General features: G+C 58.4%; 60 protein-coding genes, 1 tRNA gene and 1 riboswitch (2 of these 62 only partly in view). Of the genes, 39 read left to right on the top strand and 22 right to left on the bottom strand.

Features of this window, described 5'->3' with window-relative positions:
- The 4 genes from AC0IXS_RS19870 to AC0IXS_RS19855 form a co-directional block, all read right to left on the bottom strand.
- Nucleotides 1-940 carry the 5' portion of a DUF1329 domain-containing protein gene (locus tag AC0IXS_RS19870; RefSeq protein WP_449117282.1) on the bottom strand. Its footprint begins 425 nt before the window's first position, so the window shows 940 of its 1365 coding nt (coding positions 1-940); it begins with the start codon at nt 938-940; the stop codon falls past the left edge of the window.
- Between the two features lie 30 nt (nt 941-970).
- A complete protein-coding gene (locus tag AC0IXS_RS19865) occupies nt 971-2908 on the bottom strand; it encodes a DUF1302 domain-containing protein (protein WP_137202156.1) in 1938 nt (645 codons plus the stop codon).
- Between the two features lie 362 nt (nt 2909-3270).
- Nucleotides 3271-4953 (bottom strand): fatty acid--CoA ligase, encoded by a 1683-nt coding sequence (locus AC0IXS_RS19860; RefSeq protein ID WP_057409917.1) that lies wholly within the window; start codon nt 4951-4953, stop codon nt 3271-3273.
- A gap of 183 nt (nt 4954-5136) precedes the next feature.
- Entirely contained in the window at nt 5137-5766 is a 630-nt protein-coding gene (locus AC0IXS_RS19855) for a LysE family translocator (RefSeq protein ID WP_004885154.1), read from the bottom strand.
- Between the two features lie 87 nt (nt 5767-5853).
- Here AC0IXS_RS19855 and AC0IXS_RS19850 point away from each other — a divergent pair, with 87 nt between their 5' ends.
- The 3 genes from AC0IXS_RS19850 to AC0IXS_RS19840 all read left to right on the top strand — a co-directional run bounded on the left by AC0IXS_RS19850 (nt 5854) and on the right by AC0IXS_RS19840 (nt 8839).
- The gene (locus tag AC0IXS_RS19850; RefSeq protein WP_137202154.1) at nt 5854-6822 is read left to right on the top strand and encodes a 2-hydroxyacid dehydrogenase; all 969 of its coding nucleotides are present in this window, start codon (nt 5854-5856) and stop codon (nt 6820-6822) included.
- Nucleotides 6823-7009: 187 nt separating this feature from the next.
- Nucleotides 7010-8008 carry a class I SAM-dependent methyltransferase gene (locus AC0IXS_RS19845; protein WP_122668450.1) on the top strand — a complete coding sequence of 333 codons (999 nt, stop codon included), beginning with the start codon at nt 7010-7012 and terminating at the stop codon, nt 8006-8008.
- A gap of 38 nt (nt 8009-8046) precedes the next feature.
- Nucleotides 8047-8185: riboswitch (yybP-ykoY riboswitch) on the top strand.
- Between the two features lie 69 nt (nt 8186-8254).
- Complete coding sequence (locus AC0IXS_RS19840) at nt 8255-8839, top strand: TMEM165/GDT1 family protein (RefSeq protein ID WP_099226937.1); 585 nt, start codon at nt 8255-8257, stop codon at nt 8837-8839.
- Nucleotides 8840-8899: 60 nt separating this feature from the next.
- Here the strand turns inward: AC0IXS_RS19840 and AC0IXS_RS19835 are convergent, their stop codons facing one another.
- The 4 genes from AC0IXS_RS19835 to AC0IXS_RS19820 all read right to left on the bottom strand — a co-directional run bounded on the left by AC0IXS_RS19835 (nt 8900) and on the right by AC0IXS_RS19820 (nt 10976).
- Nucleotides 8900-9715 (bottom strand): M48 family metallopeptidase, encoded by an 816-nt coding sequence (locus AC0IXS_RS19835; protein WP_122408655.1) that lies wholly within the window; start codon nt 9713-9715, stop codon nt 8900-8902.
- 154 nt (nt 9716-9869) lie between these two features.
- Nucleotides 9870-10499 carry an SOS response-associated peptidase gene (locus tag AC0IXS_RS19830; protein WP_004885159.1) on the bottom strand — a complete coding sequence of 210 codons (630 nt, stop codon included), beginning with the start codon at nt 10497-10499 and terminating at the stop codon, nt 9870-9872.
- A 31-nt stretch (nt 10500-10530) separates the two neighbouring features.
- Nucleotides 10531-10794, bottom strand: a complete 264-nt coding sequence (locus AC0IXS_RS19825; RefSeq protein WP_004885160.1) for a putative signal transducing protein — start codon at nt 10792-10794, stop codon at nt 10531-10533.
- Nucleotides 10794-10976: a CPXCG motif-containing cysteine-rich protein gene (locus AC0IXS_RS19820; protein ID WP_025996322.1), complete on the bottom strand. Its 183-nt coding sequence runs from the start codon at nt 10974-10976 to the stop codon at nt 10794-10796. The genes AC0IXS_RS19825 and AC0IXS_RS19820 overlap by 1 nt, the downstream gene beginning before the upstream one ends.
- Before the next feature lie 105 nt (nt 10977-11081).
- Here AC0IXS_RS19820 and AC0IXS_RS19815 point away from each other — a divergent pair, with 105 nt between their 5' ends.
- Together AC0IXS_RS19815 and AC0IXS_RS19810 are read left to right on the top strand one after the other, a co-directional pair.
- Complete coding sequence (locus AC0IXS_RS19815) at nt 11082-12245, top strand: 1-acyl-sn-glycerol-3-phosphate acyltransferase (protein ID WP_057409919.1); 1164 nt, start codon at nt 11082-11084, stop codon at nt 12243-12245.
- 722 nt (nt 12246-12967) lie between these two features.
- Nucleotides 12968-13174 carry a hypothetical protein gene (locus AC0IXS_RS19810; RefSeq protein ID WP_043305725.1) on the top strand — a complete coding sequence of 69 codons (207 nt, stop codon included), beginning with the start codon at nt 12968-12970 and terminating at the stop codon, nt 13172-13174.
- A gap of 73 nt (nt 13175-13247) precedes the next feature.
- Here AC0IXS_RS19810 and AC0IXS_RS19805 read toward each other — a convergent pair whose 3' ends face one another.
- Nucleotides 13248-13832: a YajG family lipoprotein gene (locus tag AC0IXS_RS19805; RefSeq protein ID WP_025993200.1), complete on the bottom strand. Its 585-nt coding sequence runs from the start codon at nt 13830-13832 to the stop codon at nt 13248-13250.
- Between the two features lie 204 nt (nt 13833-14036).
- On the opposite strand from AC0IXS_RS19805, the gene AC0IXS_RS19800 reads away from it, so the two are divergent.
- The gene (locus AC0IXS_RS19800) at nt 14037-14270 is read left to right on the top strand and encodes a hypothetical protein (protein WP_122846929.1); all 234 of its coding nucleotides are present in this window, start codon (nt 14037-14039) and stop codon (nt 14268-14270) included.
- A 725-nt stretch (nt 14271-14995) separates the two neighbouring features.
- Nucleotides 14996-16504 (top strand): malate dehydrogenase (quinone), encoded by a 1509-nt coding sequence (gene mqo / locus AC0IXS_RS19795; protein WP_069145146.1) that lies wholly within the window; start codon nt 14996-14998, stop codon nt 16502-16504.
- 85 nt (nt 16505-16589) lie between these two features.
- Here the strand turns inward: mqo and AC0IXS_RS19790 are convergent, their stop codons facing one another.
- Nucleotides 16590-17486, bottom strand: coding sequence for a homocysteine S-methyltransferase family protein (locus AC0IXS_RS19790; RefSeq protein ID WP_164672318.1), 897 nt, complete (start codon nt 17484-17486; stop codon nt 16590-16592).
- A 110-nt stretch (nt 17487-17596) separates the two neighbouring features.
- Between AC0IXS_RS19790 and AC0IXS_RS19785 the strand changes: the two genes are divergently transcribed.
- Together AC0IXS_RS19785 and AC0IXS_RS19780 are read left to right on the top strand one after the other, a co-directional pair.
- The gene (locus tag AC0IXS_RS19785; RefSeq protein WP_004879750.1) at nt 17597-18418 is read left to right on the top strand and encodes an ABC transporter substrate-binding protein; all 822 of its coding nucleotides are present in this window, start codon (nt 17597-17599) and stop codon (nt 18416-18418) included.
- Nucleotides 18415-19242: an amino acid ABC transporter permease gene (locus AC0IXS_RS19780; protein ID WP_122690983.1), complete on the top strand. Its 828-nt coding sequence runs from the start codon at nt 18415-18417 to the stop codon at nt 19240-19242. The genes AC0IXS_RS19785 and AC0IXS_RS19780 overlap by 4 nt, the downstream gene beginning before the upstream one ends.
- Before the next feature lie 133 nt (nt 19243-19375).
- Here AC0IXS_RS19780 and AC0IXS_RS19775 read toward each other — a convergent pair whose 3' ends face one another.
- The 3 genes from AC0IXS_RS19775 to AC0IXS_RS19765 all read right to left on the bottom strand — a co-directional run bounded on the left by AC0IXS_RS19775 (nt 19376) and on the right by AC0IXS_RS19765 (nt 20852).
- Nucleotides 19376-19663 (bottom strand): PA4642 family protein, encoded by a 288-nt coding sequence (locus tag AC0IXS_RS19775; protein WP_122668446.1) that lies wholly within the window; start codon nt 19661-19663, stop codon nt 19376-19378.
- 66 nt (nt 19664-19729) lie between these two features.
- A complete protein-coding gene (locus AC0IXS_RS19770; RefSeq protein WP_449124377.1) occupies nt 19730-20224 on the bottom strand; it encodes a hypothetical protein in 495 nt (164 codons plus the stop codon).
- Nucleotides 20225-20294: 70 nt separating this feature from the next.
- The gene (locus AC0IXS_RS19765; RefSeq protein ID WP_004879756.1) at nt 20295-20852 is read right to left on the bottom strand and encodes a hypoxanthine-guanine phosphoribosyltransferase; all 558 of its coding nucleotides are present in this window, start codon (nt 20850-20852) and stop codon (nt 20295-20297) included.
- Between the two features lie 212 nt (nt 20853-21064).
- Between AC0IXS_RS19765 and upp the strand changes: the two genes are divergently transcribed.
- Together upp and AC0IXS_RS19755 are read left to right on the top strand one after the other, a co-directional pair.
- A complete protein-coding gene (gene upp, locus AC0IXS_RS19760; protein ID WP_004879758.1) occupies nt 21065-21703 on the top strand; it encodes a uracil phosphoribosyltransferase in 639 nt (212 codons plus the stop codon).
- Nucleotides 21704-21707: 4 nt separating this feature from the next.
- Nucleotides 21708-22985 (top strand): uracil-xanthine permease family protein, encoded by a 1278-nt coding sequence (locus AC0IXS_RS19755; RefSeq protein WP_004879760.1) that lies wholly within the window; start codon nt 21708-21710, stop codon nt 22983-22985.
- A gap of 92 nt (nt 22986-23077) precedes the next feature.
- On the opposite strand, the gene hemH is transcribed toward AC0IXS_RS19755, so the two are convergent.
- Nucleotides 23078-24100 carry a ferrochelatase gene (gene hemH / locus AC0IXS_RS19750; RefSeq protein WP_004879762.1) on the bottom strand — a complete coding sequence of 341 codons (1023 nt, stop codon included), beginning with the start codon at nt 24098-24100 and terminating at the stop codon, nt 23078-23080.
- A gap of 23 nt (nt 24101-24123) precedes the next feature.
- Nucleotides 24124-25026, bottom strand: coding sequence for a TIGR01777 family oxidoreductase (locus AC0IXS_RS19745; RefSeq protein WP_471825491.1), 903 nt, complete (start codon nt 25024-25026; stop codon nt 24124-24126).
- A gap of 300 nt (nt 25027-25326) precedes the next feature.
- On the opposite strand from AC0IXS_RS19745, the gene AC0IXS_RS19740 reads away from it, so the two are divergent.
- The 12 genes from AC0IXS_RS19740 (at nt 25327) to AC0IXS_RS19685 (ending at nt 35446) form a co-directional block, all read left to right on the top strand.
- Nucleotides 25327-26313 carry an NAD(P)/FAD-dependent oxidoreductase gene (locus AC0IXS_RS19740; protein ID WP_025993208.1) on the top strand — a complete coding sequence of 329 codons (987 nt, stop codon included), beginning with the start codon at nt 25327-25329 and terminating at the stop codon, nt 26311-26313.
- Nucleotides 26310-26525, top strand: coding sequence for a TIGR02450 family Trp-rich protein (locus AC0IXS_RS19735; protein WP_004879770.1), 216 nt, complete (start codon nt 26310-26312; stop codon nt 26523-26525). The genes AC0IXS_RS19740 and AC0IXS_RS19735 overlap by 4 nt, the downstream gene beginning before the upstream one ends.
- A 268-nt stretch (nt 26526-26793) precedes the next feature.
- Complete coding sequence (locus AC0IXS_RS19730; RefSeq protein WP_004879771.1) at nt 26794-27756, top strand: YbgA family protein; 963 nt, start codon at nt 26794-26796, stop codon at nt 27754-27756.
- A gap of 2 nt (nt 27757-27758) precedes the next feature.
- Nucleotides 27759-28661: a MerR family transcriptional regulator gene (locus AC0IXS_RS19725; RefSeq protein ID WP_043305713.1), complete on the top strand. Its 903-nt coding sequence runs from the start codon at nt 27759-27761 to the stop codon at nt 28659-28661.
- A gap of 9 nt (nt 28662-28670) precedes the next feature.
- Complete coding sequence (gene phrB, locus AC0IXS_RS19720) at nt 28671-30119, top strand: deoxyribodipyrimidine photo-lyase (RefSeq protein ID WP_122668442.1); 1449 nt, start codon at nt 28671-28673, stop codon at nt 30117-30119.
- Nucleotides 30112-30537, top strand: coding sequence for a nuclear transport factor 2 family protein (locus AC0IXS_RS19715; RefSeq protein WP_025993211.1), 426 nt, complete (start codon nt 30112-30114; stop codon nt 30535-30537). Before phrB ends, AC0IXS_RS19715 begins: the two co-directional genes overlap by 8 nt.
- Nucleotides 30534-31334 (top strand): SDR family NAD(P)-dependent oxidoreductase, encoded by an 801-nt coding sequence (locus AC0IXS_RS19710; RefSeq protein WP_057409499.1) that lies wholly within the window; start codon nt 30534-30536, stop codon nt 31332-31334. Before AC0IXS_RS19715 ends, AC0IXS_RS19710 begins: the two co-directional genes overlap by 4 nt.
- Nucleotides 31331-32578 (top strand): NAD(P)/FAD-dependent oxidoreductase, encoded by a 1248-nt coding sequence (locus AC0IXS_RS19705; RefSeq protein WP_057409498.1) that lies wholly within the window; start codon nt 31331-31333, stop codon nt 32576-32578. Before AC0IXS_RS19710 ends, AC0IXS_RS19705 begins: the two co-directional genes overlap by 4 nt.
- Nucleotides 32575-33375: a DUF1365 domain-containing protein gene (locus AC0IXS_RS19700; protein WP_122563295.1), complete on the top strand. Its 801-nt coding sequence runs from the start codon at nt 32575-32577 to the stop codon at nt 33373-33375. The genes AC0IXS_RS19705 and AC0IXS_RS19700 overlap by 4 nt, the downstream gene beginning before the upstream one ends.
- Nucleotides 33362-34630: an SAM-dependent methyltransferase gene (locus AC0IXS_RS19695; protein WP_025993215.1), complete on the top strand. Its 1269-nt coding sequence runs from the start codon at nt 33362-33364 to the stop codon at nt 34628-34630. Before AC0IXS_RS19700 ends, AC0IXS_RS19695 begins: the two co-directional genes overlap by 14 nt.
- Nucleotides 34623-35135, top strand: a complete 513-nt coding sequence (locus AC0IXS_RS19690) for a DUF2878 domain-containing protein (protein WP_191958051.1) — start codon at nt 34623-34625, stop codon at nt 35133-35135. The genes AC0IXS_RS19695 and AC0IXS_RS19690 overlap by 8 nt, the downstream gene beginning before the upstream one ends.
- Nucleotides 35132-35446, top strand: coding sequence for a YkgJ family cysteine cluster protein (locus AC0IXS_RS19685; RefSeq protein ID WP_199771951.1), 315 nt, complete (start codon nt 35132-35134; stop codon nt 35444-35446). Before AC0IXS_RS19690 ends, AC0IXS_RS19685 begins: the two co-directional genes overlap by 4 nt.
- Nucleotides 35447-35518: 72 nt before the next feature.
- Here the strand turns inward: AC0IXS_RS19685 and AC0IXS_RS19680 are convergent, their stop codons facing one another.
- The 6 genes from AC0IXS_RS19680 to hemA form a co-directional block, all read right to left on the bottom strand.
- Nucleotides 35519-36037 (bottom strand): acyloxyacyl hydrolase, encoded by a 519-nt coding sequence (locus AC0IXS_RS19680; protein WP_191958052.1) that lies wholly within the window; start codon nt 36035-36037, stop codon nt 35519-35521.
- A 116-nt stretch (nt 36038-36153) separates the two neighbouring features.
- Nucleotides 36154-36969 (bottom strand): glutamate racemase, encoded by an 816-nt coding sequence (gene murI / locus AC0IXS_RS19675; RefSeq protein WP_449124380.1) that lies wholly within the window; start codon nt 36967-36969, stop codon nt 36154-36156.
- Nucleotides 36962-37732: a molybdopterin-synthase adenylyltransferase MoeB gene (locus AC0IXS_RS19670; RefSeq protein WP_161987304.1), complete on the bottom strand. Its 771-nt coding sequence runs from the start codon at nt 37730-37732 to the stop codon at nt 36962-36964. The genes murI and AC0IXS_RS19670 overlap by 8 nt, the downstream gene beginning before the upstream one ends.
- On the bottom strand, nt 37726-38559 hold the full coding sequence (gene prmC / locus AC0IXS_RS19665; RefSeq protein ID WP_057409491.1) for a peptide chain release factor N(5)-glutamine methyltransferase: 834 nt from the start codon (nt 38557-38559) through the stop codon (nt 37726-37728). Before prmC ends, AC0IXS_RS19670 begins: the two co-directional genes overlap by 7 nt.
- On the bottom strand, nt 38560-39642 hold the full coding sequence (prfA, locus tag AC0IXS_RS19660; RefSeq protein ID WP_471825486.1) for a peptide chain release factor 1: 1083 nt from the start codon (nt 39640-39642) through the stop codon (nt 38560-38562).
- Nucleotides 39639-40916: a glutamyl-tRNA reductase gene (gene hemA / locus AC0IXS_RS19655; RefSeq protein WP_057409490.1), complete on the bottom strand. Its 1278-nt coding sequence runs from the start codon at nt 40914-40916 to the stop codon at nt 39639-39641. Before hemA ends, prfA begins: the two co-directional genes overlap by 4 nt.
- Before the next feature lie 226 nt (nt 40917-41142).
- Here hemA and AC0IXS_RS19650 point away from each other — a divergent pair, with 226 nt between their 5' ends.
- From AC0IXS_RS19650 to AC0IXS_RS19600, 11 genes are all read left to right on the top strand, one after another.
- Nucleotides 41143-42870 carry a tetratricopeptide repeat protein gene (locus AC0IXS_RS19650; RefSeq protein WP_081021764.1) on the top strand — a complete coding sequence of 576 codons (1728 nt, stop codon included), beginning with the start codon at nt 41143-41145 and terminating at the stop codon, nt 42868-42870.
- A gap of 4 nt (nt 42871-42874) precedes the next feature.
- Complete coding sequence (gene lolB, locus AC0IXS_RS19645; protein WP_122668441.1) at nt 42875-43492, top strand: lipoprotein insertase outer membrane protein LolB; 618 nt, start codon at nt 42875-42877, stop codon at nt 43490-43492.
- Between the two features lie 2 nt (nt 43493-43494).
- Complete coding sequence (ispE, locus tag AC0IXS_RS19640; protein WP_122574133.1) at nt 43495-44343, top strand: 4-(cytidine 5'-diphospho)-2-C-methyl-D-erythritol kinase; 849 nt, start codon at nt 43495-43497, stop codon at nt 44341-44343.
- A gap of 37 nt (nt 44344-44380) precedes the next feature.
- Nucleotides 44381-44455 (top strand) — tRNA-Gln (locus tag AC0IXS_RS19635).
- A 45-nt stretch (nt 44456-44500) separates the two neighbouring features.
- A complete protein-coding gene (locus AC0IXS_RS19630; RefSeq protein ID WP_002552145.1) occupies nt 44501-45442 on the top strand; it encodes a ribose-phosphate pyrophosphokinase in 942 nt (313 codons plus the stop codon).
- Nucleotides 45443-45580: 138 nt separating this feature from the next.
- Nucleotides 45581-46195 (top strand): 50S ribosomal protein L25/general stress protein Ctc, encoded by a 615-nt coding sequence (locus tag AC0IXS_RS19625; protein ID WP_043305703.1) that lies wholly within the window; start codon nt 45581-45583, stop codon nt 46193-46195.
- A gap of 164 nt (nt 46196-46359) precedes the next feature.
- Nucleotides 46360-46944, top strand: a complete 585-nt coding sequence (gene pth, locus AC0IXS_RS19620; protein ID WP_004879811.1) for an aminoacyl-tRNA hydrolase — start codon at nt 46360-46362, stop codon at nt 46942-46944.
- A 21-nt stretch (nt 46945-46965) separates the two neighbouring features.
- Nucleotides 46966-48066: a redox-regulated ATPase YchF gene (gene ychF, locus AC0IXS_RS19615; RefSeq protein ID WP_004879814.1), complete on the top strand. Its 1101-nt coding sequence runs from the start codon at nt 46966-46968 to the stop codon at nt 48064-48066.
- Between the two features lie 212 nt (nt 48067-48278).
- Entirely contained in the window at nt 48279-49448 is a 1170-nt protein-coding gene (locus tag AC0IXS_RS19610; RefSeq protein ID WP_057409487.1) for a tyrosine-type recombinase/integrase, read from the top strand.
- Nucleotides 49445-50287: a hypothetical protein gene (locus AC0IXS_RS19605; protein ID WP_057409486.1), complete on the top strand. Its 843-nt coding sequence runs from the start codon at nt 49445-49447 to the stop codon at nt 50285-50287. Before AC0IXS_RS19610 ends, AC0IXS_RS19605 begins: the two co-directional genes overlap by 4 nt.
- A 279-nt stretch (nt 50288-50566) precedes the next feature.
- Entirely contained in the window at nt 50567-51217 is a 651-nt protein-coding gene (locus tag AC0IXS_RS19600) for a hypothetical protein (protein ID WP_206683087.1), read from the top strand.
- A gap of 202 nt (nt 51218-51419) precedes the next feature.
- On the opposite strand, the gene AC0IXS_RS19595 is transcribed toward AC0IXS_RS19600, so the two are convergent.
- The gene (locus AC0IXS_RS19595; protein ID WP_185795479.1) at nt 51420-52091 is read right to left on the bottom strand and encodes an HNH endonuclease; all 672 of its coding nucleotides are present in this window, start codon (nt 52089-52091) and stop codon (nt 51420-51422) included.
- Between the two features lie 632 nt (nt 52092-52723).
- Between AC0IXS_RS19595 and AC0IXS_RS19590 the strand changes: the two genes are divergently transcribed.
- The 5 genes in view from AC0IXS_RS19590 to AC0IXS_RS19570 are tightly spaced (at most 21 nt apart) and all read left to right on the top strand, a layout consistent with a single transcriptional unit that may run on beyond the window.
- Nucleotides 52724-53074 (top strand): metalloregulator ArsR/SmtB family transcription factor, encoded by a 351-nt coding sequence (locus AC0IXS_RS19590; RefSeq protein ID WP_057409485.1) that lies wholly within the window; start codon nt 52724-52726, stop codon nt 53072-53074.
- Nucleotides 53075-53095: 21 nt separating this feature from the next.
- Nucleotides 53096-54385: an arsenic transporter gene (locus tag AC0IXS_RS19585; protein ID WP_057409484.1), complete on the top strand. Its 1290-nt coding sequence runs from the start codon at nt 53096-53098 to the stop codon at nt 54383-54385.
- A 9-nt stretch (nt 54386-54394) separates the two neighbouring features.
- Entirely contained in the window at nt 54395-54865 is a 471-nt protein-coding gene (locus AC0IXS_RS19580) for an arsenate reductase ArsC (protein WP_057409483.1), read from the top strand.
- Nucleotides 54865-55599, top strand: coding sequence for an arsenical resistance protein ArsH (arsH, locus tag AC0IXS_RS19575; protein ID WP_057409482.1), 735 nt, complete (start codon nt 54865-54867; stop codon nt 55597-55599). The genes AC0IXS_RS19580 and arsH overlap by 1 nt, the downstream gene beginning before the upstream one ends.
- A gap of 19 nt (nt 55600-55618) precedes the next feature.
- Nucleotides 55619-55648: the start of an arsinothricin resistance N-acetyltransferase ArsN1 family B gene (locus AC0IXS_RS19570; protein ID WP_057409481.1), read on the top strand. The gene runs 522 nt beyond the window's last position; only the first 30 of its 552 coding nucleotides appear in the window; its start codon is at nt 55619-55621; the stop codon falls past the right edge of the window.

The raw sequence follows: 55648 nt of genomic DNA, 5'->3' as shown, positions 1-55648 counted from the left end.
TGGAGGCGATGTACATTTCCTGCTTGCCGATCAGTTTCCAGTCGTAGCGATCCGGCGCGCCGTTGTACATGTCCAGGTTATCGGACGTGCGCAGGCCGTCCGAGGCAGTGCCCGGACCGTCATACGAGACCTGCGGGGCACGGCGCACGCGACGCTGACCGGCGTTGTACAGCCAGGCCGAGCGCGGCTCCTTCACCTGATCAAGCGTTTCGTGGACCAGCAGTACGCCACCGGCCAGACGTGCCGGCGCGGTCACTTCCTGCTTGAAGTAGAACAGCACGTTGCCCGGATTCTTCGGATCGAAATCGCGCATCTTGTCGCGGAACACGAACTGATCGGCAAAGTAAACCAGGCTGTAGGAACCGTTGGGCTGCGGAGTGGCCTGGGTCACCAGACGCTTCACGCTGCCGCCACGGTAGCGAGTGATGTGGTTCCAGATCACTTCAACGCCATTGGCCGGGATCGGAAACGGAATGGCCGTCTCGAAGTTCTCCAGCCCGCTGCCGCCGCCGACCAGTTTGGTGGTCGTCGCGTTACGCTTGATGGCTGCGTAGACATCGTCCGGTACGGTTGCGCCACGATGTGTCGTGTACACCGGAATCCGGTAACTGTCCGGGTAACGCTTGAACATCGCGTATTGGCCGGGTGCCAGCTTGTCCTTGTACTGCTCGACATTGGCCGCCGTAATGGTGAACAACGGCTTTTCGCTGGCGTAAGGATTGGCCAGGAACCCCTTGCTATCGACTGCGCCAGCGTTCTTCGGCATCGGCGTCCAGGCCGAAATGGTGTTCGCTGCGTTACCCGCCTTTTCTGCCCCCATGGGCGTCAAAGACGTCCCCAGTTTTGCCGCCTCGGATTCAGACACCGCCGCCATGACACTGGTCGCCAGCAGCGACACGCTCAGCAGACCGGCTTGCAACAGACCCTTTGTTATTTTCATATTTATCGTCATCCCGAAAAAACCGTGTTCTTAGAAGTTCATGCCGAAGCTGAGCGCAACGAAGTCGCGGTCATCAACCGTGGTGTACTTCCCATCGAAGAAGTTGGTGTAGGAAAGGGCTGCGGTATAGGTGTTCTGGTATTCGGCATCCAGACCGAGGCTGACCGCCTTGCGTCCTTCTTCGAAGTTGCCGCCCGGGCCTGGCGAGTAGCCCTTGACGTCATGCGACCAGGCCACACTCGGACGCAGGTTCACACCGGCGAAGAAGCTGTTGTAGTCCCAGATGGCGCGAGCGCGGTAGCCCCAGGAGTTGGAGGTGGTGAAACCATCGTTCTCGCAGTAGCGGGTCAGGTTGTTCTGGTCGGCACCGGTGAGCGTACCGGCGTTGAGTGTGGCGCATTGGCCACCTGGCAACGGGCCTGGCCCGTAGACCGGGTCACGGCCGTAGCGGATCTCGGACGTGCTTTCCAGACCGCCGACGTGCGTGAAGCCGACCTCGCCCACCAGGGTCAGACGCTCGGCGCCCATGACCTGATCGAAGAACTGGGTGAAAGTGGTCTGCAGCTGGGTGATTTCCTTGCGGCGATAACCCGGCTGGTCGGTGTTGGGCTGACCGTTCAGCAGCGAAACGTTCGGGTTGAGCGGCGAAATGCCCGAATACAGGATGTCGGTGGTGTTGACCTGAACCGGCGCGTTCGGACGGTAGCTGATTTCACCACTCCACGCGGTGCCGGTAGGCAGCGTGGTGGAGAAGCTCAGGCCGTACAGACGAATGTCTTCAGGGTATTCAACGTAGTAGCTGGAGTTACCGGCCACCACGACAGGCAGCAAGGTCGGCGCCAGACGCGCGGCCGTGGCTTGCGGAATGCCATTGCGCACCAGCGAACCTACCAGCCCGGCCGGGCTGAAAGAGGCTGCCGAACCGCCGCGTCCGCTGAAGATCGGCGCACGGCTGTGGTAGTTCATCATGTACGCGCCGAACTCGGTGTCCAGCGGCTCATAGTTGTAACGCAGGGCGAAACCGAACTGGCCGCTGTCACGCGCATCGCGATCAGGGCCACGGCGCACGACCGCGCCTTCGTCAGGATTGCCGAACACCACGCCCTGCTGGCTCAGCGAGTTGAACACGGCGCCGCGCGCGGCAGCCGGCAGACCTGCTGCGGCCAGCGAGGTGTTCAGACCACTGCGGCTGCGCAATACGGCGAGGTTATTGTCACAGCCGTCGGAGATGACGTCGGGTTGGGAAAAGAATGTGCCGCAGTTGTCGGTAACCGTCTGGTCCCACTCGAGCTGGTAGAAACCTTCGGCCGACAGGTTATCGGTCAGGCTCTGCGACAGGTAGAACATGTTGACCGGAATCAGGCCTTCCTTGATTTCCGAGCCAGGCCGACGGAACGCGGACACGTCGATAGGGTTGACGCTGTTGATGCCGCCACCGATGAAGGTGCTTTCACCCCAACTGATAACCTGCTTGCCGAAACGGACCGAGCCCGGCTGATCGGCGATTGAATAGTTGTGGTACACGAAGGCATCGAGCAACTGGAACCCGGACGACTTGGCGCCTTCCTTGCGGTTCGAATCGCTGATGTCCTTGAATTCGCGCCCTTCGTCCTTGAGTTCGAAGTCATACCAGTACTTGCCACGCATGAAGACGCCGGTGTCGCCGTATTTCAGCTCCAGGTCATGAATGCCCTTGAAGATCTTCGAGAACGTCTCCCCACGCTTGAAGTTCAAGTGGCCATCGTCTGACGTCTGGGACAGCCCGCGCCCGCCATTGTTGGCGCCTATAAGGTTCTTGTTGGCCTTTTCGGTCGACCAGCTGGCGCCCACGGAGAGCGAGGAGTCGAAGCTGCCTTCAATCTCGCCGATGTTGAAGGAAACGCCGAAAGCAGGACCGGCGAGCGCAGAGGCAAGACTGACAGCCAGAGGCAGTTTCGCCCGGCGCCAGAAAGGGTTGGTGGTTGTCATCGACGCTACTCCATGTGCTTTTATTGTTATGGCAGGGGGAAAATCCAAAAACGACTCAGCAGTCGAATCAAAAACTGACTGGCAACACTCATCAGGCAGCCTGAATGGCTCCAACACAAAATGTAATTCCGCTCTTGCGCATTCCCTGTGCCGACTATATCCAGCAGGCGCTGATGCTTGATCCCTCTAAAGTGTGATTTGCAGCATCAACGCCTCTGGCCCGCCTGTTCCCGAGGAACTGTGTGACAGGCCTGGAGGGGAGAATGGCTTAAATTGGCGATTTGGCAAGGCGCAGACCGGTGTCCGCGACGCAAGTGCCTGCCGTACTGACTCGTACGGCAGGTGCACTGCCCGCAAATCAGTCACAGCGTGGACAGAAACGTACTGTTGCTGCTCTGCCACTGGACGATATCCAGACGCATCTTTTTCTTGTCGAGCTTGCCGACGCTGGTTTTGGGAATTTCAGTAACAAGCGCGATCTGGCTCGGAATGGCCCACTTGTTGATGTGACCCTGCTCGACGAACGGCTTGAGGTGCTCCTTCAGGATTCGGGCATCCAGCTCATGCCCTTCGCGCACCACCAGCAACGCAAAAGGCCGCTCGCCCCACTGCGGATCAGGAATACCGACCACGGCCACTTCGCGGACGGCGGGGTGCCGACTGCACAGGTCTTCCAGCGCGAGGGAGGAAATCCATTCGCCGCCGGTCTTGATCACGTCCTTGATGCGGTCACGAATGTCGATGAAGCCCATGCCGTCCAGCGTCGCGACGTCACCGGTGTGCATCCAGCCGCCCGCCCACATCTCGGCACCCTTTTCAGGCTCCCGGTAGTAACTCTCGCTCAGCCACGGCGCACGCAACACCAGTTCGCCCTGGGTTTCGCCATCGGCTGGCAGAAAGTTTCCGTGTTCATCGACAATCGCCGCGTCCACCAGCATGCCCGGCACACCCGCCTTGATCCGGTACGTGATGCGCTCGTCTTCACTGCCCGCTTTCAGTTCTTCGTTGATGTGCGCCACGGAAATCAGCGGCCCGGTTTCGGACATGCCGTAAGCCGCCGTGAGCTGAATCCCTTTGGCCTTGGCCGCCTTGTACAGCGTGCGTGTCAGCGAGCTGCCGCCAATGATGATCTTCCAGCCGCCGAAATCGACGTCCGCAGCAGACTTGGCGTTGAGCAGCATCTGCATGATGGTCGGTACACAGTGGGAGAACGTCACCTTCTCCTTGCGCCACAGCTCGACCAGAAGCTCAGGATCGTAACGACCGGGATACACCTGCTTGAGCCCAAGCATGGTGGCGGCGTAGGGCACGCCCCACGCATGCACGTGGAACATCGGGGTGATCGGCATGTAAACGTCATCGGTACCCAGCAGCCGCACGCTGTCGATGCAGCCCATGATGGTCGCGACCCCCATGGTGTGCAGGACCAGTTGCCGGTGGGTGAAGTACACACCCTTCGGGTTACCCGTCGTGCCCGTGGTGTAGAACATGGTGGCAACCGAGTTTTCGTCGAAATCCTCGAATTCGTATTCAGGACTCGCCGCCGCCAGCAGTTCTTCGTATTCACCGACCAGGTCCGGCAAATCCGCTGTCTTTTCCGGCAGATCGGTCAGCAGCAGGGTTTTCTCGACGGTGGTCAGGTGCCCGGCAATAGCGTTGTAAAGGCCCACGAACTCGCTATTGACCAGCACGACCCGGTCGTCGGCATGGTTGATGGTGTAGGCAATCTGCTCGGGCGAGAGTCGCACGTTGACGGTGTGTATCACCGCGCCAATCATGGGAATCGCAAACATGCACTCAAGATACCGATGGCTGTCCCAGTCCATGACTGCCACCGTATCACCAGCCTTGACCCCGGCCGCTGTCAGCGCATTGGCAAGGCGACAGATACGTTCATTGAGTTCGACATAGGTGTAGCGAACAGAATCCCGGTAAACGATTTCACGCGTTTTTTCGTATCGGCTGCCAGACATCAGAAGCCGTTTGAGCAACAGAGGGTACTGATAAGCGCCATCGGCTGGCGGAAGAACGCGAGTCTGTAACATATGAGTCCCTTTCCAAAGTTTACAGGCCAAGCCTGAAATATGGACTCTAGAGCACCGCCTCGCCAGCCAAATCAGCCAAAATGATGATTTGTTCATCCGAGCCATGCAGGCGTCTGGCCAGCCACTCTCCGCTGAACCTGCTCTCGTCTGTCACGCGAACCTGCATGTTCATTTCTCTATAACTCAGTGCACCTCGGTCAGCGCAAGCTTCACACCCAGTGCGATCAATACCCCGCCCATCGCGCGGTCGAACCAGTGGCCCATGCGCGCAAAACCGGCGCGCACCCGTGCCTGGCTGAACAGCCGGGCGACCAGGCAAAACCACAACGCGGTCGCCGCTGCGAGGTAGACACCGTATCCGCCCTGTACCAGCAACGGCGTGTGCGGGTTGATCACCACGGTGAACAGCGACAGGAAAAACAGCGTGGCCTTTGGGTTGAGGCCATTGGTGACGAAACCGCTCACGTAAGCGCCTTTCGCCGTGCGCTCACCCGCCGGGGCCTTGATGACGTCATCCGACGCGCTGGCAGGTTTGGCCCGCAGGGCCTTGAAGCCGATGTACAGCAAGTACGCTGCTGCCGCCCATTTCAAGGCGTTGAACAGCACGATGGATTGCGAAACGATGATCCCGATGCCCAGTAGCGAATAGCCCACATGCACGAAAATCGCCGAGCCGACACCCAGCGCCGCCCAGGTACCGGCCTTGCGACCATGGGTAACACTTTCGCGCACTACAACGGCGAAATCGGGGCCAGGGCTCGCGACGGCCAGCAGATGGATCAGTGCGACGGTGAGAAATTCTGGCCAATACATGATCGGTTCTCCTGGAATGTTGGCAAGCCTGGGCTCTGATAGGCTGATCACACTACGCTTTTCCATTTCTCCGCAAAAGGTACAGCTATGAGCAATCCCGGCAGAGCAGTTTTCCTCGACCACACGTCGCTGGATCTGGGCGATCTGGATCTGGGAACACTGCGTGAAAGTGTTGGCGAACTGGTTTTGCACGCCAGTACGACAGCTGAGCAGGTGGCCGAGCGTCTGAAGGGTGCTCAAGTCGCAATCAGCAATAAGGTCGTGATCGATGCCGGTACGTTCGCGGCGTGTCCGGACCTCAAGCTGGTTCTGGTCACTGCGACGGGCACCAATAACATCGACCTGGTTTCCGCCCGCGAACATGGCGTGACGGTGTGCAATTGTCAGGGTTACGGCACGCCATCGGTGGCCCAGCACACGCTGCTTCTGCTGCTGGCCCTGGCGACGCGCCTGCCGGATTACCAACAGGCTGTGCACCAGGGTCTGTGGCAGAAATCGAAGCAGTTCTGCCTGCTGGATTTTCCGATCGTCGAGCTGGAAGGCAAGACTCTGGGCCTGCTGGGCCATGGCGAACTGGGCGGCGCTGTGGCACGGCTGGCCGAGGCGTTCGGCATGCGTGTGTTGCTGGGGCAGATTCCGGGGCGGCCAGCACGTGCGGATCGCCTGCCACTGGCAGAACTGTTGCCCCAGGTCGATGCGCTCACCCTGCACTGCCCGCTCAACGACAACACACGCGACATGATCGGCGCGCACGAGCTGAGCCTGATGAAACCACATGCATTTATCGTCAACACCGCGCGCGGCGGGCTGATCAATGAACAGGCCCTGGCCGACGCACTGCGCAACGGCCATCTGGGCGGCGCAGCGTCGGACGTGCTGAGCGTTGAGCCTCCGGTCGCAGGCAATCCCCTGCTCGCAGGCGACATTCCGCGCCTGATCATCACCCCGCACAGCGCCTGGGGCGCCAGGGAAGCGCGTCAGCGTATCGTCAGCCAGATCACCGAAAACGCCCGGGCGTTTTTTGCCGGTACGCCGTTCAGGGTGGTGAGTGGCTGATCTTTTACGGCGGCGCAGCGTGCAGGGACGCGGAGCGTCCTGAGCGGCATTCCCACGCGGAGTGAAGGAACGATCAGTGTGAAGCAGACCTGATCGCCAGAGGTTCAGACACTGCGATCCTGCGCCTTTCTCCGGAATGCCCGTTCGCCAATGCTGTTAAACTGCGCGCTTTTTCAGGAGCCATTCCATGGACCCGCGCAGTGAAGTGTTACTCCGTCAGGCCGAGCTGTTTCAGGGCTCGCTGTTGTTGGCCGGATTGCCTGCCGACGACCTGCTCGGGAAACTGCCGCAGGCCCGGGGCTGGTGCTGGCACGCCGGTGATCAGGCTGCGCTGGATGCACGCTTCGAAGGACGCACGCACTTTGGTGTCGAGGCGCCGGAAGAGCCATTCGAGGCCGCCGTGCTGTTCCTGCCCAAGGCCCGCGACCTGACCGATTACCTGCTCAACGCACTGGCCTCGCGCCTTCAGGGTCGCGAGCTGTTTCTGGTCGGCGAGAAACGCGGCGGTATCGAAGCCGCCGCCCGGCAACTGACCCCGTTCGGACGCGCTCGCAAGCTGGACAGCGCGCGTCACTGTCAGCTCTGGCAGGTCACCGTCGAAACCGCCCCGCAGGCAGTCAGCCTGGAAAGCCTCGCCAAGCCTTATCAGATTGACCTGCAGGACGGCCCGCTCACCGTCATCAGCCTTCCCGGCGTATTCAGCCACGGTCGTCTGGATCGAGGTTCGGCGCTTCTGCTGGAAAACATCGACAAGCTGCCAAGCGGCAATCTGCTGGACTTCGGCTGTGGCGCGGGCGTTCTCGGTGCTGCGGTAAAGCGTCGCTACCCGCACAACGAAGTGGTGATGCTGGATGTGGACGCCTTTGCTACCGCCAGTTCGCGTCTGACGCTGGCAGCCAATGGTCTTGAAGCACAGGTTTTGACCGGCGACGGAATCGACGCGGCACCCATGGGATTGAACACGATTCTGAGCAATCCGCCATTTCATGTCGGTGTTCATACTGACTACATGGCGACCGAAAACCTGCTGAGAAAAGCACGCCAACATCTGAAATCAGGTGGCGAACTGCGCCTGGTCGCGAATAATTTCCTGCGCTATCAACCGCTGATAGAAGAGCATGTCGGGGCCTGCGAAGTCCGTGCCCAAGGCAACGGTTTCAAGATCTACAGCGCCAAACGTTCTTGAAATAAGAGCTTGCCGAAAGGATTCTGCAAGGGCAGAATCCGCTCCGTCCTAGGGGAGTAGTCTCCCACGAGCCTCACGCTCGTCCGGCACGTATCAACATACTTGGTCCTCAGACCATGGTGCGTGCGACCCAGAATCCGCTCAGACGGATCGGTGGTTTGACAAGACCTATGACACGAACACCTTACCCGGGGCGGGAAGGCTGTACGTGTCATAGCCGTGTCGACCCGCCCCTTAGGAAACCTGATGCTGGAATCACTCTTAATCCCTACCGCAGTCGTTGCGCTCGCCGAGATCGGTGACAAGACGCAATTGCTCGCGCTTATCCTCGCCGCACGTTTCCGCAAACCCTGGCCCATCATCGCCGGCATCGTCGCCGCGACCCTGGCCAACCATGCGGCGGCCGGCGCAGTAGGGGCCTGGTTCAGCAGCTTCCTTTCCGACGCAGTCCTGCATTGGATTCTGGCCGCAAGCTTCACCGCCACTGCGCTCTGGACTCTGGTTCCGGACAAGATGGACGATGATGAAGCCAGCACGGCACGCAAGTTCGGCCCGTTCATGACCACCCTCATCACCTTCTTCATCGCTGAAATCGGCGACAAGACCCAGATCGCGACCGTCATGCTGGCCGCGCAGTATTCGCATCTGTGGCTGGTGATCATCGGCACCACGGTCGGCATGCTGATCGCCAACGTGCCTGTGGTACTGGCGGGTAATTTCGCAGCAGACAAACTGCCGCTGACCATGATTCGTCGACTGGCCGCCTGCGCCTTCTTCGTACTGGCACTGGTCGCGGTGTACAAGGCCATGCAGGTCAGTGGCTGGATTTGACGCTTGACTGGATCAGGCGCGTTGCAGGTTGTCAGGCAACGCGCCGTTCATGGAGGTCGATCAGGACTTGGGAGCGCTCTGATACAGCGGCATCACCTTGGGAATCGCAGCCTGCAGAGAGGCTATACGGTTCTCGGAAGCCGGGTGAGTGCTCAGGAACTCGGGCTGTGAACCACCGGCGTTCTGAGTCATTTTCTGCCAGAGGGTGATTGCCGCGTTGGGGTTGTAACCGGCGCGTGCAGCCAATTCCAGGCCCAGCAGATCGGCTTCGTTTTCGTTGCTGCGGCTGTTGGGCAGGGTCAGACTGTATTTAACTGCGGTGTCGGTCATCGCAATGCCTTCCTGACTCAGACCGAGCAGGGCGGCGCCCTGCTTGGCTATTCCCACGCCATAAGCCTTGGACATCGCTTCTCGGCCATGCTCGCGCAATGCGTGGGCGATTTCATGGCCCATGACCGCAGCGATTTCGTCGTCGGTCAGCTTCAGCGTGTCAATCAGGCCCGTAAAGAAAATGATCTTGCCGCCAGGACCGCAGTTGGCGTTAAGGTCATCGCTCTTGATCAGGTTCACTTCCCACTGCCACTGGGCCGAATCGGGACGTAGCTTCGGCGCCTGGGCAATCAGTCGCTTGGCAATCGCATTGACGCGCTTGGCGTCTGAGCTGGTGGTGTCCAGCACGCCTTTACTGCTCGCCTCGCCTACCGTCTGCTGGTAGGACTGGGCGTACATTTTGTTCACTTCATCCGTGGTCAACATGCTGAACATGTACTGCTTGCGCTCGACACCTACCGAATCACCGGTCGTGGTATTGACGGCCTGACACCCGCCGAGCAGTAACGCAGCGCTCAAGGCACAGAGGGCAAATGACTGACGCATGGTGAATCTCCTTGTTCGTGAGGCGGTCATCCTAGGACGTGAATACGCCCAGCGCCAGATACCAGCCAATTGCCATATTGGTACATGCCCGTGGTAAATGGTTCCTTGGGTATGCCAGGTGTGTATCAGGCGCGTGTCAGCTTATACACATTTATCAACTCAGCGGCGTAAGACACTCTGGCGCATTGAGCTTCGGGTCGTTCACCAGATTGGCCAGTGGCCGTTCACGCAGAGCGACTTGCGGCGCAGCCAGCAAGGCTTGCAGTTTAGGGAGCGGCGTATCGGACGCCAGCCAGGCTTTCTGCCCTTCGGCATCCAGAATCAAGGGACGGCGCTGAGTGGCGGCGGCCTGAGTCACCACTGCGACACTCAGGTAGGTATGACCCTGAACCGGATAGGCTTCCCAGATCGCTGCAAAAAACAAGGCTGAGCCTTCCCCCGGAGTGAGCCAGAACGGACGCTTGCGCGAGGTGCCGCGCCATTCATAAAAGCCATTGGCGGGAAGCAGGCAGCGCCGCTGCTTGAAGGCTTCGCGAAACATGGGCTGCTCGGCCACGGTTTCAGCGCGTGCATGAGCCGGGGTTTTCGACAGATCCGTCAGCCAGGCCGGGGTCAGGCCCCAGCGGGCACGCACCAGTTCGATGTCGCCGCCCTCTTCGGCGGCGCGCATGATCAACACCCAGTCGGCCGGAGAAATATTCCACTGGGCCTGCTGGTCAGCCGGAAAACCGGGCAAGGCCGCAAAGGCGGGGGTCCAGCGAAACAGGGCATAACGTCCACACATGAGGGGTAATCGGACTCTTTAAAGACGGCGTTCAGCACACCAGTACATCGGGAAAACTGTCCGGCTCATCGCCACCGGACAACGGCGAAGCGGCATTGTACGCAGTGATCAGTTCCCGTGCGCGCTCGACCTTGTCGTCGTCGACAGTGATCCACAGCAGGCCGAACACCGGCAACTCACCCATGCCACCCAGAAGATCACGGCCCGTGAGGCCCGCTTCGATCCCTTCACTGGCCAGCATGCCTTGCAGCAACTCGCCTTCCATGAGGTTTTCCGGCTCGTAGATTCTCTGCATCACTCGTTCTCAGTGCGTACATCCAGCGTCCATTGCTCGCCGTCGGTCTGGAGGTCGAATACGATCGGGCGGCAGCAGACCTGACAGTCTTCAATATACTGTTGATCACCGCCGGACAGATCCAGTAACGCTTCAACGGGCTCGCCGCAGTAAGGGCAGTCGTAACTCTGTAATTCCTGCATCGCGGTCTCCGGGATCAGTTGTGCGTATAATTGCGCCATTCTTTGAAGGTTGTCGTGAAAAACCTGCCTTCTTTTTACCCTATCCGATTCCAACAAGAGAGCATGATGGGCGAATTCGATGCCATCCGACCTTACAACGATTCAGAAGTCCCAGCCGTTCTGGCACGTCTGCTGAGTGATAAAGCCTTTCTCGCGATTCTGACCAAATTCCGTTTTCCTCGTCTGGCGCCTGCGTTCGGCTGGTTTCTGCAACCGACCCTGGCCCGCAAGCTGCGCCGTGAGTTCGCCGGTATCGATTCGGTCGCCACACTGCAGGACAAAGTCGAGTACTACGTCGACCACACCATCGAGCGCGCCACCGACGGCGTCACCTATACCGGCGTCGAGCAACTCAAGTCCGGCTGTGCCTATCTGTTTCTGGCCAACCACCGCGATATCGTGATGGACCCGGCGTTCGTCAACTACGCCGTGTACCACGCAGGCCTGCCGACGCCGCGCATTGCGATTGGCGACAACCTGCTGCAGAAGCCCTTTGTCAGCGACCTGATGCGCCTGAACAAGAGTTTTATCGTGCATCGCTCGATCATCGGGCGACGCGAGAAGATGGCGGCCTATCAGTTGCTGTCGGCGTACATCAATCACTCGATCACCAAGGACTGCCAGTCGATCTGGATTGCCCAGGCCGAAGGTCGCGCCAAGGACGGAGATGACCGTACCGAGTCGGCGATCCTCAAGATGTTTCACATGAGCCGCAAGGATGAGCCTTTCGGCGATGTGATTCGTTCGCTGAACCTGATTCCGGTGTCCATCAGCTACGAATACGATCCCTGCGATCAGGCCAAGGCACGCGAGCTGTATATCCGCGCCACCACTGGCGTCTACACCAAGACGCCGGGTGAGGACGACGTGAGCATCGCGTTGGGCATCACCGGCTATAAAGGTCGCGTGCACGTGAACTTCGCGCCGCCGATCACCGAGCATTTCGAAGACACCAAGCAACTGGCCATCGAGATGGATCGGCAGATCCTCGGGGGCTATCGCCTGTTCCCGGTGCATTACCTGGCGTACGCGCAGTGGGCCGATGCCGACCCGGCCCTGAACGTGCCGCTGGCTGCCGACCTGTTCCCTGCCGACGAACTCAATCGCGCCAAGGATGAATGGGAAAGCAGACTGGCAGGCGCGCCCGCCGAGCACCGTCCTTATCTGGTGCAGCAATATGCGATGCCCGTGCGTAATCAGTACCGGGTCAAGGCAGGCATGGCGCTTTGAGTCGCCGGTGATCGTGCCAATTTGATCACGGCCGGACGCGGAGCATCCTGGGAGGCGTTACCACGCAGAGCATGGGAACGAGCGGAGGTCTCAGACACACTGATCGTGCCCATGCTCTGCGCTCATCGTTATACACAAGTCATTTGGCTACCCAGTGAGGCAGCGGCACTGATGCGCTTTTGTATCGCGATGGCATGAACACCGCAGATCGCGACGTGAGTGAAGGCTTCGTCCTGGCGCTGATTCGGGGGGCAATCGGCATGGATGCCGATTGAGCTGCACTGGGCCATGGATGGCCCATTTGCAGCGACCCCCGAATCAGTGTCAGGACGAAGGAACCCCGGCGAAGCCGGGGCCGGAACCGGAGCAAAAGGCTTTGCTTACTTTGGCCTCTCAAAGTAAGTCGCCGAGGGGCGAAAAGGTGACTGAAGCCATGCGCTCGGCTCACTGAGTCCGCAGTCTGTGCCATTTGTGACGCGGAGCGTCACGGGAGGCATGCCCACGCGGAGCGATGGGCACGATCAGTGTCGAGGCGGACTTCTGTATAACGACGAGTGCTACGCGTGGGCACGCAGCTCGTGAAGATTGCGCATTCAGTGAGCCAAGCCCACGGCTCGAATCATCCTGTAAGAAATTTCCCTCGCGCTGTCACCTAACCGTAACGCGCCCTCGGCATTGTGTGGCTCCTCAAGAAACGGACTTCCTTCCTTTTGGAGCTTGTCATGCTGCATGCAAAAAACCAGGACCGCCTTTATCTGATCGCGCAGAGCGATGAACAGCAGGAGCTGATCGATGCCCTGTCGTTCAACGTTCAGGACCGCCACTGGCTGGTCTACTGCGCCTTGGGCGGTCACGTTCATCATGATCTGCCGGATATGGATCAAGACACCGGCTTCAGCTTTCTGGACTTTTATCAGCAGGCAGCCTGATCCAGCCAGCGACCTGCAGATGTAAAAAAGCCCGGCCCTCTCATCGAGGGCCGGGCTTTTTGTTCGCGGTGATTTACTGCGACAGGGTCGAACCAATGGTCGGATCCTGGAACACGCGAGTCAGCGCATCGCTCAGGACGTCACTCACCAGCTTGGTGTTGGTTTCCTGGTTCGGCGCCATACCGAAACGCTGATCCAGCGACGCGGCATAACGACCGCTGTAGTTACGGCCATTGTTGCGAACGTCGGCGCGGAAGGTCGAGCTGATGGTGGCTTCGGTCACGTACAGGCCTTCTTTAGGCGACTGATACTTGAGGTCAGCGAGGGTCACGGTCAACTGAGGTGCATTGCCGCCACCCTGAGTCGGGGTAAAGCCCAGCAGACGCACGGCAGCTTCAGCCTGGGCTTGCAGCTTGGGTACGATGTCGTTGCCGCTGACGCTGATCGAACTGGTCTCCGGGTACATGCCGCCGCGCGTGCCCAGCGTCGGGCCAGGACGACCGTCTACCACGCGCACGATGACCGGCTGACCGCGTCCGACAGGCGCGAGTTGTGCGTTCAGCTTGGGTTGCGGGCTGAGTTGTTGCGGGCTATGGGCACAGCCCACCAGGGTCAAACTGCTTACAGCAAGCAAACCGAACAAAAGGCGACGCAGCATGCTCATCTCTCCAAGGACCAGACACTAAATGTGCCGCAGTATAGCGGCGTGCAACACCGGCAAACCAGTGTCCGCCAACCGACAAGGCTGGGACCGTCATAAACCGTGGATGGTTCAGGTTCCCGAGATGTAATCAGGGCGTCATATCTGCGCGGCAGACTTGCCTTCACTGCCTCGACGCTCACTCACGAAAGGAGCTGCGCCATGAACCTTTTCTGGTCCCTCTTCACCGCACGCCCACAGCACCGCCACTACGCCCGTGTGGACCACGCCGGTATCTGCCGCGCGTTCAAGCACTGCGCCGAGCGTCCGTCAGGACATGAGTGGGTCGAAGTGACCGAGCAGCGACTCAACTGGTTGAACCGGCCACTGCCCGCCAGCGCCCGTGTTGCGCAGCGTGACGTGCGAGCAACACGCCGCCAGTTAATCACTGCCTGACCCGATCACGAATAAAAGTCACTTAAACCGATCAATTTCAGTCGTTTCATCGCTATAATCTCCCCCCGATTATAAGGACGTCTCCTGATCGGGCCTCGCAGCATTGCTAATCGCCGTATTAGCGCCTCCGTTCTGCCCACAGAGAGCCGCCCACACAGGTCATTGCACGCCGGTGTGCTCGATGAATGGTGCAGAATCGCTCGAATCCCATCGAACCTTTCTGGTCTGTCAGCGCCTCACCTTGTATGCAGCGATCTGCCAGAGCTGCTATCGCAGCCATTTTTGAGGTTTGGTTCGCGTTTCCAAAAGAACGTGAAAAACGGTTTCACTACTTCACAAGAGTGTGGCGAGCAAATGAATAGGTACGCGTTTGTAAATGCACCATCAGCGTCTGAACCGGCCCTTTTGAACAGGACTGACCGCGACTGCGCCTCCATTACCGGGGCCTGACGATGATCGTCGGGTTCAGGTCGCGTGCGTGACTTGTACCGTGACGATGGTCGAATGGCCGAGCAGGGTCGAACATGCGTTCATGCCCCAATGATGAACCTTGATCGAGCCTGACCGGGACCTGCGCGAGAGATGCGAAAAATTGCGAAGAATCGGACAGGCGATCCTGGCCGGGAAGCGATGGGCACAACCCAGACCCTTGCCCCGACATCCCGGCACACAGCCTCAGGATCGTATGCCGTCAATTTGGTGCTGCAGATTTTGGAGACGCGTTAATGGCGCATAACGAAGCAGTCGATGTAGTACTGGTCGGAGCCGGCATCATGAGTGCCACGCTGGCCGTACTGCTCAAAGAGCTCGACCCCGGCCTCAAGCTGGAAGTCGTTGAGCTCATGGACTCCGGTGCTGCAGAGAGTTCCAACCCTTGGAACAACGCAGGCACCGGCCACGCCGGCCTGTGCGAACTCAACTACACCCCGCCCGCTGCCGATGGCTCCATCGACATCAAGAAAGCGGTGCACATCAACACCCAGTTCGAAGTGTCGAAGCAGTTCTGGGCCTACCTGGCTCGTAAAGGCACCTTCGGTTCGGCGAAGTCATTCATCAACCCGGTGCCGCACCTGAGCTTTGTTCAGGGCGAAAATGGCATCTCGTTCCTCAAGACCCGCTTCGAGGCGATGCGCAAGCATCACGCGTTCTCGTCGATGGAGTACACCGAAGACAGGGCCCGGCTTGCCGAGTGGATGCCGCTGATGATGCCGGGCCGTCCGGCCGACGAAAAAATCGCCGCGACGCGCATGATGAACGGCACCGACGTCAACTTCGGTGCACTGACCAATCAGTTGCTCAAGCACCTCTCCAGCGCGCCTGACGCTCAGGTCAAGTACTGCAAACGCGTGACCGACCTGACCCGCAAGGGCGATGGCTGGACCGTCACCATCAAGGACGTGAACAGCGGCGGCACGCGGCAGATCGACGCCAAATTCGTGTTCCTCGGTGCAGGTGGCGCGGCACTGCCGTTGCTGCAGATGTCCGGCATCGAGGAGAGCAAGGGTTTCGGTGGTTTCCCGGTCAGTGGCCAGTGGCTGCGTTGCGACAACCCGGAAGTGGTCAAGCATCACCAGGCCAAGGTCTACAGCCAGGCCGCGGTGGGTTCGCCGCCGATGTCGGTGCCGCACCTGGATACCCGCGTCGTCGATGGCAAGAAGTCCCTGCTGTTCGGACCTTACGCCGGTTTCACCACCAAGTTCCTGAAGCACGGTTCGTTCCTGGACCTGCCGCTGTCGGTGCGCGTGGCCAACATCAAGCCGATGCTGGCGGTGGCCCGCGACAACATGGACCTGACCAAGTACCTGGTCAGTGAAGTGATGCAGTCCATGGAGCAGCGTCTTGAGTCGTTGCGTCGCTTCTACCCGGAAGCCAAAGCCGAAGACTGGCGCCTGGAAGTGGCCGGTCAGCGCGTGCAGATCATCAAGAAAGACGCCAAGAAAGGCGGTGTGCTGCAATTCGGCACCGAGCTCGTCTCGGCGAAGGATGGCTCACTCGCAGCATTGCTCGGTGCTTCGCCGGGCGCCTCGGTGACGGTCTCGATCATGCTGGAACTGATCGAACGCTGCTTCCCGGAAAAAACCCGCACCGAGTGGGCTGCCAAGCTCAACGAGATTTTCCCGGCTCGGGAAAAGGCGCTGGAAACCGACGCAGAGCTTTACGAGCGTGTCAGCACCCAGAACGATGAGAATCTGGAACTGACTGAAAAAACCAATCAGGAACAGAGCTTCGCCTGATTTGACTACTGCTCGTTGAATTGAAAAACCCCGTGGACTCCAGCGAGCCACGGGGTTTTTCTTTGCACGTTTAAAGGCGAACGGATCAAAGGCTGCGGGACAGCACCGCAATGTGCTCAGGGCCGATACCGCAGCAACCGCCGATGTGCGTGGCACCGCGCTTGATCCAGTCTGCCGCCCACTGCTGATAACCCTGCGGATCGAGATCTTCGCGCAGTTCATCCAGACCATCGTTCGCCTTGGCGTCCTTGGGTTGCGGCGGGAAGGCGTTGGCGTAGGCACCGATGGCAATATCAACGTTCAACGTTTTGAACACCTCGCGTGCAGCATCGATGGCGCCGCCAATCACTTCCGGCTGGCTGCAATTGAACAGCAGCGTCGAAACGCCCATTTCAGCCGCTGCACGGGCAGCATCTGCCACTGGCTCGCCTGAACGCAGACGTGGAACTTCATCAGTGTCTTCGTCCTGCAGCGTGAAGGACAGCCAGAACGGTTTGCCGTCTGCTGGCAAGCCTGCGCGAATGGTCTGCGCTTCGAGGATGCAGCTCTGGGTCTCGGCCAGCCAGAGATCGACATAGGGCGTCAGACCGGCCACCAACGGCTGCAGGATTTCGGCAGCCCGCTCCGGCTTGTACAAGTCCGGACGGTAAGAGCCGAACAACGGCGGGATCGAGCCTGCCACGCGCGCACGGCCACCGGAAGCATCGGCTGAGGCGCGTGCGAGTTTGCCGGCCAGTGCGGCCAGTGCCTGACCTTCCTTCGCAAAGCGCTCTTCGCCAATGTGAAACGGCACCACCGCGTAGCTGTTGCTGGTAATCACCTGAGCGCCACTTTCGATATAAGCGGCGTGCACATCGCTGACGGCTTCGGGTGCTTCGCTCAAGGCCAGTGCGGACCATTCCGGCTGGCGAAATGGCGCGCCGCGACGCTGTAGTTCGCGGCCCATGCCGCCATCGAGAATTACAGTTGTGCCTTGGGTCATATGTGATCTACTTATATGTATATGAAAAAAACTCATTATGAGTCAGTCTTGTATAACGTATTTAATACGGCACTTTCGTCAAACTACAAACATTTTCTCAGGGGACATCCGTGAAACTTAGCGCTTTGCTGGGCATTGGCCTGGTTACTCTGGCCGCCTCCACTCAAGCCCTGGCCGGCGCCACACTGGACCGCGTGCAGAAGAACAAAGAGCTGGTCAACGTCCTCATGGAAAGTTACCCACCGTTCTCTTTTCTCAACGACAAGAATGAACTGGACGGCTTTGACGTCGACGTCGCCAAGGCCGTGGCGCAGAAGCTAGGCGTCAAGTTGCGCCTCGAAACACCGTCCTGGGACGTGATCGCGGCCGGTCGCTGGAGCGGTCGTTACGACATCTGCGTCTGCTCGATGACCCCGAGCAAGGCCCGTGCTGAAGTATTCAACTTCCCGGTCGAGTATTACGCGTCGCCTGCCGTGATCGTGGTCAACGCCAAGGATGACCGCATTCATTCCGCCAAGGACCTGAGCGACAAAAAGGTCGGTCTGACCAGCGCTTCCAGTTATGAAAGTTACCTGAACAAAAACCTCGTGATCGAAGGAGCGGAAGACAAACCGCTGCAATACCCGTTCGAGAACGTGCAGATCGCCCCGTACGATAACGACAACGTTGCCTTCCAGGATCTGGGCCTCGGCGCCGGTGTGCGACTGGACGCCGTGTTGACCAACCTGGTGACCGCCAAACCGCGACTGGATCAGGACAAGCGCTTCAAGCTGGCCGGTGAGTCGCTGTATGAAGAACCCAACTTCGTCGCCATCGAGAAGAACGATCCTGAGTGGGACGCGAAGGTGCGTGAAGTGTTCGCCGAGCTGAAAAAGGACGGCACCCTCAGCAAGCTGTCGCAAAAGTGGATCGGCGCCGATATCAGTAAATGACTTCCTTCCCACGCCCACCCGAGCAGGCTGATCAAAGCCTGCTCAAGCGCATCTTCGGTTTCCGCACGCGGCTGTACCTGACCTGGCTGGTCATGTTCGTGCTGTTTGCGGGCTTCTTCCTGAGTTTCGACCTGAAGCTGTCGATCATTCTCGACAAGCTGCCCAACCTGATCGGCCTGCACCTTGCGCCCAATGGTTTTCTGCAAGGCGCGGCGCTGACGTTGTTCGTGTCCGTGTGCTCGATCATCGTATCGGTGGTGCTGGGCTTCGTCACTGCGTTGGCAAGGTTGTCCAGCAGTGCTGTGGCCTTCGGCATCGCCAGCTTCTACGCGTCGTTCTTTCGCGGCACGCCGCTGCTGATTCAGATCCTGCTGATCTATCTGGGCTTGCCACAGGTGGGGATTGTGCCGGGCGCGATCATGGCCGGCGTGATCGCCCTGTCGCTCAACTATGGGGCCTACCTGAGCGAGATCTTTCGCGCAGGCATCATCGGTGTCGCGGCGGGACAGAGTGAAGCGGCACTGGCGCTGGGACTGCGTCCCACCCAGATCTTCTGGCGCGTCACCCTGCCCCAGGCCATGCGCACCATCATCCCGCCGACGACCAACCAGTTCATCTCGATGCTCAAGGACTCTTCGCTGATTTCAGTGATGGGCGTCTGGGAAGTGATGTTTCTGGCGCAATCCTACGGCCGGTCCAGCTATCGCTACATCGAGATGCTGACCACCGCTGCGGTGCTGTACTGGGTCATGTCGATCGGGCTGGAGCTGTTGCAGTCCAGACTGGAACGGCATTACGGCAAGGCCTACAAGGCCCGGAAGTAACTCAGAGTCGCTTCAGATCGTGCCAATCGCTCCGCGTGCAGCCCCTTTACGCTCTGCGCCACATCCGAGAGCAGGCGCGGAGCGTCCTGGCGTTACCACGCAGAGCGTGGTAACGACCTTACCCGGCAATCCCTCAGCCGCGCGCCTGTTCGATCAGCTCGATGTATTCCTCGGCGTTGCGCTGGTCCTTGATCAGGGCGATGAAATCACTGCCGTGCTCGTCCTTACCGTCGAAGTCATGACCGGCTTCCTTGAAGAACACCAGAAAGCGCTCGAAATCGTTGATCCGCAGACCGCGATAGGCCTTGATCAGCTTGTGCAGCGACGGCGAGGTGGCATCGTAGGGTTCGAAGTTCAGGAACAGTTTGATCTGCTCGTCACCGATCTCATCGCCAATCAACTGCTTCTTGTCTTTACGCATTGCGGGCTCCACCTGGTCGCAGACACTTTCACGGGCGGGCAGTTTACCCCTGCGTGAGTGTACGGCTCAACGCGCGCGTGCAGGCGTGGTGTGCAGGTCGGCCCAGATGTGACCGTTGGCGTAACTGATGAACTGGCAATACACTTTTTCATTGCGCAGCAAATCCACAAGAATCCGGTATTGGGCCAGCGGGTAGTAAAGCGTCAGGGTGCGCGAAGCTTCATCGTAAGCGGGCTTCTTCAGACTCTTGCTGTCGCCCGAATCGAAGTGGATCAGTACCTGCGAAATGGACGCGCCCTTGTTCAAGGACTTTCCCTTGAGGCGCAACAGTAACGACGAAGTGACCGGAATGGGCTGTTGGCTTGACGGTCTCTGATTACCGGCGACGATGGTGTATTCAGTGACCCGCATCAATTGCTGCACCTCGGGTTCACCGACACGCAGGCCCTGTTCGTCGGGCGGCAGGTACTGGTCGTGCATGGGGCTGGCTGACACCGGTACCGCAACGGTCAGACCCGACAACAGCGCCAGCGCAAGAGCGCCCGGAATCAATAGCTTCATGCACAATGGTCCCTGAGAGATGCGGATAGACGCTGCCCCGGTCGTTCGCCAGAGCAGCGATCAGACAGCGTTACATGCCTTTGACGGCGTAGATACCGGCAGCGTTGCGCCAGTAGCCCTTGTAGTCCATGCCGAAACCGAAAATGTAGCGGTCGATGCACGGCAGGCCGACGTAGTTGGCTTTAAGGTCCGGGCGAGCCTTGCGGTCGTGGTCCTTGTCGATCAGCACGGCGGTATGAACCGCGCGGGCTCCAGCGTGCTTGCAGAAGTCAATGATCGCGCCCAGCGTATGGCCTTCATCGAGGATGTCGTCGATGATCAGCACGTCGCGGTCGATGAACGAGACTTCCGGCTTGGCTTTCCAGAACAGGTCGCCGCCAGTGGTTTCATTGCGATAGCGGGTCGCGTGCAGGTAGGACGCTTCCAGCGGGAAGTTCAGATGGGTCAACAGCTTGCCCGAAAAGATCAGGCCGCCGTTCATGACGCAAAACACAACCGGGTTGCGTTCAGCCAGTTCGGCATTGATCTGCGCGCCGACACGAGCGATGGCAGCATCGACTTCGGCTTCTGTGTACAGGCAGTCAGCCTCGCGCATGATTTGACGGATATGCTCGAGATCAGCAGACATGAAGCGCTCTCCAGGTGGGGGCAGTGTAAGAAAAGCGGGCAAAGGTACGCATCCGTTCGGCTCAGAGCAAGTGATTCTGGACTAACGTTGCGAGTGTCTTCTAAAAGCAGCGAACGTCCAAGCCAAAGAACAATACTGCACACATCGTAAGACAGTATCGGCTGAATAGATTAATCTAGGCCGTTTTTTTGCCCCCGCTGGAGCCTTTCCTTATGCCCATTCGTGAGATCCGTCATCCGCTGATCCGCCACAAGCTCGGCCTGATGCGCCGCGCAGACATCAGCACCAAGAATTTCCGTGAGCTGGCTCAGGAAGTGGGCGCTCTGCTTACTTATGAAGCCACTGCCGACCTGACGCTGGAAAACTACGATATCCAGGGCTGGGCCGGAACCGTGTCGGTCGAGAAAATCGCCGGCAAGAAAATCACTGTCGTGCCGATTCTGCGTGCCGGCATCGGCATGCTCGACGGCGTGCTCAGCCTGATTCCGGGTGCCAAGGTTAGCGCGGTGGGCGTAGCCCGCAATGAAGAAACGCTGCAGGCCCACACCTACCTCGAGAAGCTGGTCCCGGAAATTGACGAGCGCCTGGCGATGATCATCGACCCGATGCTGGCGACCGGCAGTTCAATGGTTGCCACCATCGACCTGCTCAAGAAAGCCGGCTGCAAGGAAATCCGCGCCATGGTGCTGGTTGCCGCGCCCGAAGGCATTGCCGCCGTGGAAGCTGCACACCCGGACGTGATGATCTACACCGCCTCCATCGATGAGCGCCTCAACGAGCACGGTTACATCATTCCGGGCCTGGGCGATGCCGGTGACAAGATTTTCGGCACCAAACAGAAGGACGCATAACCCGATGACGCAGCACGAGTTCAACGATCCACTGTGGCGTACGGTTCTTTCCGGTGCGCAAATGCTGTTCGTTGCTTTTGGCGCGCTAGTCTTGATGCCGCTGATCACCGGACTCGATCCTAACGTTGCATTGTTCACCGCAGGTCTGGGCACGCTGTTGTTCCAGATCGTGACCGGCCGCCAGGTGCCTGTATTTCTGGCATCGAGCTTTGCCTTCATCACCCCGATCATTCTCGCCAAGGGTCAGTTCGGCCTCGCCGCAACCATGGGCGGCGTGATGGCCGCGGGCTTCGTCTACACCTTCCTCGGCCTGGCCGTGAAGATCAAAGGCACCGGTTTCATCGACCGCCTGCTGCCGCCGGTGGTGATTGGTCCGGTAATCATTTCCATCGGCCTGGCCATGGCGCCGATTGCCGCCAACATGGCGATGGGCAAATCCGGTGATGGTGCCGAGCTGATTCATTACCAGACCGCGATGCTGATTTCGATGCCTGCCCTGCTCACCACGCTGATCGTGGCGGTTTTCGGCAAAGGTATCTTCAGGCTGGTGCCGATCATCTCCGGCGTGCTCGTTGGTTTTGCGCTGTCGTTCTACTTCGGTGTGGTCGACACGGCGAAGATTGCCGCAGCGCCCTGGCTGGCCATCCCGCATTTCACCGCGCCGGAATTCAACTGGCAGGCGATCCTGTTCATCGTGCCGGTTGCCCTGGCTCCGGCCATTGAACACATCGGTGGTGTGATTGCAGTGGGCAGCGTGACCGGTCGTGATTACCTGAAGAAGCCTGGTTTGCACCGCACGCTGCTCGGTGACGGCATTGCCACCACCGCAGCCGGCCTGTTCGGCGGTCCGCCCAACACCACCTACGCAGAAGTGACAGGCGCGGTGATGCTGACCAAGAACTACAACCCGAAAATCATGACCTGGGCGTCGATATTCGCGATCACCCTGGCGTTCATCGGCAAGTTCGGCGCGCTGCTGCAGAGCATCCCGGTACCGGTGATGGGCGGGATTCTGTGCCTGCTGTTCGGTTCGATTGCGGCGGTGGGCATGAACACCCTGATTCGCCACAGGATCGACCTGTCGGAAGCGCGCAATCTGGTGATCGTCTCGGTGACGCTGGTGTTTGGTATCGGTGGCGTGCTGATCGGTACAGGCACTGGCCCGGACGATTTCGGCATGAAAGGCATCGCCTTGTGCGCCGTAACCGCCATCGTGCTGAACCTGATCCTGCCGGGCAACGACAGCTGGAAGAACAAGCAGCTGGATGATCAGTTGCCGTAAGAGCGTCCTGAGAGGCGTTACCACGCGGAGCGTGGTAACGATCTTTCATGCATGCAGCCCGGGACGCTCTGCGTCCCGTTTGAACCAGCGCCTTACAACATCAACGGTGCACGTTCGCAGAGCTTGTTCAACTCACGTGCCCAGTTCGGATCGTCGTTCAGGCACGGTATCAGTACCAACTCCTCCCCGCCCGCTTCCTTGAACTGCTCGGCACCGCGGTCGCCAATCTCTTCCAGCGTTTCAATGCAGTCGGCGACAAATGCCGGACACATGACCAGCAGCTTCTTCACGCCCTGCGCCGCCAACTCGTCGAGACGCGCTTCAGTGTAGGGTTCGATCCACTTGGCGCGCCCCAGACGCGACTGGAACGACACCGACCACTTGCCATCGGGAATACCCATGCGCTTGGCAAAAGCGGCAGCCGATTGCAGGCATTGCGCGCGGTAGCAGGTGGCGAGCACTTCTGCGGGCGCGGTCATGCAGCAGTCTTCCTTGATGCAGTGCTTACCGGTCGGGTCCAGCTTGTGCAAATGGCGCTCGGGCAGACCGTGAAAGCTCAGCAGCAGGTGGTCGTGTGGCTGCTCCAGATGAGGGCGTACATTGTCCACCAGTGCGTTCAGGTATTCCGGCTGATCGAAGAACGGCTGCAGCAGTGAGAACTGCATCTTCAGCGATTTGGCGCGTACTACGCGCTTGGCTTCTTCGATGACCGTGGTAACGGTGCTGTCGGCAAACTGTGGATACAGCGGCGCGAGAGTGACTTTCTTGATGCCCTGCTCTGCCAGCCGCGTCAGCACGGTTTCGATGGAGGGCTCGCCGTAACGCATCGCAAGCTCGACCGGGCCGTGATCCCACTCTTTCTTCATGGCCTGTTGCAGACGCTTGCTCAGCACCACCAGCGGCGAGCCCTCATCCCACCAGATCGACGCGTAGGCGTGAGCAGACTGTTCCGGGCGCTTGATCAGAATCAGCGACACCAGCAGCCTGCGCACCGGCCACGGCAGGTCGATGACGTAAGGGTCCATGAGGAACTGATTGAGGTAGCTACGCACATCTGCCACCTGGGTGGATGCAGGCGAACCCAGGTTGACCAGCAACAACGCGTGATCAGTCATGCAACTTCCTAATTCAATGGCTTTCAGTGTCGACCCAGCAGATCCTGCAGGGCAGTTTTCAGATCGGTAAAACGAAACGTGAAACCGGCTTGCTGCAGACGATCGGGGCGCGCCCGTTGCCCGCCCAGCAGCAGTACCGACAATTCCCCCAGCAGCACTTTGAGCGCCAGCGAAGGCATCGGCATGAACGCCGGCCGATGCAGGATGCCTGCAAGGGTCTTGGCAAAATCGCGGTTGCGTACGGCCGCAGGCGCACAAAGATTATAAGGGCCGCGGGCATCGTCGAGATTCAACAGAAAATCAATCGCTGCGATTTGGTCCTGAACGTGAATCCAGGGCATCCACTGCCGACCGTTGCCAATCGGGCCGCCCATGCCGAACTTGAACGGCGGCAACAGTTTCTGCAGAAAGCCGCCACGGTCTGACAACACCAGACCGGTGCGTATCAACACCACCCGCACGCCCAGCGCTTCACCCCGCTGTGCGGTCTCTTCCCAGGCGCCACACAACTGGCTGGCAAAGTCTTCCTTGGCGGGGTGAGACGTTTCGTCCAGCTCACGCTCGCCACTGTCGCCATACCAGCCCACCGCAGACCCGGAAATCATCAGCGCGGGCTTTTGTGTCGCCTTGCCCATCCACGCCAGCAACTGTTCGGTCAGACCGATACGGCTGTCCCAGAGCATCAAACGACGCTTACGGGTCCAGGGCCTGTCGGCAATCGGCGCACCCGCCAGGTTGATGACGGCATCGACGGGCTGATCGCCCAGTTCATCGAGACGGGCAATGCCCTTCACCGATGAGCCGCACAGCTTGGGGACATCAGCGGACCGTCGACTCCAGACGGTCAATTGATGACCTTGGGTGGACCAGTGTCGGCAGAGCGCTCGTCCTATCAAACCAGTACCGCCGGTCAGCAATATGTGCATGGCAGGTTACCTCGCGTGGCGTTCGTGGCAATTGAGTAGTCTATTTTTCAAGGGTGACGCTTATCCAGACAACGAAACCATTGACTGAACCATAGGCCACACCTGAACGGACTGGAGCTTTACTGCCCCGCTCGGGTGGTTGGCCCATTGTCGATTGGCAGCAGACTGAACGTCTTCGACCTTCAAGGTTGCAGAGTGACTCACAACAGAATCGAGAACCACTGCAAGTTATACCAGACAAGAAGATTGTACAGGTTTTAACTACGGCGTAGTCTGTACAGACAAGGTAACGAGGCCCCTATGACTGTCCCTATCGCAATCATCGGTACCGGTATCGCCGGACTTTCAGCGGCCCAGGCGCTCACTGCAGCCGGGCATGAGGTACACCTGTTCGACAAAAGCCGCGGCAGCGGCGGTCGAATGTCCAGCAAACGCAGCGACGCAGGCTCGCTGGACATGGGTGCACAATATTTCACCGCTCGCGACCGGCGCTTTGCGACGGCCGTCAAACAGTGGCAGGCCCAGGGCCATGTCGCCGAGTGGACACCTTCGCTCTACAACTTTCAGAACGGCAGGCTCAGCCCGTCGCCCGACGAGCAGGTTCGCTGGGTAGGTAAACCGGGCATGAGCGCCATCACCCGCGCCATGCGCGGCGATCTGCCGGTGTCGTTCTCGTGCCGCATCACCGAAGTGTTTCGCGGTGAACAGCACTGGAACCTGCTCGACGCGGAAGGCGAGAGCCATGGCCCGTTCAGCCACGTCATCATTGCCACACCTGCCCCTCAGGCCACGCCTTTGCTGGCAGCGGCACCCAAGCTGGCCAGCGTCGTGGCCGGGGTCAAGATGGACCCGACCTGGGCCATCGCGCTGGCATTCAGCACACCGCTGCAAACGCCCATGCAAGGCTGCTTCGTACAGGACAGCCCGGTTGACTGGCTGGCACGCAACCGCAGCAAACCCGAACGCGATGACACGCTCGACACCTGGATTCTGCACGCCACCAGCAACTGGAGTCGGCAGCATCTGGACATGCCGAAGGAAGAGGTCATCGAGCAGTTGCAAGGTGCGTTTGCAGAGATGATCGACTGCACGATGCCCGAACCCGTCTTCACCCTCGCCCACCGCTGGCTGTATGCGCGCCCGGCAGGCTCCCACGAATGGGGCGCGCTTTCCGATGCCGACCTTGGCATTTATGTGTGCGGCGACTGGTGCCTGTCAGGCCGCGTAGAAGGTGCATGGCTCAGTGGTCAGGAAGCCGCGCGCCGGCTGCTGGAACACGCGCAATGAACCAGATCAATCCACGCAAACTGCTGCTGTCGAAATGGACAGCAGCCACGCCGGTCAACCGTGAGAAGCATTTTATGGTGACCGAGCTGTTCAAGGACGAAGAAGGCACAGTGCTGGAAATCGAACTGCAGGCGGTGCTGACCCAACGCAGCGAGCGCCTGCCGTGGCAGGTGCTGCAGGCAGCGGACGTATGGCGGATGGGCTGGAAGTAGCACCTCACTAAAGCGTGGCTGCCTCTCAAGCAGCACGTAGCCCACTGAAGAAACGCTATCTTGCGGGAGGCGGCTTGCCACAACCCGGTGTCTGCCGCGAGACAGCGTTACGCTGGAGAAGTAAGGGCCTCCCACAATCCAGTAATCACTGCCTCAAGCCCCCTTTTCGATCCTCTACAAACAATTTGACTTGTACAGCTATGCACCTATGATGAGTGCAAGTTGTACAGAGCATTTTGTCTGTACAAGTCTTTTGTAGAGGTTGGTGATGTCAACGCCCGTAATCGAAAAGCCCAAACTCGGTATCAGTGCCTGCCTGATGGGCGCCGAGGTTCGCTTCAATGGCGGCCACAAGGAATCGCATCTGTGCACCCGTGCACTGAGCCAGTACTTTGATTTCGTCCAGGCCTGCCCTGAAGTCGCGATCGGTATGGGCATCCCGCGCGAGCCTATCCGGCTGGTCGGTGATGCGGAAAATCCTCGGGCGCTGGGCACGGTCAATCGCGAACTTGACGTCACCGAGGCATTGGCCGATTACGGCACGCAGATGGCCGAAGAATTGGGCGATATCTGCGGTTACATTTTCATGCAGAAATCTCCGTCGTGCGGTCTCGAGCGAGTGAAGGTTTATCGCGAGAACGGCGCGCCGGTCGATGGCGGAGGCACCGGGATCTACGCCAAAGCCTTCTGCGAACGCCACCCCAACCTGCCTGTAGAAGAAGACGGACGCCTCAATGACGCCGTGCTGCGGGAAAACTTCGTGACGCGGGTGTTCGCTTATTCCGCGTGGCAGCAGCTTTTGAAAGAAGGTGTTACGCGCCGCGCCCTGACCGAATTCCACTCGCGCTACAAATATCAATTGATGGCCAACGACCCCGTGCAATACAAGGCACTGGGCAAAATGCTCGGCAGCATGGGCCGCAGTGATCCGAAAGACATCGCCCCACAGTATTTCAGCGACCTGATGACCGCGCTCAAGAAATGCGCGACACGTCGCACCCACACCAACGTACTTCAGCACCTGGCTGGCTACCTCAAGCAGACCATCGGCGCCGAAGACAAACAGGAAATCCAGCAGTTGATCGGCCAGTACCATCAGGGGATCGTGCCCTTGATCGTGCCGCTGACCCTGCTCAAACACCATTTCCGCCAACACCCGGATCCGTATGTGGCGCTGCAGGTGTACATGCAGCCGCATCCGGAAAACCTCAGTCTGCGTAATGCGATTTGACTATGAATGAACTGGATAAGGATGCCCCGGACGACTGGCTGCCGATCCGCGAGGTTGCACGTCAGACCGGCGTCAATGCCGTCACCCTGCGTGCGTGGGAACGGCGTTACGGCCTGATCGTCCCGCACCGTACCGAGAAGGGTCATCGCCTGTATTCACAGGAACACGTCCAGCGCGTGATGATGATTCTCACTTGGCTCAACCGTGGCGTGTCGGTCAGCCAGGTCAAGGCCTTGCTCGACGACGACCTGCAGGACGCGCCCCCGCCTTCGAACGACTGGGATGCGCTGCGCCAGACGCTGCTGATCGCCATTGGTGAGCTGGCCGAGCGCCGGGTCGATGATGTGTTCAACCAGGCCATGTCGCTGTACCCGCCACGCACCCTGTGCGAGCAACTGCTTATGCCGCTGCTGGCGGAGCTGGAACAGCGTTGGCAAGGCAAGTTTGGCGCTCAACTGGAGCGCACCTTCTTTTACTCCTGGCTGCGCAGCAAGTTCGGCGCACGCATCTACCACAACAATCGCCAGCTCAGCGGCAGGCCCGTGTTGCTGGTCAACCAGTCCGACCTGCCGCTGGAGCCACACCTGTGGCTGACGGCATGGCTGGTCAGCAGCGCCGACTGCCCGGTCGAAGTGTTCGACTGGCCCCTGCCCGCCGGTGAGCTGGCGCTGGCGGCCGAATACCTGCAACCGCGCGGCATCGTGCTGTATTCGAGCAAATCCCTGAACGTCGCCCAGCTGCCACGCTTGCTGGCCAATATCGCCTGCCCGGTGGTGTTGAGTGGACCAACGGTGAAGATCCATAACGCCGAGTTGCTCGTAAGTGCAAACGAGGTTGCAGGTCTGACCCTCGTCGACGACCCGCTCAGTGCTCAGATCGAGCTCAACAGGCTCGGCATTATCTAAGGACTCAACATGCAACTGCTTTGGCTGCGCACTGACCTGCGCGTTCATGACAATACTGCCTTGAGCGCCGCCATGGAGCGGGGACCGACCATGGCGGTCTATCTGATCAGTCCGGCCCAATGGCAAAGCCATGACGACGCAGACTGCAAGGTCGACTTCTGGCTGCGTAATCTGGTCGAGCTGGAAAAGGCGCTCGGCAAACTCAATGTGCCGTTGCTGATTCGCGAAGCGGATACCTGGGACAAGGCACCCGAGGTCCTGTCGAAACTGTGCAAGCAGTTCAAGATTGAAGCAGTTCACGCCAACGAGGAATACGGCATCAACGAAACCCGCCGCGACGAGGCGGTGCAGAAGACGCTGGAAGATGCCGGGGTTCATTTCCACAGCCATCTGGACCAGTTGCTGTTTAAGCCCGGCAGTGTTCTGACCAAGACCGGCAATTATTTCCAGGTCTTCAGCCAGTTCAAGAAAGTCTGCTATTCGCGGCTGCACGAAGCGATGCCGCGTACGGTACGCACGCCCAGGCCACAGGACTCTTTGCCGACCAAAAGCGACGCGATTCCGCATACGGTCAAAGGCTTCTCTACGCCGTCCGAAGCACTGCGCAACCTGTGGCCTGCGGGTGAGGACGAGGCGCATCGGCGTCTGTCCGAGTTCACTGACGATCAAATTCATTACTACAAGACTGAACGCGACCTCCCGGCAAAGCCCGGTACCAGTCAGCTGTCGGCCTACCTTGCAGCGGGCGTGGTATCGCCGCGTCAGTGCCTGCACGCAGCGCTGACCAGCAATCATGGTGAATTCGAGACGGGCAGTGAAGGAAGTGTGACCTGGATCAATGAGCTGCTATGGCGTGAGTTCTACAAGCACACGCTGGTCGGCTATCCTCGTGTTTCACGCCATCGTGCGTTTCGCCCCGAAACCGAAGCCTTGCAATGGCGTAACGCGCCTGACGAACTGCTGGCCTGGCAAGAGGCGCGCACCGGTCTGCCGATCATTGACGCGGCCATGCGTCAATTGCTGGAGACCGGCTGGATGCATAACCGACTACGGATGGTCGTTGCGATGTTCCTCACCAAGAATCTGCTGATCGACTGGCGGGAAGGCGAGCGCTTTTTCATGCGCCACCTGATCGACGGTGACCTGGCCGCCAACAACGGTGGCTGGCAATGGAGTTCGTCCACCGGAACGGACTCTGTGCCCTACTTCCGTATTTTCAACCCACTCTCCCAGTCGGAGCGATTCGACCCTGAAGGCGTGTTCCTCAAGCGCTGGCTGCCGGAGCTGGCTGATCTGAACAAAAAGCAGGTCCACAACCCGGCCTCTGCCGGCGGCCTGTTTGGCGTCGCGAATTATCCGGCCCCCATCGTCGACCTGAGCAAAAGCCGCGCCCGAGCGCTGGCCGCCTTCAAGGCCCTGCCCGGCCGCCAGTCGGCGACGGAGAAAGCGGATGACTGATTTCCTGCATCGATTCGCTGAAGGCTTTGCGGCGCTGAACAAGGACAACCTTGATCGGATCGCCGAGCTGTACAGCGATGACGTCTCTTTCAGCGATCCGATGCACGACATCCACGGCCTGGCAGACATGCGGCGTTATTTCGCCGAGCTGTATGCCAACGTCAGCGACCTGCGTTTCGACTTCCATGCGTTCGACGAAGTCAGGTCCGGTGAGGGCTATCTGCTCTGGACCATGCATTACTCACATCCGCGTCTGGCCAATGGCCGCACCATCCATGTCCAGGGCTGCTCGCACCTGAAGTGGCGCGACGACAAGGTTTATCGGCACCGGGACTACTTCGACGCTGGCGCACTGCTCTATGAGCATTTGCCCGTCATGGGTCGGGTGATCAATTGGCTCAAGAAGAGGTTGGCATGAACACTCCTGTTGCTCGACGTATCTGGCTGACCGGTGCAAGCAGCGGTATCGGCCTCGCGCTGGCCATTGAACTGCTCAAGGCGGGCCATCGTGTTGCGCTGACCGCACGCACGCTGGAGCCGCTGCAGAACCTGGCCGCGCAATACCCTACTCAAGTGCTGCTGGCCACCGGCGATATCACCGACGGCCTGCAGGTCACTGCCATTGCGGACCTGATCGCTCAGGAATGGGGTGCGCTGGACACGGCGATTCTCAACGCAGGCACCTGCGAGTACATCGATGCCCGGCAATTCGAAGCCGCGATGGTCGAGCGCGTGGTCCGCACCAACCTGCTGGCCAGCAGCTTCTGCATTCAGGAAGCCTTGCCACTGCTGCGTAAGGGGCGTCGTCCGCATCTGGTAGGCGTAGCCAGTGCCGTGACCTTCCTGGCCCTGCCACGCGCCGAAGCCTATGGCGCGTCCAAGGCTGGTCTGCGCTATCTGTTCGAAGCCCTGCGCCTGGATCTGGCCAGCGAGAATATCGACGTGACCATCGTCAGTCCGGGTTTCGTTGATACGCCGCTGACCGAGAAAAACGATTTTCCGATGCCCATGCGCTGGCCGGTCGGCAAGGCAGCGAAATACATCGCCCAGAATCTGGCACGCGAGAAACGTCCACTGGATATCGCTTTCCCTGCCGCATTCATTTTCAGCATGCGACTGCTGGCCATGCTGCCCGCCCGCGCCAGGTTCGCTATTGGCAAGCGCATGGCACGCTCTTCCGAATCCGGCACGACGTCGAATAAGGACTTTCAATGAAAATCGCCGTAGTCGGCAGCGGCATTGCCGGGCTGACCAGTGCCTACCTGCTCAACCGCTCGCACGATGTGACGGTGTTCGAGTCGTCCGACTGGATCGGCGGGCACACGCACACCGTGGATGTGCAGGTCGATGGTCGTCATCACGCCATCGATACCGGTTTCATTGTGTTCAACGACTGGACGTATCCGAACTTCATCAAGTTGCTCGGCCAGTTGGGTGTGGCGTTCAAACCCACCGAAATGAGTTTTTCGGTACACGATCCGCGTACCGGGGTCGAGTACAACGGCAACAACCTGAACAGTCTGTTCGCCCAGCGCAGCAACCTGCTGTCCCCCAAATTCTGGGGCATGCTGCGCGACATTCTGCGCTTCAATCGCCTGGCCATCGAAGACCTGGAAAACCAGCGTATTTCAGCCGACACCACGCTCGGTGACTACCTGAAAGACGGCGGTTACGGCCAGCGCTTTATCGATCATTACATCGTGCCGATGGGCGCTGCGATCTGGTCGATGTCGCTGGCGGACATGCTGGGATTCCCGCTGCAGTTCTTTGTGCGCTTCTTCAAGAACCACGGCCTGCTGTCAGTGACCAATCGGCCGCAGTGGTGCGTGATCGAAGGCGGTTCCAGAAGCTATATCGAGCCGTTGACGGCATCGTTTCGGGAGAAGATTCGTCTGTCCTGTCCGGTCACCCGTGTCGAGCGCGATCAGGACGGCGTGACGCTGCACAGCGCGATGGGCACCGAGCGCTTCGACAAGGTGATTTTCGCCTGTCACAGCGATCAGGCCCTCGCCATGCTGGCCGAGCCTTCCAGTGCCGAGCAAAGCGTTCTGGGCGCGTTGCGCTATGCCGAGAACGACGTGGTGCTGCACACCGACACCCGCCTGCTGCCTGACCGTCGCCTGGCCTGGGCCAGCTGGAATTACCGGCTGGGCGGCGGCGAGCAGCAACTGGCGGCCGTCACGTATGACATGAATATCCTGCAGGGCATCGAAAGCGACACCACCTTCTGCGTGAGCCTGAATCAGAACGCGGCCATCGATTCTGAAAAAGTCATCGGCCGCTATCGCTATGCTCACCCGCAATACAGCCTGCAGGCCGTTGCAGCCCAGGCTCGCTGGGAAGAAATCAACGGCGTCGATCACACCTGGTACTGCGGCGCGTATTGGGCCAACGGGTTCCATGAAGACGGCGTGGTCAGCGGTCTGCGTGTCGCCAAAGCCTTCGGGGAAGCCCTGTGAACAGCGCGCTTTACAGCGGCTGGATCTCGCATCGGCGGTTTGCGCCGCGAGCGCATGCCTTCACCTATCGCATCGGCCTGCTGTATCTGGACCTGGATGAACAGGCCAGCGTGCTCGGCTTATCGCCGCTGGCCGGGAGCAAACGCTTTGCGCCGTTCTCGTTCCGTGAACGCGATTACCTGCCGGAGCTGACAGGCCGTGGTCTGTCGCTGATCGAGGCCGTGCGCGAGCGGGTCAGTGCTGCGCTGGGGCGCACGCCGACCGGCTCCGTTTGCCTGCTGACTCAGGCGCGCAGCTGGGGCCTGTCGTTCAATCCGGTGAGTTTCTTCTATTGCCATGAGGCTGACGGCACGCTGGCCGCCATCTTGTGTGAAGTGACCAACACCCCGTGGGGCGAGCGCTACAGCTATGTACTGCCGGCCGACGGCGAAGGGCATCAGCATTTTGCCGTAGCCAAGGCGTTTCATGTTTCACCGTTTCTGCCTCGCGATCTTGAATACCGCATGAGTTTCAGCCAGCCTGCCGAACGCATCGGCGTGCACATGGCCGACTGGCAGGGCGAACTGAAAATGTTCGACGCCACGCTGAACCTGACGCGCCAGAGCCTGAGCCGTCAAACGCTGCACCGTTACCTGATCACGTTTCCCTGGATGACCGCAAAAACCTGTCTGGCGATTTACTGGCAGGCCATGCGCCTGCTCGCCAAACGCATTCCGATCTTTTCCCATCAGGCCGCCGACGGCGAGTACCGTGCTGCCGCCGCGCAACCCAAGGATTCACGCCATGAAAAGCAGTAGCAGTAGTTTTTCTGCCAATCTGGGTACCAACAGCCTGACCGCCAGCATCCTGCGTCGAGGTGTGCTTCGACAACTGGCAGGCCTGCGCAATGGTCAACTGGTCGTCATCGAAGGTGGCGAGCGCCACACATTCGGCAAGGCAGGCGCCCTGATTCAAGGTGAAGTGCACGTTCTGGATTCTGCCGCCTGGGGCATGATCGCCAGCACCGGCTCGATCGGTGCTGCCGAGGCGTTCATCCACGGGTACTGGACCACGCCGGACCTGACCGCCGTGGTCAGAATCTTCGTCAGCAACCTGGATGTGCTGGACGCTATGGAAGGCGGTTTCGCCCGCCTGACGCGTCCGGTGATTCACGGCCTGCACTGGCTGAACCGCAACACGCGCAAAGGCTCGCAGAAAAACATCGCAGCTCATTACGACTTGGGCAACACGCTGTTCGAGCAATTTCTCGACCCGACGATGATGTACTCCGCCGCCCAGTTCCTGAGCCCGGACGACACACTGGAACAGGCGCAGTTGAACAAACTGGAGCGCATCTGCCAGAAGCTGGCGCTCAAGCCGACCGATCACCTGCTGGAAATCGGCACGGGCTGGGGCAGCATGGCCATCTATGCGGCGCAGCATTATGGATGCCGGGTCACGACCACGACCCTTTCCGCCGAGCAATTCGCCTACACCGAACAACGCCTGAACGAACTGGGTCTGAAGGATCGCGTCACGCTGTTGCTGACCGACTACCGAGACCTGACCGGCGAGTACGACAAGCTGGTGTCCATCGAAATGATCGAAGCCGTGGGCCACCGCTTCCTGCCGACCTATTTCAAGCAGTGCGCCAGCCTGCTCAAAAGCGACGGGCTGATGCTGCTGCAGGCGATCACCATTCGCGAGCAGCGTTACGCGCAGGCCAAGCGCAATGTGGACTTCATCCAGCGCTATATCTTTCCCGGCGGCGCCCTGCCCTCGGTGGCGAAGATGCTCGACATCGTCGGTTCCGACACCGACATGAACCTGCTGCACATGGAAGACTTCGGCCTGCACTACGCTCGCACGCTGCGCATGTGGTACGACAATTTCAGGCACGCCCACGTCAAACTGACCGAACTGGGCTATGACGAGTATTTCCTGCGGTTGTGGGAGTTCTATCTGTGCTACTGCGAGGGCGGCTTTCTGGAGCGCACCATCGGCACTGCACAACTGTTGCTGGCCAAACCCGAAGCATTGCGTGAACCGCTGCTCGGACGTTTCAATGCTTAAGCCGGTCGCCAACGCACTGCTGTTCCAGGCGGGCTGGTTCGCCTGCGTGCTGGGCAGCAACAGTTACTGGCTACTGATTGCCGTCGGCGTGCTGCTGATTCACTTCCTGTGGGTCAGCTCATGGGCGGCCGAAGGGCGTCTGGTATTGCTGGTGACACTGGCGGGCACAGTACTGGACAGTGTGCTGATGACGCTGGGGGTGTTCGATTTCGGCACCGGCGGTTATCTGATCCCGCTGTGGCTGATTCTGTTGTGGGCGATTCTGGGCACCACGCTCAACCATTGCCTCGCCTGGACAGCGACGCCCGTCTGGCGGGCGGCGGTTCTGGGCGCTATTGGCGGCCCGATGTCTTACTATGCCGGCTCACAACTGGCGCAGGTTCATCTTCCGCTCGGGTTCTGGCCCAGCATGACGCTGCTTGCCTTGATCTGGGCAGCTGTGTTCCCCCTGCTTCAGTGGCTGGCAGCAAGCGTGCACGCCAGACACCCGGGAGCTTCCCTCTGAACGACACCCTCATCCCGCTCGTACCTGTCATCGACGAGGGACCAGTGACCTGCTCCACCTGCGCAGCCTGTTGTTGCCAACTGGAGGTGATGCTCATCACCGACACAGGTGTGCCCGAACGCTATATAGATACCGATGACTGGGGTGGCGAGGTCATGCTGCGCCTGGACGACGGCTGGTGCGCGGCACTGGATCGCAACACGATGATGTGCACGATCTATGAGAAACGACCGTTGATCTGCAGGGAATTCGAGGCGGGAGCCGAGGATTGTCTGAACGAGCGCAAGGGGATTGCGACGGCTTATCTTTGATGGTGCTGCAGGTGAGACCTGCAGCTTGCCGGAAGCATGCCAATGCAGCGCATTGGCACGATCAGGTTTGAATCAGAACGGCATTTTGTAGTGAAGTGCGTAGCTTTCGATACCATCGTTCGGCTGTTTGATGCCGGCGTTGGAGTAGTGAGTGGCACGGATGCCGACCTCATGACCGCCCGCGAAACGCAGACCGAAACCGACACGGTCTTCGAAGTTGAAGGCCGAGCCAAACTTGCGATCTTCAACCTGAGTGTTCGAGAACACGGAAACACCGATACCTGCCTCGATGTAAGGCTTCACGCTGCCGCCTGCGAACTCATAGACCAGAACCGGAGAGAACGACAGACTGTGGTTGTCTTTGTAATCCTTGCCGTCCCAGTAGGTGTAGGCACCATCCCAGTAACCGGTCAGACGACCCACGTCGCTTTGCAGCCAGGTCTTGTCCCAATCGAATTGAACGCCCAGACGATAAGTCATGGTCGATTCGCCGGTCTGACCGACCGAAAACTCGACGCCATCAGCCTGCGCCATTGAAACTTGCCCCGCCAGGATGGCTGAAAAAACAGCCATGCAAAAGAATCTCTTCATGAGAAACGCCCTAAATTGTATGAAGTGTTACCAGTATTAAATTTGGTCAGTCGCGCTTATAGAAATCGCAGACGAAGCGTTAGTTCAGCCCCGAAACGATTTTTTTCACGTTTTTTTTACAAATGGAAGCTTCTCACATTACTGGAAGTTTTCCACAGGTTGCGTAGGACTTTTCTGAATTTGTCAGGATCGTCACTGGACCAATACAACGTCTCGCGAGCAGGGCCACCGGCGAGCAGACCATTTGCGGCAAGGAGACGCTCAAGCTGACGCGCCACCGCAGCACCGGTATCGATCAGGGCGACCGACTCGGGGAGCATTTGCTGCAACAGCGGTTTGAGGAAGGGGTAATGCGTGCAGCCCAGAATGACAGTGTCGCAACGCTCGACCAACAGAGGCTCGACGTAGCGACCAAGCAACTGGCGAATCTGCGGGCTGTGCAGATCACCGGTTTCAATCAGCTCGACCAGCCCCGGGCAGGGCTGGGTCACGACACGGACATCACTGGCGAACCTGTCGAGCAAGGCGGCGAAACGGGCGCTCTGCAGCGTTCCAGTCGTTGCCAGCACGCCTACAACGCCGCTGCGGGTCGCCTCGGCCGCCGGTTTGACCGCAGGCTCCATGCCCACGATGGGCCAATCCGGGTAAAGCTGACGGATATGGGCAACGCCTGCCGCAGTGGCCGTATTGCACGCAACGACCAGCGCCTTGGCACCCTGCTCGCGAAAGAAACCGGCAATGGTCAGGCAGCGCTCGACGATGTACTCGGGGCTTTTTTCGCCATACGGAATGTGGCCGCAATCGGCCAGGTACATCAGCGATTCGTGGGGCAGCCTCTGACGAATCTCGCCCAGCACCGACAGGCCACCGACACCAGAGTCGAACACCCCGACCGGAGCGTCGCTGCCATAGCTCATGTGAACGTCAAGCATGCTCGCCCTGCCCGCTTGCCGCACCGCAGACGCTGCAACCGGGGTCACGCTTGACCTTCAATTCTCGAAAACGGGTGGTCAGGGCATCGATCAGCAACAAGCGGCCCACCATCGGTTCGCCAAAACCTGCGAGCAGCTTCAAGGCTTCAAGGGCCTGCAGGCTCCCCACCAAACCGACCAGTGGGCCGATGACACCGGCCTCACTGCAGGTCAGTTCAGCCTCGCTGCCATGCCCGTACAGACAGTGGTAACAGGGACTCTCGCTGCGCCGCGGGTCGAACACCGACAGCTGACCTTCGAGCCGAATGGCCGCGCCGCTGACCAGCGGCTTGCCAGCCATCACGCACGCAGCATTGACTGCCTCGCGGGTCGAGAAGTTATCGGAGCAGTCCAGAACCAGATCCACGGCTTGTACCGCGGCGCTCAATGAATCGACGTCCAGCGCTTCACGATGAGCAACCAGTCTGACTTCGGGGTTGATGGCGGTCAGACGCGCGATGGCCGAATCCACTTTGGCCATGCCGACACTCTGGGTGTCATGAATGATCTGGCGTTGCAGATTGGTCAGATCGACGCTGTCGAAGTCTGCCAGATGCAACTCGCCGACCCCGGCGGCCGCAAGATAAAGCGCGACCGGCGAGCCCAGCCCGCCGAGCCCGACCACTAGTGCCCGGCTTTTGCCGAGGCGCAACTGTCCTTCGATATCGACGTGTTGCAGCAGAATCTGCCGGCTATAGCGCAGCAGCTCCTGATCACTCAGCACGGCACGCATCCGAAGGTAATACGCTCATGTTCACCCAGATCACGGCGGGTCTGAATGCGCTCGAAACCATGACGGATCAGCAACTCGCGCACTGCTGGACCCTGGTCATAGCCATGTTCCAGCAACAACCAGCCGCCCGGACTCAGGTGAGCAGGCGCCTCGCTGATGATGGTGCGCAGATCATCCAGACCATCGGGACCTGCCGTCAGCGCACTGCCTGGTTCGAAACGCACATCGCCCATCGAAAGATGCGGATCGGCTTCAGAGATGTACGGCGGGTTGCTGATGATCAGGTCGAACTGCCGACCTTCCAGCGCACTGAACCAGTGGCTGTTCAGAACTTCGGCGTTGTCCAGCTGCAGACGCTGGCGATTGCGTTCGGCCAGTTCCACGGCTTCAAGCACACGATCAACGGCGGTGATCTTCCACTGCTGACGGTCATTGGCCAGGGCCAGACCGATGGCGCCGGTGCCTGTTCCCAGGTCGAGCACTTGAGCGGGTGCGAACGCAGGCACCAACTCCAATGCAGCCTCGACCAGCATTTCAGTCTCGGGTCGTGGAATCAGGGTGTGCGGCGCAACTTCGAGGTCGAGCTTCCAGAAGCCTTGCTGACCCAGGATATAGGCAACAGGCTCGCCGGTACGGCGACGTTGCAGGTAACCCGCGAACGCCAGCGCCGCTTCAGTACTGACAATGCGCTCGGGCCAGGTGTGCAGGAAGCTGCGGGGCTTGCCCAGGGCAGCGGCCAGCAGCAACTCGGCGTCGAGCCGGGCGGTCGGGGAATCGGGAAGCTCAGCGCTTCTTAACAAGCTGGCGATGATGGTCATTTACTCACCCAGTGCCGCAAGTTGATCAGCCTGATATTCAGCGAGTAGCGGCTCTATCACTGCATCGACTCCACCAGCCATGACTTCATCCAGCGAATACAGGGTCAGGTTCACGCGGTGATCCGTTACTCGCCCCTGAGGGAAATTGTACGTGCGAATACGCTCCGAACGATCACCGGAGCCGACCAGCAGCTTGCGCTCGCTGGCAATCGCATTGGCCGCGGCGCTGGTCTGCTGGTCATTGAGTTTGGCAGATAACCAGGACATCGCACGCGCTCTGTTCTTGTGTTGCGAACGCTCTTCCTGGCACTCCACGACGATGCCTGACGGCAAGTGGGTAATGCGGATGGCCGAGTCGGTCTTGTTGACGTGCTGCCCGCCGGCGCCGGAAGAACGGTAGGTGTCGACACGCAGGTCCGCCGGGTTGATCTCGATCGCCTGCTGCTCATCAGGCTCCGGCAATACAGCCACCGTGCAGGCCGACGTATGAATGCGGCCCTGGGATTCGGTTTCGGGTACACGCTGCACACGATGCGCACCTGACTCGAACTTCAGCTTGCCGTAGACGTTCTCGCCTTCGACACGGGCAATGACTTCCTTGTAGCCGCCATGTTCGCCTTCGTTCTCGGACAGTACTTCCACGCGCCAGCCACGTCGTTCGGCATAACGCGAATACATGCGAAACAGGTCGCCGGAGAAAATCGCCGCCTCGTCACCGCCGGTACCGGCGCGTATTTCCAGAAACACGTTACGGCCGTCGTTGGGGTCTTTGGGCAGCAACAGACGCTGCAACTCAGCTTCCAGTTCGACCAACTGCAGTTTGGTCTCCCGGACTTCCTCGACCGCCATTTCACGCATGTCCGGGTCACTGTCCTTGAGCAGTGCCTGAGCGCCTTCGAGATCGGCCACCAGCTTGATGCGCTGACTGTAGAGCGCGATAACAGGCTCTACTTCGGCGTATTCACGGGAATAGGCGCGAAACTTGGTCTGATCGCTGATGACTTCTGCATCGCCCAGCAACGCAGTCAGTTCCTCGAAGCGGTCGCTGAGCACATCCAGCTTGTTGAGCAGTGAAGCTTTCATTGCGGGGTTTTATCCGTCGAGCCCTCACCGAGGGCAAAAAGTTCCTGAGCCATGGCCAGCGCATCGACGCGGCCTTCGGCAGACAGCTTCTTGAGCTGAACGCTCGGAGCGTGCAGCAATTTGTTGGTCAGACCGCGCGCCAGTTGCACCAGCACGTCTTCAGCATTGCTGCCGTTGGCGAGCATACGCTGGGCCTTGCTCAGTTCTTCGTCCCGCAAACGCTCGCTCTGCTGGCGATAGGCGCGCAGCACATCGACTGCCGCCAGCTCACGCAGGCGGGACATGAAGTCCTCGGCTCCGGCACTGACCAGCTGTTCAGCCGCCAGCGCTGCGCCCTGACGACTCTTGAGATTCTCGGCGACGACTTCATGCAGGTCATCGACGCTGTACAGATAAACGTCATCCAGTTCGCCGACTTCCGGCTCGATATCGCGGGGTACGGCAATATCGACCATGAAGATCGGCTTGTGCTTGCGCAGTTTCAGCGCACTTTCAACAGCGCCCTTGCCCAGGATCGGCAACTGACTGGCCGTAGAGCTGATGACAATGTCGCTGTTGACCAGCTCGGCCGGAATATCCGACAGCAACACCGCATGGGCACCGAACTCGGCGGCCAGAATACTCGCACGCTCCAGCGTGCGGTTGGCGACCACGATGCGTTTGACGCCAAGGTCGTGCAAATGCCGGGCGACCAGCGTGATGGTCTCGCCCGCGCCGATCAGAAGCGCCTGACTGCGCTGCAGATCGCTGAAAATCTGTTTGGCCAGACTGACGGCTGCGAACGCTACCGATACCGGGTTCTCGCCAATGGCGGTGTCCGTGCGCACCTGTTTGGCAGCGCTGAACGTGGCCTGGAACAGTCGGCCGAGCAACGGACCGACGGTACCCGCCTCGCGGGCGACAGCGTACGCCGATTTCATCTGGCCGAGAATCTGCGGCTCGCCCAATACCAGAGAATCGAGACCCGACGCCACGCGCATCATGTGCCGCACGGCCTCGTCGTCTTCGTAGACATAGGCGCTGGCGCGCAGCTCATCCAGGCTCAGATGATGATAATCGGCAAGCCAGGCCAGAATCTGATCGGCCACCAGTTCGTCGTGCTCGATGTACAGCTCACTGCGATTGCAGGTTGAAAGGATCGCCGCTTCACGGCTATGCGTCAGGCGACACAGCTGCTGCAGGGCCTCAACCAACTGTTCGGGCGTAAATGCCACGCGCTCGCGAACGTCGACCGAGGCGGTCTTATGGTTGATGCCAAGTGCAAGGAAGGCCATTCAGGGTCGCTGGTTGTGACGTGAAGCCGGCAATTGTCCTACTTCAATAAGCTCAGAACAACCACCGCATATTATTGTCCCACTAGAATCGTTCGTCGCAGGCCGCCTGTGCAGGCCTGCAGCACCGCTAAAATAAGCATTGCAGTACTTTTTCCGACGGCTGTGGGTTTGCCAACAGCCTTGTGTCATGATGATCCAAACCGCAGGTAAGCCGCCCTTCTTATATATGAATAGATTCTCCGCGTTGTTCCTTGCCCTGGCCTTTCTAGGCGGTTGTCAGTCCATGACCCCCGTTGCGTCGCAGCCCGATACTGCGCAGAAAGACACCCCTCCCGCGCCTGAAACCAAGCCGCAGGTTTATGGTTCGTTCACTCAGGAGACCCTCGTCAGCCTGCTGAGCGCGGAGCTGGCTGGCCAACGCAACCGCTTCGACATCGCGCTGGACAACTACGTGACCCAGGCGATCAAGACTCAGGATCCGGGCGTTTCCGAGCGTGCCTATCGCATCGCCGAATACATGGGCGCCGACCAGTCGGCGCTGGAAACTGCGCTGATCTGGGCCAGAAACGACCCGAAGAACCTTGAGGCGCAACGGGCCGCCGCCATTCAGCTGGCGCGCTCCGGCCGATACGACGATTCCATGGCTTACATGGAGAAGGTGCTGCAGGGTCAGGGCGACACGCATTTCGACTTCCTGGCACTGTCCGCTGCAGAAACCGATTCGGATACGCGCAACGGTCTGCTCAAGAGCTTCGACCGCTTGCTGGGAAAATACCCGAATAACGGGCAACTGATCTTTGGCAAGGCCTTGCTGCTCCAGCAGAACGGCGATTCCGAGCAGTCGCTCAAACTGCTGGAAGACAATCCCCCCAAGGAAGGCGAAGTCGCGCCGATCCTGCTGCGCACCCGACTGCTGCAAAGCATGGGCCGCGGCAAGGAAGCACTGCCGATCCTTGAAAAAAGCATCAAGAAATACCCCGAAGACAAACGTCTGCGCCTGACCTATGCCCGCATGCTGGTGGAACAGAACCGCATGAATGATGCAAAGGCGCAGTTCTCCAGCCTTCTGCAGCAGTATCCGGAAGACGATGACCTGCGCTTTTCGCTGGCACTGGTCTGTCTGGAAGCCAAGGCCTGGGATGAAGCGGCTGGTTATCTGGAAGAGCTCATCGCCCGCGGTGCCCACGTCGATTCGGCGCACCTGAATCTGGGCCGCATTCACGAAGAACGCGATGACCCGCAAAGCGCGCTGGATGAATACGCCCAGGTCGGTCCCGGCACTGATTTCCTGACGGCACAATTGCGCCAGAGCGACATCCTGATCAGCAATGGCAACGCCGCAGAAGCCTCCAAGCGTCTGGCCGAGGCTCGCGACTCCCAACCGGAATACGCCATACAGCTTTATCTGATCGAAGCCGAAACCCTGACCAGCAACGACCATGCCGACCGTGGCTGGCAGGTACTGAGTCAGGCGCTCAAGCAATACCCGGACGACATCAACCTGCTGTACACCCGGGCGATGCTCGCCGAAAAGCGCAATGACCTGGCGCAGATGGAAAAGGATCTGCGCTCGATCATCAAGCGCGAGCCTGAAAACGCCATGGCCCTCAATGCACTGGGTTATACGCTTTCCGACCGCACCACGCGCTATGCCGAGGCACGAGCGCTGATCGAAAAGGCTCACTCGATAAACCCCGACGATCCGGCCGTTCTCGACAGCCTTGGCTGGGTCAATTATCGAATGGGCAATCTGGACGAGGCCGAACGCCTGCTGCGCAAGGCCCTCGAACGCTTCCCCGACCACGAAGTCGCCGCTCACCTGGGTGAAGTGCTCTGGGCCAAAGGCCAACAGAGCGAAGCCCGAAAAGTCTGGGCCAAGGCCCTGGAACAGCAACCCGACAGCCCTATTCTGCGCAGCACCCTGCGGCGCTTGACCGGATCAGAGACCCTTTGACGTTATGTTTTTGCGCCACGTAGTTGTATTCAGCCTCATCGCCCTGCTCGCCGGTTGTGCCGGCCTCACGTCCCGCGAATCGGTTCAGGGCAAGGGCGATCCCGCGCAATGGCGCGAACACAAACAGCAACTGAGCAGCCTCGACGGCTGGCAGATCAACGGCAAGGTCGGTATTCGCGCGCCGAAAGACTCCGGCAGCGGCACGCTGTTCTGGTTGCAGCGTCAGGACTATTACGACATCCGCCTCTCCGGTCCGCTGGGACGTGGTGCGGCGCGCCTGACCGGCAGACCCGGCGCAGTTGCGCTCGAAGTGGCCAATCAGGGTCGCTACGAAGCCAAGACCCCTGAAGAACTTCTGCAGGACCAGCTCGGCTGGAGACTCCCGGTTTCTCACCTTGTGTGGTGGGTACGCGGCCTTCCCGCACCAGACAGCAAAAGTCAGGTCATCCTGGACGGCGACAGTCGCCTGGCGAGTCTTGATCAGGACGGCTGGCAGGTCGAGTACCTGAGTTACGTCGAACAGAACGGCTACTGGCTGCCCGAACGCGTGAAACTGCACGGCCAGGACCTCGACGTTACGCTGGTCATCAAGGACTGGCAGCCTCGCAAACTGGGGCAGTGAACATGAACACACCGCAACTGGTTCTGCCCGCCCCGGCAAAACTGAACCTGATGCTGCACATTCTGGGACGCCGCCCTGACGGCTATCACGAGTTGCAGACGATCTTTCAGTTTCTCGATCACGGCGACGAGCTGGGTTTTGCCATTCGCGAAGACGGCGAGATTTGCCTGCAGACCGATGTGCCAGGCGTTCCACACGACAGCAATCTGATCGTCAAGGCGGCCCGGGCACTTCAGGAACAGTCGGGCTGCAAGCTCGGCATGGATATCTGGCTGGAAAAGCGCCTGCCCATGGGCGGCGGCATTGGCGGCGGCAGCTCTGATGCCGCGACCACCCTGCTGGGTCTGAATCATTTATGGAATCTTGGCTGGGACGAGGATCGCCTCGCCGCACTGGGCCTGACGCTCGGCGCCGATGTCCCGGTTTTCGTCCGTGGCCACGCGGCGTTTGCAGAAGGCGTCGGAGAAATTCTGACCCCCGTAAACCCCGAAGAACCTTGGTATTTGGTGCTTGTTCCGCAAGTCGCTGTAAGTACAGCAGAAATTTTTTCAGATCCGTTGTTGACACGCGACTCGCCGCCCATTAAAGTGCGCCCCGTTCCCAAGGGAAACAGTCGAAATGACTGTAAAGCGGTTGTAGAGAGGCGTTATCCAGAAGTACGTAACGCTTTGAATTTGTTAGGTAATTTTACCGAAGCAAAATTAACCGGAACTGGAAGTTGTGTGTTTGGGGCCTTCCCAAACAAAGCTGAAGCTGATAAAGTCTCGGCCCTTCTTACAGAGACCCTTACAGGGTTTGTCGCGAAAGGAAGTAACATTTCGATGTTGCATCGCAAGCTTCAAGATCTGTAGCAGGAATTGAGTGCCAGGCACTCGATTGATTCAATACAGGGGCGTCGCCAAGCGGTAAGGCAGCAGGTTTTGATCCTGCCATGCGTTGGTTCGAATCCAGCCGCCCCTGCCATTTTCCATACTCATCCAGGTTACCCTCAGCCTCTAGGTACTGCGCGTGTCCAAGATGATGGTCTTTACGGGGAATGCTAACCCCGATCTCGCTCGGCGTGTAGTACGTCAGCTGCATATCCCACTGGGTGATGTTTCTGTTGGTAAGTTCTCCGACGGCGAAATCAGCACTGAGATTAATGAAAACGTCCGCGGTAAAGACGTCTTCATCATTCAGCCGACCTGCGCTCCGACAAATGACAACCTGATGGAACTCGTCGTGATGGCTGATGCCTTCCGCCGCTCCTCAGCGTCCCGAATCACTGCTGTGATTCCTTACTTTGGTTATGCCCGTCAGGACCGCCGTCCGCGTTCCGCACGTGTGGCTATCAGCGCGAAAGTCGTCGCCGATATGCTGACCGTGGTGGGTATCGATCGTGTTCTCACGGTTGATCTTCATGCTGACCAGATCCAGGGTTTCTTCGATATTCCGGTAGATAACATCTACGGCTCCCCCGTTCTGGTGGATGACATCGAAGACCAGCGCTTTGAAAACCTGATGATCGTTTCTCCGGATATCGGCGGCGTCGTGCGTGCACGAGCAGTGGCCAAATCCCTGGGCGTCGATCTCGGGATCATCGACAAACGCCGTGAGAAAGCCAATCACTCCGAAGTGATGCATATCATCGGTGATGTCGAAGGGCGCACCTGTATTCTGGTCGATGACATGGTCGATACCGCCGGCACCCTGTGCCACGCGGCCAAGGCCCTGAAAGAGCATGGCGCTGCCAAGGTCTTTGCCTACTGCACACACCCTGTGCTGTCGGGTCGGGCGATCGAAAACATTGAAAATTCCGTGCTGGACGAACTGGTGGTGACGAACACCATCCCGTTGTCCGCTGCTGCACAAGCCTGTAGCCGTATCCGCCAACTGGATATTGCACCGGTAGTCGCCGAAGCGGTTCGCCGCATCAGCAACGAAGAATCGATCAGCGCGATGTTCCGCTAAGGGTTCTCCCTAAGCCTGCATTTCGTCGACGAAAAGCGCCCCGCCCTGGCATCCGGTCAGGGCGGGGCTTTTTTGCCCATATCGCTCTGGCGCTGGTCGCAAACGCCATTGTGAATGTGGTTATTTTGGAGAAACAACATGAACGATTTTACTCTGAATGCTGAACAGCGTTCCGACCTGGGGAAAGGTGCGAGCCGCCGCCTGCGTCGTCTCGCTAGCCTGGTTCCAGCTGTTGTCTACGGTGGCGACAAAGCCCCTGAGTCCATCAGCATGCTGGCCAAGGAAGTTGCAAAACTGCTCGAAAACGAAGCTGCTTTCAGCCACGTTATCGAACTGAACGTTGCTGGTAAGAAGCAAAACGTTCTGATCAAGGCCCTGCAGCGTCACCCGGCCAAAGGCCACGTGATGCACGCTGACTTCGTGCGCGTTATCGCTGGTCAGAAACTGACCGCTATCGTGCCGATCCACTTCATCAACGAAGAAGCTCCGGTCAAGAAAGGCGGCGAGATCTCGCACACTACCACTGAACTGGAAGTGACCTGCCTGCCAAAAGACCTGCCTGAGTTCATCGAAGTTGACCTGGGCGCGCTGGAAATCGGTGACAACGTTCACCTGTCCGAACTGAAAGCCCCTAAAGGCGTTGAGTTCGTCGCTTTGGCACACGGTACCGACCTGGCAATCGCCAACGTCCACGCACCGCGTATCGTCAAAGACGAAGAAGAAGGCGAAGCAGAAGAAGGCGCTGCAGAGTAATTTCATTACTGTGCAGAGTCGGAGTTGCTCAGGAAACATCGCGAGCGATAGCAGGCAAAGCGGGCGGAATCGCGGAGTTTACATCATGGTAAATGAGCACTTTTCGTCCACGTTGCCGCTGTCGTCAGCGGCTTGACCACAACTCCAAAGGAAGGGCCCCTGTCGTGACCGCCATACAACTGATCGTTGGCCTGGGAAATCCAGGCGCTGAATACGAACAGACCCGGCATAACGCAGGGGCTCTTTTCGTTGAGCGTATTGCTGCGGCGCAACGAGTCAATCTCGTTCCCGAGCGCAAATTCTTTGGCCTGACCGGACGCTTCTCGCATCAGGGTCAGGATGTTCGTCTGTTGATCCCCACCACGTACATGAACCGCAGCGGCCAGGCCGTGGCGGCACTCGCCGGTTTCTATCGCATTCCGGTCGACTCGATTCTGGTGGCGCACGACGAACTTGACCTGCCTCCGGGCGTTGCCAAACTCAAAGTGGGCGGCGGCCATGGCGGTCATAACGGACTGCGCGACATCATCGCGCAGCTCGGCAATCAGAACACTTTTCATCGCTTGCGGCTTGGCATAGGCCACCCGGGCGATGCCAGCAAGGTGTCGGGCTTTGTTCTGGGTCGAGCGCCGCGCGCCGAACAGGAAAAGCTGGACGCCAGTATCGACTTTGCCCTCGGCGTGCTGCCGGATATCTTCGCCGGTGAATGGAACCGGGCGATGAAAAACCTGCACAGCCAGAAGGCCTGACATCACTCGAGGGGAAACACCATGGGATTCAATTGCGGCATCGTCGGCCTGCCTAACGTCGGCAAGTCCACCCTGTTCAACGCCCTGACCAAATCCGGTATTGCGGCCGAGAACTTCCCCTTCTGCACCATCGAGCCGAACAGCGGCATTGTGCCGATGCCGGATCCACGCCTTGCCGCGCTGGCCGCGATCGTGAACCCGAAGCGCATCCTGCCGACCACCATGGAATTCGTCGACATCGCGGGCCTCGTTGCCGGCGCCTCGAAAGGTGAAGGCCTGGGCAACAAGTTTCTGGCCAACATTCGCGAAACCGACGCCATTGCTCACGTGGTGCGCTGCTTCGAAGACGAGAACGTGATTCACGTCTCCAACAGTGTCGACCCCAAGCGCGATATCGAGATCATCGACCTCGAACTGATCTTCGCCGACCTCGACAGCTGCGAAAAGCAACTGCAGAAAGTCACCCGCAATGCCAAGGGCGGCGACAAGGACGCGGTGGTCCAAAAGGGCCTGCTCGAGCAATTGATCAGCCACTTCACCGAAGGCAAGCCGGCGCGCAGCCTGATGAAGTCCATGAGCAATGACGAGAAAGCCGTCATTCGTGGCTTCCACCTGCTGACCACCAAGCCGGTCATGTACATCGCCAACGTCGCGGAAGACGGTTTCGAGAACAACCCGCTGCTGGACGTGGTTCGCGCCATCGCCGAAGAAGAAGGCGCAATGCTGGTGCCGGTCTGCAACAAGATCGAAGCGGAAATCGCCGAGCTGGATGACGGCGAAGAGAAAGACATGTTCCTCGAAGCCCTGGGCCTTGAAGAACCCGGCCTGAACCGCGTGATTCGCGCCGGCTACGAAATGCTCCACCTGCAGACCTACTTCACCGCCGGTGTAGAAGAAGTCCGCGCATGGACCGTCCGCGTCGGTGCAACCGCACCTCAGGCCGCAGGCGTCATCCACACCGATTTCGAAAAAGGCTTCATCCGCGCCGAATGTGTCGCCTACGACGACTTCATCCAGTACAAGGGTGAAGGCGGCGCAAAGGAAGCGGGTAAATGGCGCCTGGAAGGCAAGGACTACATCGTCAAGGACGGTGATGTGCTGCACTTCCGTTTCAACGTCTGATCGGAATATTAAGTTTCACGGTGTTTTTTGAAACACTGTGAAACTGACCAAAACCCATTAAAACCGCGCCTTTGCGCGGTTTTTCTGTTTCAGAAAGTCGCATCTTGTTTCTGCCGCTTTCATCCAAGAGGTGAGTAGGTTTTTGAGTACGTGAATTTGCTAAGCGCTAGAGTGGTGAGTACAGTGGGTTTACAGCACACGGAGACTTGAGATTGCTAACCGATGCCCACTGCCGCAGCGCCAAGCCGAAGGAAAAGCTATATCGGCTCAATGACCAACGTGGTCTGTACTTGGAGGTCAAACCTACAGGCGTGAAAGCATGGCGGTATCGCTTCGCGCTGAATGGCAAGTCCAGCATGATCGGACTCGGCGAATACCCGGCCGTGAAACTGTCAGAAGCACGAGAACGAAGCGAAGCGGCACGTAAGCTGGTCAAGGAGGGCGTGAATCCAGCCCAGCAAAGGCAGCTAGACCGGGTTAGGCAAGCAAACGAGGCGACCAATACATTTGATGTCATAGCCAAAGAGTGGTTACAGACCAAAGACTGGGAAGACATCACCAAAAATCGACGCCTCGATATGTTGGAGCGAGTGGTGTTTCCCAACATAGGAAAACTTCCTGTTCGCGAGGTTACCTCAGCTCAGATACTCAGCATCCTCCAGTCCACATTCAAGCGCGGCGCTCCGAGCGTAGCAGCAGAGGCTCGTCGCACCATGTCTGCGGTGTTTGAGTATGCCGTCGCCACGCTCCGAGCCGATAGCGATCCAGTCTGGCCAGTTCGTAAAGCACTGCCCACCAACAAAACGCAGCATAAGACTGCCCTAACCACGGATCAGATCGGCAAGCTATTACGTGATTTCGACAACCACCGTTGCAGCTTCCAGCTCAATTATTGCATCCAGCTGATGTGGTGGACGCTAGGCCGACCGAGCGAGGTAGCCGAAGCCGAATGGGAGGAATTTGATCTTGAAGCAGCGATTTGGCGAATACCTTCGCGAAGAATGAAGGCGCGCAAGGAGCACGTAGTTCCCCTCCCCCGCCAGGCAATCCAGATGCTCAAGGGGCTCCACACCATCACTGGCACCCGGCACCATCTATTCCCTGGCCGAGACAACAGACAGATGCCGATGGCAGTTGCATCGATGCGCCAAGCTTTGAAAGTTATAGGGTGGAGCGGTAAATACAGCCCCCACGGCACACGAACTACTGGTAGCACTCGATTGAACGAGCTCGGATACCGCCCAGACGCCATCGAAGCTCAGCTTGCTCACGCGGATCAGAATAACGTCCGTCGAGCCTATAATCATGCGACGTACTTCGACGAGCGCCGCCTGATGATGCAGGATTGGGCAGATCATTTGGATGTCTGGAGGAAGGGATGAACCAATCACGGTACCTACCCAGCGGCTTTGTCAGCAGCCTGAGCGAGCAGGAGACGAAGATGGTTAATACGGCCGCAGATATCGCTTACAAACGTCGCTCAGCGGGCCTGCCGTCTATTACCCGAATCTATCCGTTCTGCTTAAAGCTGCTTGAGCTTTCGGACGGCTATATGCGACTGAAAAAAGACCAGGAGCGGGCGATTGCTTTAGCTCCTCTCCTAAAGGAGGTTTCGCGCGCGAGCCTAGACCTTCGATCCGCCCTCCAAGCAATTGACCAATGTGGTATTGAAGCGCTGGGGGACGCTTTAGATAGGCGGAATCTCGATGGGGGAGACACTACACAACGGGATATCCGGCTGCCCTCGTCAGACTCTACGCTTGTGTCATGGCTTCAAACGCAGGGACTGGAAGATCTGCAAAAGGCTGCAGCCGGTATGACGGCCCCACGAGGCCGTGGCCGCCAACTCCAAGCACAAGAGCAATGGGCATCACTAGAGTTCGTTCGCCTATGTCACTCCCACGGATGGACCAATGTAAAGGTCGCTAACGGTGGATCAGAGAGCAAAATGGCCCCACGTCCAGAACCGTCGGATGCCGTGATCTGCTTAGCGGCGGTTTTTGAAGTGGCGGGAATCTCATCTATACGCTCGCTTACCCTAGCCAATACTGCTCTTCGATCGTTACGTAAGGGGATGGAGCACGTCGTGCTGCACACGTACGGAACGGAGGCTGACGCATATGAAGAGCATGAGCATTATGATATTTCACTTAAAGCTAGCGTGAGTGAATCACTAAAGCTGCTTTCGGCACTACCCAACTTCATACCAAAAGACCATTGAATCAAGGCGCTCGTTTGCGTTCGGATTGACCTGTCGTTTGCATAGGATTTGATCAGAAAGCCTGATGGCTTTGACAGGCAGGAGTGGATCCAGCTGCAGGTCAGCACCGGCAGAAATCGGCCAGAATTAGCCCTTCGATGATTAAGGAACTCTGGACACCGTAGAGTTATTCAGCTATCTGATGTAAATGTTCTGAGGTGATGACTGGGCGACAAGACTGATGATGGATGACATTGGTACCGTTCGCCAGCCATGCACCAAATTAAGGCGGTGCTAACAGTGAAAGAAATCCTTGGCAGGCTATATTTGTGGCAAATAGCTCTCAATAGAATCGTCGATCTTCTGGCACTTAGGCAGCGCGTGGATCGCTTCTGCAACACTGGACGACCGATGCATATAACCGAGTTATATGATGATGAGCGCAGGAGATTGAAAACTGGCCTACGACTTGATGGGGAGGCATTAAATGGTTTTGAAGAGAAACATGGCACCTTATTCCCTGACATTCATGATATACAGCTTATTGACGAGCTAATAACCGAAGAAATAATCATTAAACTATGCACTATTTTCAACGACGGTTACGGGAAAGCAGGAGTTATTGCCGCAAATAAGAGGCTATTTTGGGAGCCGACTCTCGATGAGATAATTTTACAGGCATTTTCCGGTGACGTTAGAGAAAAGTTCAATAAATTTATAGAAGATGCCAAAGCATACCGAAACAAGCAAGGCGCTCACTTTGACCAAGAAAGCTTTGTGATGACGCACGGAAATAAGAAACCCAATGAAGACGGGGTTATTTATAGCGTGGGGTGGACCAACGCCTTGTTGACGTTTGACTGGAGCTTTGTAAGCGACACAATTCCAATTTTTAATAGATCCTTAAATAACCACATTAAAAGCGTTCAAAAGGAAGCTGGCATAATTTAGGGGATGGCTTGGAAACATACAATTAGTTAAAGTCGTTCACTTCGCTCACAGGAAGGAGCTAAGCCCGTCCCTTAAGACTCTTGCCTGTCCTGAGCGGCAGCGCGGCAGAGGGTGAACGGCCGAATTGAGGGAAATGCTCTGTGTATACCAGCGTCAGGATTTGCGCTGATCTCTAAAATATGTCTTTTTTAAAAAACATCTACTAAAGCTCACACCTCGTATGCATAATATTTCTAGAAAACTGAGCTGCTCGAAGAATTGCTCTCTCATTAACCTCAGAGTTCCTCAGCAAGGAAGGTTCATACGAGTAACGTAAGTTTGCGAGATCGTATAGCTCCCTATAGACTTCGGCCCCCATATTATGATTGCAACGCTCACATAGTGTTACCAAATTTCTAAAGCTAGTTTCCCCGCCTTGCGAATATGGTCTTACATGCTGCAAAGTTAGCCCGTCAGATTCGGCGCAATTAACACAGTGATTTCCATCTCTATCTAATATTCTTTGTTTAAACTTTCCTCGAAAACTTCTTTTACGAATAGATGCCGATGCCAGCTCGATATCGGTAAAAGACCCGTAAGGAGAGATAAGGCACTTTCGTTTTTTTATCCAGTGAGCCATGTATTGCCTCACATACTTTTCATCTGCAATTGCCCATCCCTGAATACAAGTCCAGTCGTAATAGCTTTCTTCGCTATTAACGACAATATAACTTACTCCTAACTCCTTGAGGGCGCTAGGAAACACCTCGCTGTTCACCAACGAAGGCTTTCGAGCCTCAAGGCCGTTTGAGTCGGGCGCGCTACCTGATGTTAAAGTTGAAAAATAACCATAGCCGCCACAGACTAATTTAAGATCAAAGGCATAGCCATTCATGTAAACCTTCCATAGGAAACTTGTGGTTTCTCTCGGTCCGTCTTATCAGTTCCGGAAAACGGCGTAAGGTGCCTTTAGCGTAGCGCCATCGCGACGGCATGCAAAGATAATTGTTCCTGATCTGGCAGGCGTATCTGCCTGACTCCTTTTTGCCGATTCTGTTGACAACATCGGCTGCGGTTTTCAGGGCAGATAAGTAAGCGCACGAGCTTGAAATCTTAAATGGCTGCACAGGTGTTCGGACACGGATTTCACGTAGCCGCGCGAATACAGTTTCCTTCACCGCTCGGCTTCCGGGGGATGCAATTGCGCAGCAGACCTCTCTGACTATCGGTACCCATAACGTCTTTCGCTCTTTTACCGGGCCCAAGGTGAGTAACGGGTGGTTCACACATGAGCTAGCCGTAGCTCATAGCTGAGCGATAGCGATCTCGAAATGTTGCTACGAAACATCGGAAGCCATACCTGTTTAAGACAGGCCGCTGTACACACACCCGACGATCAAGGTTGACCTCGCTAGCCTACTGGTGGCGCACATATCCATCAATTCCCATCGCTGGGCATTTGTGCAAGCAGGCTGAATGTGGTTACATCTGTAAATTCGATTATCCACATATGCAGAGCAATTGCTTATGAGCCTTGCACCACACACATTCTTCAAGTGCTTGGGTGATGAAACCCGCGCTCGGATCATGCTCATGCTTTCGGCTGAGGGTGAGCTGTGCGTGTGCGAGTTGATCTGGGCACTGGACGATAACCAGTCGAAGGTTTCGAGGCACCTGGCCCAGCTGCGTGCCTGCGGATTACTAGCGGATCGCAGGCAGGGTCAGTGGGTTTACTACCGCCTGCATCCCGAGCTTGAACAGTGGGCACTTGATGTTCTGAATGTCACTACGCAGGCACACCAGTCATGGGTTACCGACCATCAAGGACGGCTGGCCTCCATGGAAGACAGACCCGTGCGCCAAGCCTCCTGCTGCTGACCTCCGACCTGGAACATACCCATGCTCATCGCAGCATCGATTTTCGTAGTTACGCTCGTCTCTGTTATCTGGCAACCCAAGGGGTTAGGTGTCGGCTGGAGCGCGGCAGCGGGTGCCGTTCTGGCACTACTGACTGGCGTCGTAAGTCTGGGGGATGTGCCGGTTGTGTGGCACATCGTCTGGAACGCTACCGCGACCTTCATTGCTGTGATCATCATCAGTTTGTTGCTCGATGAAGCGGGATTCTTCAAGTGGGCGGCGCTGCATGTAGCTCGCTGGGGTCAGGGCAACGGTGGACGCCTGTTTGCGCTGATGATCCTGCTCGGTGCAGCCGTTTCGGCACTGTTCGCCAATGATGGAGCCGCACTGATTCTGACCCCAATCGTCATCGCGATGCTGACAGCGCTGCGCTTTAGTCCGGCATCGACCCTGGCATTCGTGATGGCCGCAGGTTTCATCGCTGATACCGCCAGTCTGCCGATGGTGGTGTCCAATCTGGTGAACATCGTTTCGGCAGACTTTTTTGGCGTGGGTTTTGGTGAGTACGCCTCAGTGATGTGGCCGGTAAACCTGGTGGCGGTGGCCGCGACGCTGTTCATGCTCTGGATGTTCTATCGCAAGGACATTCCCGCCCAGTACGACGCTAATCAGCTTGAAGCCCCAGATGCAGTGATTCGTGACCGGGCGACATTCATTGCTGGCTGGTGGGTGCTTGGTCTGCTGCTGGTTGGCCTTTTCGCACTGGAACCGTTAGGCATCCCCATCAGCGCCGTCGCTGCTGCGTGTGCGGTGATCCTGCTGGTCATCGCAGGTAAAGGCCACATCATCTCCACGAGAAAGGTCATCAAGCACGCGCCCTGGCAAATTGTCGTGTTTTCGCTGGGCATGTATCTGGTGGTCTATGGCCTGCGTAATGCCGGGCTAACCGACTCGCTCTCGGCGCTGTTGAACATTTTTGCCGAGCATGGCCTATGGGCCGCTACCTTGGGTACCGGTATCACCGCTGCGCTGTTGTCCTCGATCATGAACAACATGCCGAGTGTGCTTATCGGCGCTCTGTCCATTCAGGGCAGCGACGCTACGGGACTGGTACGTGAGGCCATGATCTACGCCAACGTCATCGGTTGCGATCTTGGCCCCAAGATCACGCCCATCGGAAGTCTGGCCACGCTGTTGTGGCTGCATGTGCTGTCGCAGAAAAATATCCGCATCACTTGGGGCTACTACTTCAAAGTCGGCAGCATCCTCACCCTTCCTATCTTGCTGGTAACGCTGGTGGCACTGGCGTTGCGGCTGAGCATCCCTGTCTAGGAGAAACCCATGAAAGTACTATTTATGTGTACGGCAAATAGCTGCCGGAGCGTTCTCTCGGAGGGGTTGTTCAACCACTTGGCCCCGAGCGGTTTTACTGCCGTCAGTTCGGGCAGCTTCCCAAGCGGGCAGCTGAATCCCCGCGCCGTGAGCACGCTGCGAGCGCTAGGCATCGATACCACACATCTCTACAGCAAAGGCTCAGAGGTTTTTTCGGACTCACCACCGGATGTGGTGATCACCGTGTGTGATAAGGCTGGAGGCGAACCCTGCCCGGTCTATTTCGGGCCTGCTGTCAAAAGCCACTGGGGGCTTGCCGATCCTTCCAATGTTGAAGGAACAGATAGCGAAATCCAGGCCGCATTTGACGCAACCGTCGTCCAGATTAAAAAGCGTTTCGACGCATTCTTCAGTCTGGTTCATTCGGCGCTCACACCGCAGGAATTGAAGCGCGAACTAGATCGAATAGGTGAACTGTAATGGACGAATTTTCCTTGGAAAGCAGTCTAGATCTACCTAACCTGGATCAGTCGCTAATCGACGTCGCCACACTGGATCGCCTGCAAGGCAACGAGCAACCGACGCACAAGCCACGCATCTTGTTGCTGTATGGCTCAACCCGTGAGCGCTCTTTCAGCAGGCTACTGGCCCAAGAGGCCGCGCGCATCCTGACTCTAATGGGAGCCGAGGCCTTCATCTTTGATCCCTCGGGTCTGCCTCTCCCTGATGACGCTCCGGAAGACCATCCAAAGGTTAAAGAGCTGCGGGATCTGGTTCTGTGGTCAGAGGGACAGGTGTGGTGTTCGCCAGAGCGTCACGGTGCAATGTCTGCTGTGTTCAAAGCCCAGATCGACTGGATTCCTCTCACGATGGGCGCTGTCCGCCCCAGCCAGGGCAAGACGCTGGCGGTCATGCAGGTCTGCGGTGGATCACAGTCGTTCAACACGGTAAACCAGCTGCGGATCCTCGGGCGCTGGATGCGGATGATCACCATCCCAAACCAGTCGTCAGTACCCAAGGCCTTTCTGGAGTTCGACGACGCAGGGCGTATGAAGCCATCTGCCTACTACGACCGTGTTGTGGACGTGATGGAGGAACTGGTGAAGTTCACGCTGATGGTTCGGGGCCGGGAAACGTATCTGGTAGACCGCTATTCGGAGCGCAAGGAAAGCGCCGAGGCACTCTCGAAACGAGTCAATCAAAGATCGATTTGAGCGACCAAGGGGATAGAGAATGAGCAACACCACAGTAAGGAATGCGCAG

Source organism: Pseudomonas sp. AC016 (genome assembly GCF_979253365.1).
This window is presented reverse-complemented; position numbering and strand designations above follow the sequence as displayed.

Bases quoted from the DNA above. Each gene is read 5' to 3' on its own strand.
- AC0IXS_RS19805 (WP_025993200.1), bottom strand. From the start codon at position 13,832: ATGCTGCGTCGCCTTTTGTTCGGTTTGCTTGCTGTAAGCAGTTTGACC.
- AC0IXS_RS19855 (WP_004885154.1), bottom strand. From the start codon at position 5,766: ATGTATTGGCCAGAATTTCTCACCGTCGCACTGATCCATCTGCTGGCC.
- AC0IXS_RS19590 (WP_057409485.1), top strand. From the start codon at position 52,724: ATGAGCCTTGCACCACACACATTCTTCAAGTGCTTGGGTGATGAAACC.
- murI (WP_449124380.1), bottom strand. From the start codon at position 36,969: ATGCTTGACGTTCACATGAGCTATGGCAGCGACGCTCCGGTCGGGGTG.
- AC0IXS_RS19765 (WP_004879756.1), bottom strand. From the start codon at position 20,852: ATGTCTGCTGATCTCGAGCATATCCGTCAAATCATGCGCGAGGCTGAC.
- mqo (WP_069145146.1), top strand. From the start codon at position 14,996: ATGGCGCATAACGAAGCAGTCGATGTAGTACTGGTCGGAGCCGGCATC.
- AC0IXS_RS19745 (WP_471825491.1), bottom strand. From the start codon at position 25,026: ATGCACATATTGCTGACCGGCGGTACTGGTTTGATAGGACGAGCGCTC.
- hemA (WP_057409490.1), bottom strand. From the start codon at position 40,916: ATGGCCTTCCTTGCACTTGGCATCAACCATAAGACCGCCTCGGTCGAC.
- AC0IXS_RS19580 (WP_057409483.1), top strand. From the start codon at position 54,395: ATGAAAGTACTATTTATGTGTACGGCAAATAGCTGCCGGAGCGTTCTC.
- AC0IXS_RS19585 (WP_057409484.1), top strand. From the start codon at position 53,096: ATGCTCATCGCAGCATCGATTTTCGTAGTTACGCTCGTCTCTGTTATC.
- AC0IXS_RS19865 (WP_137202156.1), bottom strand. From the start codon at position 2,908: ATGACAACCACCAACCCTTTCTGGCGCCGGGCGAAACTGCCTCTGGCT.
- AC0IXS_RS19800 (WP_122846929.1), top strand. From the start codon at position 14,037: ATGAACCTTTTCTGGTCCCTCTTCACCGCACGCCCACAGCACCGCCAC.
- AC0IXS_RS19695 (WP_025993215.1), top strand. From the start codon at position 33,362: ATGAAAAGCAGTAGCAGTAGTTTTTCTGCCAATCTGGGTACCAACAGC.
- prmC (WP_057409491.1), bottom strand. From the start codon at position 38,559: ATGACCATCATCGCCAGCTTGTTAAGAAGCGCTGAGCTTCCCGATTCC.
- AC0IXS_RS19780 (WP_122690983.1), top strand. From the start codon at position 18,415: ATGACTTCCTTCCCACGCCCACCCGAGCAGGCTGATCAAAGCCTGCTC.
- arsH (WP_057409482.1), top strand. From the start codon at position 54,865: ATGGACGAATTTTCCTTGGAAAGCAGTCTAGATCTACCTAACCTGGAT.
- AC0IXS_RS19770 (WP_449124377.1), bottom strand. From the start codon at position 20,224: ATGAAGCTATTGATTCCGGGCGCTCTTGCGCTGGCGCTGTTGTCGGGT.
- AC0IXS_RS19820 (WP_025996322.1), bottom strand. From the start codon at position 10,976: ATGCAGGAATTACAGAGTTACGACTGCCCTTACTGCGGCGAGCCCGTT.
- AC0IXS_RS19595 (WP_185795479.1), bottom strand. From the start codon at position 52,091: ATGAATGGCTATGCCTTTGATCTTAAATTAGTCTGTGGCGGCTATGGT.
- AC0IXS_RS19715 (WP_025993211.1), top strand. From the start codon at position 30,112: ATGACTGATTTCCTGCATCGATTCGCTGAAGGCTTTGCGGCGCTGAAC.
- AC0IXS_RS19650 (WP_081021764.1), top strand. From the start codon at position 41,143: ATGAATAGATTCTCCGCGTTGTTCCTTGCCCTGGCCTTTCTAGGCGGT.
- AC0IXS_RS19625 (WP_043305703.1), top strand. From the start codon at position 45,581: ATGAACGATTTTACTCTGAATGCTGAACAGCGTTCCGACCTGGGGAAA.
- AC0IXS_RS19710 (WP_057409499.1), top strand. From the start codon at position 30,534: ATGAACACTCCTGTTGCTCGACGTATCTGGCTGACCGGTGCAAGCAGC.
- AC0IXS_RS19830 (WP_004885159.1), bottom strand. From the start codon at position 10,499: ATGTGTGGACGTTATGCCCTGTTTCGCTGGACCCCCGCCTTTGCGGCC.
- AC0IXS_RS19810 (WP_043305725.1), top strand. From the start codon at position 12,968: ATGCTGCATGCAAAAAACCAGGACCGCCTTTATCTGATCGCGCAGAGC.
- AC0IXS_RS19860 (WP_057409917.1), bottom strand. From the start codon at position 4,953: ATGTTACAGACTCGCGTTCTTCCGCCAGCCGATGGCGCTTATCAGTAC.
- AC0IXS_RS19730 (WP_004879771.1), top strand. From the start codon at position 26,794: ATGTCAACGCCCGTAATCGAAAAGCCCAAACTCGGTATCAGTGCCTGC.
- phrB (WP_122668442.1), top strand. From the start codon at position 28,671: ATGCAACTGCTTTGGCTGCGCACTGACCTGCGCGTTCATGACAATACT.
- lolB (WP_122668441.1), top strand. From the start codon at position 42,875: ATGTTTTTGCGCCACGTAGTTGTATTCAGCCTCATCGCCCTGCTCGCC.
- AC0IXS_RS19850 (WP_137202154.1), top strand. From the start codon at position 5,854: ATGAGCAATCCCGGCAGAGCAGTTTTCCTCGACCACACGTCGCTGGAT.
- AC0IXS_RS19740 (WP_025993208.1), top strand. From the start codon at position 25,327: ATGACTGTCCCTATCGCAATCATCGGTACCGGTATCGCCGGACTTTCA.
- AC0IXS_RS19755 (WP_004879760.1), top strand. From the start codon at position 21,708: ATGACGCAGCACGAGTTCAACGATCCACTGTGGCGTACGGTTCTTTCC.
- AC0IXS_RS19725 (WP_043305713.1), top strand. From the start codon at position 27,759: ATGAATGAACTGGATAAGGATGCCCCGGACGACTGGCTGCCGATCCGC.
- AC0IXS_RS19680 (WP_191958052.1), bottom strand. From the start codon at position 36,037: ATGAAGAGATTCTTTTGCATGGCTGTTTTTTCAGCCATCCTGGCGGGG.
- AC0IXS_RS19705 (WP_057409498.1), top strand. From the start codon at position 31,331: ATGAAAATCGCCGTAGTCGGCAGCGGCATTGCCGGGCTGACCAGTGCC.
- prfA (WP_471825486.1), bottom strand. From the start codon at position 39,642: ATGAAAGCTTCACTGCTCAACAAGCTGGATGTGCTCAGCGACCGCTTC.
- AC0IXS_RS19735 (WP_004879770.1), top strand. From the start codon at position 26,310: ATGAACCAGATCAATCCACGCAAACTGCTGCTGTCGAAATGGACAGCA.
- AC0IXS_RS19815 (WP_057409919.1), top strand. From the start codon at position 11,082: ATGGGCGAATTCGATGCCATCCGACCTTACAACGATTCAGAAGTCCCA.
- ispE (WP_122574133.1), top strand. From the start codon at position 43,495: ATGAACACACCGCAACTGGTTCTGCCCGCCCCGGCAAAACTGAACCTG.
- upp (WP_004879758.1), top strand. From the start codon at position 21,065: ATGCCCATTCGTGAGATCCGTCATCCGCTGATCCGCCACAAGCTCGGC.
- AC0IXS_RS19605 (WP_057409486.1), top strand. From the start codon at position 49,445: ATGAACCAATCACGGTACCTACCCAGCGGCTTTGTCAGCAGCCTGAGC.
- AC0IXS_RS19825 (WP_004885160.1), bottom strand. From the start codon at position 10,794: ATGCAGAGAATCTACGAGCCGGAAAACCTCATGGAAGGCGAGTTGCTG.
- AC0IXS_RS19840 (WP_099226937.1), top strand. From the start codon at position 8,255: ATGCTGGAATCACTCTTAATCCCTACCGCAGTCGTTGCGCTCGCCGAG.
- AC0IXS_RS19690 (WP_191958051.1), top strand. From the start codon at position 34,623: ATGCTTAAGCCGGTCGCCAACGCACTGCTGTTCCAGGCGGGCTGGTTC.
- AC0IXS_RS19845 (WP_122668450.1), top strand. From the start codon at position 7,010: ATGGACCCGCGCAGTGAAGTGTTACTCCGTCAGGCCGAGCTGTTTCAG.
- AC0IXS_RS19835 (WP_122408655.1), bottom strand. From the start codon at position 9,715: ATGCGTCAGTCATTTGCCCTCTGTGCCTTGAGCGCTGCGTTACTGCTC.
- AC0IXS_RS19790 (WP_164672318.1), bottom strand. From the start codon at position 17,486: ATGACCCAAGGCACAACTGTAATTCTCGATGGCGGCATGGGCCGCGAA.
- AC0IXS_RS19775 (WP_122668446.1), bottom strand. From the start codon at position 19,663: ATGCGTAAAGACAAGAAGCAGTTGATTGGCGATGAGATCGGTGACGAG.
- hemH (WP_004879762.1), bottom strand. From the start codon at position 24,100: ATGACTGATCACGCGTTGTTGCTGGTCAACCTGGGTTCGCCTGCATCC.
- ychF (WP_004879814.1), top strand. From the start codon at position 46,966: ATGGGATTCAATTGCGGCATCGTCGGCCTGCCTAACGTCGGCAAGTCC.